This is a genomic window from Thermococcus sp. LS2 (assembly GCF_012027375.1).
GTDB lineage: Archaea > Methanobacteriota_B > Thermococci > Thermococcales > Thermococcaceae > Thermococcus_B.
Genome location: NZ_SNUI01000011.1, coordinates 1 through 55,350 on the forward strand (window position 1 = coordinate 1; position 55,350 = coordinate 55,350).

A 55,350-nucleotide genomic window follows, 5' to 3' on the forward strand; every position below is an offset into this window, starting at 1 on the left:
TCTGCTTTGCATACTTCAAGAGAATGTAAAATATCAAGTGTATCGGCTCGTTTGAGGTATACTCAACAAGAATATCCTCTCCCTTCTGTATTGCTTTGAGGTAATCAAACATACTCTGCTCAAATTTCCCGCTTATCATCACCCTCCCCCCACGAAAATCAGTCTCTCTGTGTGGTGATTAGTAACCACAAGTATAAAAAAGTATCTGTAAAAATCCCAAAAATATTTGTAAAAATCACAAGTACTTGAAATATATACAATTTTGTGCTTAGAGTTTTTACAAAAAGATAAAAAATATTCAAAGGCATTTGTAAAAATTCCAATTCTCTCGAGCGGAACGAAGGGATTGTGCTCTAGAGTGAAGTGTTTTCTTTGTACATGCTTAAGTATTCTAGCTAGAATGCCTAACATTGTTCATTATGATATTTTACAAAACAGCTCAGTTCACCGAACGAAGAATTTTCAGCACTTGCAAAAACTCCTCAACCTCCGAGCGCTTTACTACATTATTTTCAATGAGAAAGTCCAGAAAGCTTCTCAGCGCAAGATAAAATAGCTTGGGATTCGAAACCCCACCAGGCACCACAACAAACTTTTCTGTGAAAGTTTGATTAACCTCTGGACACATCACATTTTTAAACTCCCTCTCCAACCTTAACCCATGCTTCTAACGAACCACGCAAAACAGCGAATTATCAAAAGGCTGTCCAAGAGGAGAAAGCTTGAGCGAGTTTATTCTGCACTTTTAGATTTCCTCAAAAATGCAGAAAGGATTGAGATTAACGAAAAAATCATCATCTTCACCGATAAAAGGAAATCTCTTGTATGTACCAGACTCGATGCCGAGTTCTTGAGTTTTAATGAAGTTATGGAAAGAGTCAGGGATATCGATGAAACCTATGAGTGCGTTTTCTGGGGAAAAGAGAAATTTGCAAAATCCACTATCCCCCGAAAATTCTTGGAGAAAATTCCGGAAGGTAGATATTACTTCTATATCAACAAGGAAAAGAAAGCGCTCTACATTGGAAATGAACCTCCGCTGTTGGCAATAACTCTCAGACCAGCAAAGAGAAAAGAGAGAACCCCAGAAGGCGAAACCAATCATCAAGCTTCCACTGGAACGACATATATATCCCCAAATGGCTCCTCTTGAATAAGCTCAATCTTTCCCATGTTTGCTAAAAACAGCAGATAGAGGAAAGTTCTTGCAACTATCTTTGGACTTGGATCAAACACAAGCTCCCAAAAGTTTATCTTTTCCTTCGTCTCCTCATAGAGCTTCTTAACAATTGCATACAGTCTATTCACGTGCTTTTCAATGTCAACTCTGAAGTCATCAACAACAAAGATTTCTTCTTCAATCTCTACCTTCTTCTTTGCCTTCGGTTTCCTCCTCTCGACATCTTCAAGAGCATCCATGAGAGCCTCTATGAGATCATCTAAAGTATAGTAGCGCTCGACTCTTCTAAGGGGAGGAACATAGGGTTCAACCTCAACCCTTATGCGATCCTCTTCCTTTTCTTTTCCCTCTTCCTTCTCATCTGCATAAAGCAAAGCCTCAGTCTTCATTCTTAAAAGAATTGAAGCTGCTAAGATTGCTCTCGCCGAAAGCCTCAAGTCAAGCTCTTTCATTTCCCTTAAGCGCTCAATGTATTTCTCTGTTAAATCAACTATGTCAATGTTCCAAGGGTCCACTTTGCCCATTGTAACGAGCTGTAAAAGAATATCAATGGGAGTTATTTCTTCTTCATATCTGCGCTCCATTTTGGTCACCTATTAAAGTCCTAAAGCATTTTTCTGCCTCGCCTTCTCAAGGTACTCCATTGCTTTCTCCAAGCTCAAGCTGACGACCCTTGAAATTCCATCTCTCATCGAAACACCGATTATCTTTTCAGCATTTGCCATCATGACATCTCTGAGTGTTATAACTATAAACTGGCTGTGCTGAGATGCCTCTTTTATCAGGTCAGCAACTCTCTTGACGTTTGCGTCATCAAGGTGTGCATCAATCTCGTCGAAGAGGTAGAACGGAGCTGGCTTATATCTCTGGATTGCAAAGACAAATGCCAAAGCTGTCAAAGCTTTCTCTCCACCACTCATTGCTTCAATTCTCTTGACTTCCTTTCCAGCGGGCTTTGCCTCAATCTCGAGACCACCACTGAATGGGTCATCTGGATTCTCAAGGATTAAGCGAGCACTTCCTCCCGGAGAAAGCTTGGCAAACAGCTCCGAGAAGTTCTTGGCTATTGCATTAAGTGTTGTCATGAAGACATTCTTCTTTTGAGCTTCAATCTCATCTATGAACTCCAATATGCTTTCCTTCTCTGCCTCAAGTCTTTCCCTCTTTGACTTAAGCTCCATGTATCTCCTTTCGACAATCTCAAAATCTTCGATAGCTTTCATGTTAACTGGCTCAAGCTCCTTGATTTCCTCTTCCATCTGCTCAATCTCCTCCCTCAGCTTTTCAAGGTCAAGTGGGATTTCTTTCACGAGCTTTGTATCATGGTGCTTGAGCTCTCTGTTCTTCTCTTGGAGCTGGGCAGTATATTGGGCAATCTTAATCTTAAGCGTATTTGCCTCAATCCTAAGCTCCTGCAGTCTGTTATTGAGCTTGTCTTTCTCCTCTCTGAGCTGGATTATCTCTTTCTTCAGCTCCTCTCTCTTATCCCTCAAAGCTTTAAGCTCTTCTTTGACCCCACTTTCCTGCTCTTCTAACTTCCTCAGCTCCTCTTGGAGCTTTGCTATGTCTTCTTCATTCTTTGCTATGCTCTGCTTGAATGCATTAATCCTATTTACAAGACCTTCAATTTCTTCTTCAAGGTCAGCCTTTCTTGGCAGAAGCTCCTCGTTAATTCTCACATCAAGGTTCTCAAGCTTTGATTCAACTTTGCTTAGCTCTTCTCTAAGCTTGCTTATTTCATGCTCAACTTCTCTAATCTTTTGGTTGAGTTCTCTCGCCTCTGGATTATCTAAAGCCTTCTTTAACTTGTCTTTCTTCTTCTCCAAGCGCTCAATCTTTCCTTTGAGCTTTGCAAGTTCACCTTTTGTATCATAGATTTTCTTTTCAAGGGCTTTAATCAGCTCTTCACTTTCTTTAATCTCTTCACTCAGGAATTTATCTTCCTTCAACAGCCTATCTATGTCCTTTTGGAGAACATCTAAGTCCTTGCTGACATCACTCTTTTTCATCCTGAGCTCAAATAGCTCTCTCTCAAGACCTTTGTACTCAACCTTTAATGCATTAATCTCGGCTTCAAGCATTTCTTTTTCCCTTTCAAGGGCTTCCATCCTCTTTTTCAGCTCTTCAGTGTTCACAGCAAATCTTGCTCTGGGCTTGTAATAACCACCAACTATAGCACCGCTCCTCTCAAGGAGCTCTCCGCTAAGTGTTACCATTCTAACTTTTCCTATTCCTACAGCTCTTGCTTCGTCCATGTCATTAACTATCAGAGTATCACCAAGGGCAAAAGCAACTGCATTCTGGAACTTGGGATCGTAATCTACAACATCCATCGCTGGAATTCCAAGAGGAGATTCCTTAAGGGAGCGAGGCTTTATCTTGTTCAAAGGCAAGAAAGTTAATCTTCCAAGTCTATTCTCTTTTAGGAACTTGATTGCTTTCTCAGCTACTTTATCATCTTCAACGACAACATTATCTGCATGAGAGCCTAGGGCAACATCAATGGCAACAAAATAGTTATCATCTTTGATCCTGATTAATTCAGCCAAAGAGCCGTAAACTCCTGGAATATTTGCTCTCTTTAAAGCTTCAATTGCACTATTTCTGCTGACTTCCTTTTGAGCCTCTGCTTTTATCAGCTCTTGCTTAGCTTTCTCTAGCTCGGGGACAACTTTTTGAAGTTTCTGCTGTTTTTCCTCAAGTTCTTCCTCAACCTTCCTAAGCCTCGCTTCACTCTTCTGCATTTTGCTCTCTATTTCTCCAAGCTCCGCTTTTTTCTCATCAATCTTTGTCTTAAGCTCTTCTATTTTGTTCTTTAGGGTTAATCTTTTTGTGTTATTTTGAGCAATTTTGCTTTTCAGTCTGTCTATTTCCTCCTCAAACTTCTTTATGTCGCTTTCTTTCATGTAAAAGTCGCGCTTTGCATTTTCAAGCTCTTCTGTAACTTTATCGAACTCTTGTTTCGCTATGGTGAAGTTCTTGTCAATCTCACCGAGCTTTATAATCAGCTCATTTCTTTCCTTCTCTTTCTCTTCTATTTCCTTGAGCAGCTTTTCCTTCCTCTTGCTCCATCTCTGTATTGCAGATTTGCTCTTTTCAATTTCCTCCGAAATCTTCTTGAGTTCTTCTTTGCTTTTAATGAGCCTTCTCTGGCTTTCTTCAATTTCCTTCTTAGCCAACTCAATGTTCTTCTTTGCCATCTCAATCTTTGATTTTACATCGCTTATCTTCCTTGTAAGCTCTAAGATGCCATCTTCACTCTTTTCCTCCAGCTCTCTTTCTATTTTAGCCAACAAGTTCTCTTTTTCAATTATCTCCTTCACGATTTCCTTCAATCTATTCTCGACTTCTCTAGTCTCTTCTTCTATCCTCTTATCTCTTTCTTCACTTTCTTTAATGAGCTTTTCAAGTCTCTTAATCTCCCCAACAAGGAGGGTAACCTTGGCTTTTTCTAGCTTCTCCTTCAAATCTAAATAGCGTAACGCATCGTTTCTTTCTTTTTCCAGTTTGTCCAGCTGCTTTTTAACCTCGTGAATGAGTAAATCAACCCTTGCAAGATTTTCTTCTGCTTGCTTGAGCTCCTCCAGAGCCTTCTTTTTCTTTGCATCGTATTCTGCAATTCCAGATATTTCATCAATTATCATTCTCCTCTCAAGCGGAGACATCTTGATGAACTTTGTAATATCACCTTGGAGAACCAAGTTGTATCCTTCAGGAGATATCATTGCAGCGCTCAAGATATCGAGAATATCACTTCTACTTGTTCTTTTGCCATTGAGCCAGTACGTACTTCTTCCATCAGGATAAACTCTTCTCTTTATTACAACCTCATCTTCATCTATTGGGAATCCTCTATCTTCATTGTTGAAATAAATTGCGACCTCAGCGTACTTCGCTGGAGGTTCTTTTTTAGTCCCTGCGAAAATTAGGTCGCTTATCCTTGTGGCACGCATTGCTTTAGCAGAGAGCCCACCAAGAACGAAGAGGATGGCATCACCAATATTGCTTTTTCCGCTCCCATTAGCTCCAACTATTGCTGTAAATCCCTTAGAAAAAGGAACAACGACTTTTTTGTTACCATATGATTTGAATCCTTTCATCTCAAGCTTCTCAATGTATGGCATCTCATACACCTAAGGGGAAAAATTGGAATAGAGGTTATATATAGCTTACTGAAAACTGGAAAATTCAAAAGAGTAGTCCTACCCCTCAACAATTCGCTTGAGAAGGGCGACCACTCTTTCGTCAAGCCCCTCACTAACACTAACAATGAATCCAGAGTTGTTCAGAAGTGCCATATCTCTAAGCTTTCCTGTAAACTTCAGCGCTGCTTCAAGTCCCTGCTCCATCATCAGATACTCAAATGCGTCGAAGACTATTATTGGTGAATCCCTATTCAGCAGTTCCCAAACTTTCTGCTCGATTACATATAGATTTGAAGGTGAAACGGCACTAGGATGATCCACTTTGCTTATCCAGATGTGAAGAACAGAGCTGTTCTGTCCATTTGGAGGAGTTCTGGTTATAAGGATTTTCTTCCTTCTAGGAACTTTCTCAAGAATTTCTGGCACTTCGGAATAGTGAACCACACGGAAAGTGGGGTAGTTTTCCTTATGTTCCGAATCGGCAGACCGTATGCTCCTGAGTATCCTGAACATTTCCAACCCCTCTTTAGTGTTCACTCTGTGCTGATTTTATTCCGAAAATAAATCTTAATTGAAACAGTAAGTGATGGAAAATGACATATCATACCAACAATTGGTTGAAATTTAAATTTATAAAGTTTTGCCTTATTGTTTAATGAAAGCTATGGCCAAAAATATAGAAGAAGGTTAATACATTAATTTAATCATTCCTTCCTTTCACATAATTCTAGCAAAACTCCATTAACACTTTTTGGATGAACAAACGCTATCTTAGCCCCACCAGCGCCAATTCTTGGCTTCTCATCAATCAACCTAAATCCTTGCTCTTTAAGCTTCTCCAAGTGTTCTTCGATGTTTTCAACTCCAAGAGCAATGTGATGAATGCCCTCTCCTCTCTTAGCAATGAACTTCGATATTGGTGAATCCTCGCTTGTCCCTTCTAAAAGTTCAATTCTGCTTTCACCAACCTTAAACACAGCAACTCTAACCTTCTGCTCTGGAACTTCCTCAATCTCAGCAACTTTCAACCCAAGGCTTTCCCAAAGCTTGATTGCTTCATCTAAATTCTTGACGGCAATACCAACGTGGTCAATTTTCTTTATCATATCTTCACCCCCAGAGTTTCTTCCAAAACAACCTCAGCAGCAGAGTAAGGGTCAATTTCCCTTTTCACGATTTTATCAATGAGTTTTGAGAGCTCTCTATCTCTGAGCTTTTCACTAATTTTCTTTGCAACAGAATCAGAAACAATTGTCTTTATCTCTTCCTCTGCCCTAAACTTCTTTTTCTTCTCAATTTCCCCACTTTCTTCAAGGAACTTTCTGTGCTTCTTTATTGCTTCCCAGAGCTCTCTTATTCCTCTCATGGTGACAGCAACTGTCTCAACTATTGGTGGTCTCCATCCTCTTTTCTCCCACTTCTCCTTTTCAAGGTCAAGCATGAGGTTGAGCTCAAAGAAAGTTGCATCTGCCCCCTCTTTATCAGCTTTGTTTATGACGAATATGTCCGCAATTTCCATTAAACCTGCTTTGATTGCCTGAATGTCATCTCCCAATCCAGGAACAGTAACTAACACTACAGTATCGGCTGTTTTAACGATATCAACTTCAATCTGCCCAACACCAACAGTCTCGACAAAAATAACATCACATCCATAAGCATCAAGGATTTTAATAGCATCATTGGTTGCTTTAGCTAAACCCCCAAGAGAACCTCTCGTTGCCATACTTCTGATGAAAACTCCAGGATCTGTTGAATGCCTCTGCATTCTAATTCTATCACCAAGCAAAGCTCCACCAGTGAATGGTGAAGTTGGATCAACAGCTATAACACCAACTATAAGTCCTTCACTTCTTGCCTGCTTTATGAGTTTATCAAGAAGGGTTGACTTCCCAGAGCCTGGTGGGCCGGTAATACCAACGATATAGGCTTTTCCAGTATATTTGTAAATTTTTTTCACTATTTCACGGGCCTTTTCTTCATCGTTCTCAACGAGGGTTATCAACCTTGCAGTTGCCTTCTTATCTCCCTTGAGCATCCTCTCAATTAAGTCGTCGATCATTTGCATCACTTGGCTTAATTATCCAACAAAAAGATATAAAGTTTATCAAGCTCCCCTGAACTTCTTGAGTTTTTGGACATTCTCGTCAATGAATTTAATTATCTCATTAATTGGGCTTCCCGGACCGAAAACTTTTGCAACTCCCATCTTTTCGAGCTGTTCTGCATCGTCTGGTGGAATAATACCTCCAGCAATCACAAGAATGTCCTCATTTGGCTTAATACCTTTCTCCTCAAGAAGCTTAAGAATCTTTGGAATTAAGACCATGTGAGCACCAGAAAGGATGCTGATTCCCAAAACATCAACGTCTTCCTGAATGACGCTCTCAACAATCTGCTCAGGAGTTTGCCTAATCCCAGTATAAATGACTTCAAAACCTGCATCTCTCAAAGCCCTAGCAATGACTTTAGCGCCTCTATCATGACCATCCAGGCCCGGTTTAGCTATGAGAACCCTAACTTTTGAGCGCTCAACCATTTCCACCACCGAGATTTCATTTGAGTAAAATAGTATTTAAAGATTGTCAAAACTAAAGGTTCAACTTTACATTGGATATTTTGTCCAGAAGTTTGAAAAGTTCAAAATTTACAAAGCTTGCACATTTATGTTCATAATATGGCAAAGAACAAAATGTATAGATGGCATTTCTATTCATAATCTCGACAAATATTCACTATGTTTGAGTCTTAAACCAAAAAACATTTAATTGACACGGCATCTACAATATGCGGGTTTTAAGATGATGGATTTGCACACTCATACTCAGTATTCTGACGGCATTGGTATGATTGGGGATAATGTTGCTGAAGCGGAGAGGAAAGGACTTAAGCTAGTTGGTATAAGCGATCACATTCACTATTTCACTCCCAAAAGATTCAATACGTACATTTCTGAGATTGAGCAGATAAAGAAAGAGAGTGAAATTACTGTTCTAGCTGGAATTGAAGCTAACATTTTCATAACAGGCGTTGATATAACCAGCGAAATGGCAAAAAAGCTTGATTATGTTATTGCTTCCGCTCACGTATGGCTTGATCCTGAAGGAATTGATGCATATCTTGATTTAATTAAAATAGCAATTCAAGACGAAAATGTAGACATAATCGGACATTTTGGCAACGTTTTTCCCTATATCGGATACCCACGCTATGAGGATTATTTGGAAATTGTTGAGCTTGCTGAAGAGTACGGCAAAGCCTTTGAAATCAGCTCCCGCTACAGAGTTCCAGAGCTCGATTTCATCAAACTGTGCATCAAAAAGGGTATCAAGCTGACATTTGCAAGCGATGCCCATATCCCCAGTGATGTTGGGGCTATTAGATGGAGCGAAAAGGTCTTCAAAAAAGCTGGAGGAACAAAGGAAGACTTGCTATTTTCAGAACTGCTTTAATGGAAATCCCAGCTTTTTAAGCTCAAGCACAACTTTAATTGGCAAGCCGACGACGTTGTAAAAGTCTCCATGAACCCACTCTATGAAAATGGCAGCTTTTCCTTGGATTGCATAGGCTCCAGCTTTGTCTAAAGGTTCTCCTGTGCTTACATACCACTCAATTTCTTTCTCACTGAGCTCCTTAAACTTAACTTTTGTAACTTCAAAGCCTGTAATTTCTCTTCCTTCATGAATTATACAATAACCCGTAATAACTTCGTGAATCTTCCCACTTAACAGCTTAAGCATTTTCTTTGCTTCTTCTTCATTTTTAGGCTTTCCAAGAGCTTTGTTCTCAAGGACAACTATTGTATCAGCTCCAACAACAGTGCCTCCCGTTCTGTTGTACACTTCCCACGCTTTCCTTCTTGCGATTTCAATTGCCTTTTCTCGCGGGTTTTCCACAATAACGTTTTCATCAGCGTTACTTGGCACTACCTTAAAGTTCTCAAAGAATCTCTCCAAAATTTCCCTTCGTCTTGGGCTTTGAGATGCTAATATGAACATCGAAAGGGACTTAAGAACTTAGGATAAAAACCTTTCGGGCGATGATGACAATTTCGCTAGCTGAAGATGATGACTACCCTCGCAACTGAGCTTTTTCAGCTTCTTTTAATTTCTTTCAATGACTTCTTTATCTCCTCAACATCTCTTTCAATCTTGGAAATTTGACCAAAGAATTTCTCAATCGCCTTAAGGATTAAATAAATCCACGCTAACCAAAACACTATCTGTCCAACAAAGAAGTTTTCCAAAATAGAGGAAATATTAAAATTCAGAGGGAAGCCCAAATTTCAATTCCAGCATCAAGCAGGCGTTTAAGCTCCCTTCCAATTGGCGTGTTCTTGTTCACCTTAACTATGCCCTTCTTTGAGGGCGTTGCTGTGAACACATACTGCTCTCCACCGAAGAACTTCAAAGGCTTCTTTGCATAATCTGATGAAACTCTCAAGACAATCTGCTTCTTCTTTTCTTCTACCTCAACGGGTATCTTCTCTTTTGGCATCTCCTTCATCTTCTCTTCAAAGCTCCTCACGTCAATGCTTATGCCCAGTCTCTTCTCGATCTCTGTGATTCTCTTGCCTTTCTTTCCAATTATTACTGGAATGTCAAACTCATCTGCATAGATTACTGCTTTGTGTGGGCTGACAAGCTCGACCTCCGTGTAAACGTCTGGCAAGAATTTCTTGATTTCTTGCTTGAGCTTCTTCTCTGCCAATTTCATAGCTGGGGGCTTCTCTTCTTTTTTCACTGGCACAACGTTTATCTCTTCACCGTAGGTGTAGAGCTCGTATTCTAATTCACCAGTCTCAAAGTCTCTAACCTCGATTACTGGTCTCGCTAAGTCTTCCTCTGTCATTCCGCTTGGCACCTTGACTTTATACTCAAGCGTCAGAACTTTGTCAACTCTTCCGGCCTTGATGAAAATCACTGTATCAACTATCTGCGGTATCATACCCAATTCAACTCTTCCAATGAAACGCTGAATTGCATCTATGGGCTTAGTTGCATGAACCACACCGATCATTCCAACTCCAGCTAACCTTAAGTCAGCATAAATCTTGAAGTCGCTTGTCTTTCTCATCTCATCGAATATTGTGTAATCTGGTCTAACTAAAAGCAGAATATCCCCCGTCTTTTCCATTCTGCCGCCAAGAGCTGTATATTGGGTTATCTCCTCGCTAACCTGCAAGTCTCTCGGCTTTTCCATTGTCTTCACAATCTTACCCATTGAGGCATAGTACTCAGCCAAAGCCTGAGCAAAGGTTGTCTTACCCTCTCCAGGCGCACCGGCTATAAGTATTCCCTCTGCTTTATCAGTCAGCCTTTCCAAGAGCTTTTCGCTCAGCTCGTAATCTTCAATGCTGAGCTTTGTAATTGGCCTTACCGCTGTAATTTCAATTCTGTCAGCAAATGGTGGCCTTGCTATTACAATACGATAGTTTCTGAGCTGAACAACAGTTGCTCCTGGCTCATCAAGTTCAATGAAAGATTCTGGGTCTCTCTTTGCTCTCTCGACTATGTCATCGGCTATTTCCTCAAGCTCCTCGTCCGTTAGTGGTTCATCTCTGATCGGAACTAAACGCCATTCACCAGGCTTTCCTCTCTTAGCTAATGGTCTTACACCAGCCTTAAGATGGACACTCATGGTGTGTTCGTCAAAGAAGTCCTCCAAGCGATGTTTAACCTCTTTTCTGCCTGTTAGATAGACAACCTCAATTCCCTTAGCTATCGCAATATCTCTCTGGACTTGATCTCCTGTAATGAGAACTGCATTAAGCTCTCTCGCGACTTCTCTGACCATGTGGTCTATTTCTCCGGCTTTTGCTCTCTTGATCTGCCAGAGCTCTGGCCTCTCTCCATAAAATTCAAGTAAAATTTTGTTTTCATCTGCCATCTTTCTTAGCTTCTTAAGCTCTTCTAGCCCTACATGACCTATTGCTTTGCCCTCGTTAGCTTGATGCTCAATCTCAGCTATGACTGCCTCTGGGATGACTACCTTAACTTTCTCACCCAGACTCTCTAAATATTGAGTCAGCCTTCCATCTACAATCACACTTGTATCTGCAACGAATACTTTCATGATCTCACCTCGCAAGCCGTAATTATCTCGACTTATAACCTTTGTCATTCTCTATGGGCTAAAACTTCATAAAGGTTTAGGAACATAGGGGATAAAGGTGAGAGAATGGGAAGATTAGTCTCAATTGTTTCAGGTAAAGGGGGAACTGGAAAAACAACCACCACAGCTAATCTTGCGATTGCTCTTGGTAAGTATGGACAAAAAGTCTGTGCTGTTGATGCTGACTTAACTATGGCAAACTTAAGCTTGGTTATGGGTCTTGACGATGTAAACGTTACCATTCATGATGTTTTAGCTGGAGAAGCAGACATTGAAAATGCAATTTATACTACAGAATATGAAAACGTTCATGTCATTCCAGCGGCGGTTGATTGGGAACACGTTATAAAAGCAGATCCAAGAAACCTCCCAAACATCATCAAACCTCTGAAAAATAAATTTGATTTTGTTTTAATTGACTGTCCTGCGGGATTACAAATGGATGCTATGAGTGCCATGTTAAGCGGAGAAGAGGCTGTGATCGTAACAAATCCAGAAATTTCATGTATAACTGACTCAATGAAAGTTGGAATTGTTCTTAAAAAGGCGGGATTGGCGATTTTAGGCTTTGTACTGAACAGGTATGGAAGAAGTGAGAACGACATACCTCCAGATGCTGCTGAAGAGGTCATGGAAATTCCCCTCTTAGCTGTAATTCCAGAAGACCCAGCCGTTAGAGAAGCAACACTCGAAGGTGTCCCTGTCGTTGCATACAAGCCCAAATCAGAAGGAGCAAAAGCATTCATGGAGCTCGCAGAAAGGATCATGCGCATAGCTGGTTACAAAGCTAGGGTGATGTATTGATGCTCTTAGTCTTTGTAGGAACTGCAGGAAGCGGCAAAACGACAGTAACTTGGGCATTTGGAGAGTATTTGGAAGAAAAAGGCTACAATGTTGGTTATGTAAACTTGGACACTGGAGTAAGGAGATTACCCTATAAACCGGACATAGATGTGAGAAAAACTATAACTGTTGAGGAGATAATGAAAGAAGGCTATGGCCCCAATGGAGCAATTGTGGAGAGCTATGACAGATTAATGCTACATATTGATGAATACATTACTGAAATTTCAAAGCTCGAGCAGAAAAAAGATTATGTCATCATCGATACACCAGGACAAATGGAGACGTTTCTCTTCCACGAATTTGGAGTTAAGCTAATGGAAAATCTTCCAGAACCACTTGTCGTCTATTTATTCAGCCCAGAAATTCTGAGAAAGCCACATGACTACTGCTTTGTTCGCTTTTTTGCTTTAATGATTGATCTGAGGCTTGGAGCAACAACAGTTCCAGCAATGAACAAAATTGATACCATTGAAAACTTAGAGAGATATAGAAAGTACCTTGAGGATTTGGAGTATTTAACAACTAGACTAAAACTCGACCCCTCAACTCAAGGCTTGCTTGCCCATAAGCTTTGTACAATCTTACCAGAGATTGCTCCTCCGGTGAGAGTTCTCTACATTTCGGCAAAAACTCAAGAGGGCTTTGATGACTTGGAAACTGTTGCATACGAGCACTACTGTACTTGTGGAGATTTAACCTAGTTCATATTATCTCCAATTTCTCTGTTTGCCTTTTCAAAAACTTTTGAGTTTATTGAAAACGTTTGCAAAGAGAAAGGAAAAAGTCTTTTCTACTTCAACCATATATCCTACTATCCCCGGAGGTGAGAGTGTTGTGCTTAATAGCGGGAGGAATAGGGGAGGACCTCAAAGAACGGATTGTTAGGATGATCCTAGCAGGTAAACACAGAGGAGAAGACTCTTTTGGTGTGTGGACAGATGAAGGAGTTTTAAAAAGCAATGACTTTTCTAAGATTTATGAAATTCCAAATGGAAAAATAGCACTTCTCCAGTGTAGATTGGCTATGACAGGTTCAAAAGGCTTTACTCAGCCGTTTTATAACGAGTTCGTTCTTGTCCACAATGGGGAGATTTACAATCACGTCCAAATTAGGGAATATTTGGAGAGACAAGGAGTTTCATTTGAAAGTAACGTTGACAGCGAAGTTATTTTGAGACTTCTGGAGTTTTTAATTCATGGAAAAAAGATGTCTTACATTAAGGCAATACAGAAAGGCATGGAAATGCTGAACGGCGATTACGCAGTTGCTTTTTCTGATGGAAAAGAAATCTACCTTTTCAGAGACCCCATTGGAATCAGACCCCTATACTATTCACCAAACGGTTTCTTTGCCTCTGAGAAGAAGGTCTTATGGAGTATTGGTGAAGATGCAATTCCAGTAAATCCAGGCGAGGTTGTTAGGCTTTCAAAGGGAAAAGTTGAGAGGTTTAAGGTCTTTGATGTCCTTGGGCTGAGAGATAGTTCCTTCCCCTACGAGAGAGCAAAGCGAGCACTAATTAAAAGCTTGGAATATTCTGTAAAAATAAGGGCAGGAGAAAAAGTTGGGGTGTTGTTTTCTGGAGGATTGGACAGTTCACTTTTGGCTATGCTCTCCTCAAAGTATGCTGACGTGACATTATACACTGCCGGAGCAGAAGGAAGTCAGGACTTAGAGTGGGCACGCAAAGTGAGTGAAGTTTTAGGACTAAAGCTGAAAGAATACATTTTTGACATTAATGATGTTGAAGAAGTTATTCCAAAAGTAGTCTTTGCTATTGAAGAGCCAAATCCAATGAACTTAGCAATTGGAATTCCTCTTTACTTTGCAACAAAACTCGCAAGAGAGGATAACTGCAAACTCTTGCTTAGTGGACAAGGGGCTGATGAACTTTTTGGAGGCTACTTCAAATATCTTGAAAATCCAAATCTTATGGAAAAGGACCTAATTGAACTTGGAGAAAAAAATTTGGCAAGAGATGACAAGATTGCAATGATTAATGGCGTTGAAGGTAGATTTCCATTTCTAGACCTGAACGTTGTTAGAACTGCACTAAGAACACCCATTGAGTTCAAAATAAGGAACGGAATTAGAAAAGCAATTCTAAGAGAGACCGCTCTTGAGTTGGGCTTGCCCAAAGAGGTGGCATATAGGGAAAAGAAAGCCTGCCAATACGGAACAAACTCACAAAAGCTACTACAAAAAATTGCAAAAAGAAATGGGATGAAAACTAGAGAATTTGCAGAGAAAGTGTTTAGAGAGATATTTAAACGCTGATAAACGTTCTTAAACCCTCTTTAACTCTAGTGGATGCAGAAAGCACTAAGCACATGTCCTAATAAACAATTTCAGAGTTAAAGCGATGATTTCATGAAAAAAGCTTAAATATAAGGCTTTCACAGGAATTAGCGAAGGTGAGAGACGATGATGCATAAAAAAGTTTTGGTATTACCTTTCATAATCATGCTCATACTCTCTCTACTTCCAAAATCACAGGCTGCAGAAATGAGAATTGTAATTTTCGTGAGTGACAATGAAGCAGACTCAATATTAGCTGAAAGTCTCGCAAATATAATCAGAGCTGATGCGGTCATCAAAGTTCCGTGGGGCGTCTATAATCCCGAGTATTCTGCTGAAGCATTAAAGTACGCTCCTGACAAGGTTATAATTATCGGAGGACCCACAGCAGTTCCTATTGACTACGAGAAAGATTTCGAAGAGATAGAAATTCCATATGAGAGATGGTACGGAAAGAACAGATACGAGACCAACTTAGCTGTTGTCCAAAAGCTTAAAGAAGAATTTCCAGAGGAGTTCTCTCAAATAGAAGCAGTTTACATTGTACATGGCAGAGATGTCCTCAGCATGCTCACGCAGAAATGGGTTGACCAATTGTCTTATACGGCCAAGTATAGATCAATTTGGGTCTTTACAGGAGATGGGTATGAGGATTTGAGCCTTCAAGTTCTTGATGAGATACTTAAAGCATCACACGGACGTCCATGGGTGGAGATAATAGTAACCTCAAGATTTGTTCAGGTGGCTCATAAAGAAATTCCGAAACCTCTGTTTGATGTTAATACGGACGCTATAACCAGTTTTCTACGAGAAAGAGGATATAAGGTAAGCGTTGGGAACTATACACGTGGAACTAGTTTTAATGTTAAGTACACCGGTCTAGCAAAGCCGTTTGTTCTCGAAACGTTGAAATTAGCTGACAACAAAACACAAACAGCAGAAAAGTTCCTTGATGGTCTCGACATACCAAAAGCAAAGAAAAGATTGGACATGGCTAAAGAGCAGATTGCAAAAGCTTGGAAGCTCTACAGCTTGGGCAACTATCAAGAGGCTTATCTCCTTGCTGTTGCCGCAAATAGAAATGCAGACTTTGTAATAAGCATTTCAGCTAAGGAGTGGAACAATATAATACAAGGACGGCCAGAAATACGATTGAAAAAAGAATTGCTAAGACTTGAGACCAAAGTAAAAGTTTTGAAAGAACTTGGTATAGACGTATCAGATATTGAAGCAGAAATTAATGAACTCAAAACCATTCTTAATAAGCCTGTCATTTCACCGGATGAGTATAGAGATATCCTCTTCAACAAAATACCCGAAATTAAGAAAGAATTAAGAGAAGTGTTCATTGAGGAAAAAAGGAATATAAAGCATACACCAGTTGAATATGTATCGGAGAGGGAGGAAAAAGAAAAGCATCCAGGAAGGTCAAGACCATAAAGATAACTTTTTATCCCTCACTCTCCTATTTTTGCTGAGGATTGAAATATGAGAATTCTAATGGTTGGCCATTATCCCCCACATACAGGTGGAATTGCTAATCATCTCGACAATTTAGTTAGGGAACTTAGGAAAAGACATGAAGTTCATATCCTCACTTATGGACCAGTAACTCCTAGAGAGTTCGAAAAAGAGTTTGTCCACCAAGTTAAACCCCCCAACTTTTTTGGAATTAGGGGGATAAGTTTTACTCTATTAGCATCTAAGAAAATTGAGGATCTGTGCAGAGAATACAGGTTTGATTTAATTCATGCTCATTTCATTGGTACAACTAGCTATGCTGGAATATTAGCTAAGAAGAGAGTTAGGATTCCAGTGGTTGTTACAGCACACGGTAGTGACCTTGATTTCATGTCCAAGCTACCATTGGGCACATATTATGTGAAAAAAAGCCTGAGTGAGGCAGATAGAGTTATAGCTGTTAGTCATTATCTGGCAAAAAAAGCCCTTTCTCTTGGTGCACGAAGCGTGCATGTTGTTCCAAATGGGGTGAGAGAGTTCAAGCTCAGGAAGCATAAAAGGGAATTTATAACATTTATTGGAGCGTTAAGACACTACAAAAGCCCAGAAACAGTTCTTAAACTAGCTGAGGTTTTTCCAGATGAAAAGTTTCTGATTGTTGGGGATGGCCCACTTAGAAATATTTTAGAAGAAAAAGCTCCTCCCAATGTCCAATTTTTAGGCTACCGGGGTGATATAGAAAATATTCTTTCGAAAACTAAAATTCTTATCCTACCTTCAAAAAGAGAGGGATTTGGGCTTGTGATAATTGAAGCTAATGCATTAGGGGTTCCAGTGATTGGCAGAAAAGTTGGAGGAATTCCAGAGCTAATAGTGGAAGGCAAAAATGGAGTCACATTTAAAAACTTTGAAGAATTGATTGAGAAGTTTCAAGAAATGCTGAATTTGAAAAAACAACGCAAAATGGGTACCATTGGGAAAAGACTTTCCAAAAAATACACTTGGAAAGAAATAGCAAGGAAAATTGAAGAAATATACGAGGTTACACTACACTCTCTTTGACCTCTCTAATCCTGTTGATGGCTTTGTAAAGCTCATCAATACTCGTCTTGTAGACTAGTGTTCTCCCCTGATATTTTGTCAAAAATCGGACACTTCCACTTTCTTCATCAATTGAGTATTCTATTAGGAGTTTCAGCTTGTCACAGACATCAATGAATTCTTCTAGAGACTTCACTTCTACTTCATCACCTTCGAGCTCTTGCATCTTCACCTCTAGAAAAGGAGTGTTAGGGAACAATCTTTTTAGCTCTCTCATTGAATACTTAAATGCATAATCAAACCTGTTCACCATGAGAAACACCAAGAATATTTTAACTTCTTAGCTAAATAAACTTTGGGAGTGAGAACATGACAGTTGTAATAAACATGAGAGATGGATTTGATAAGAGAAAAATCAAAATCGCTGCAAAGTTCATTAGAGATGGTAAACTTGTTGCCTTCCCTACTGAAACAGTATATGGACTAGGAGCTGATGCATTAAATGAGAAAGCCGTTAGAAGAATTTTTGAGGCAAAAGGAAGACCAGCCGATAATCCTCTAATTGTCCATATAGCTGATTTTGAGCAGTTGTATGAGCTAGCGAGAGAAGTCCCCAAAGAAGCTGAAGTTTTGGCGGAACATTTTTGGCCTGGGCCTTTAACTATAGTATTGCCAAAAAAGAACAATGTTCCTAAAGTTACAACAGGTGGACTGGATACTGTAGCGATAAGAATGCCCGCTCATGAAATTGCTCTTGGCTTAATTAAAGCAAGCAGAAGACCCATAGCCGCCCCTTCAGCGAATATAAGTGGCAAGCCTAGCCCTACTTTGGCAGAACACGTAGTAGATGATTTTTATGGGAGAATAGAGTGCATAATCGACGGAGGAGAAGTGAAAATTGGAGTTGAGTCCACAGTTCTAGATTTAACGACAAAACCACCAACTCTTTTGAGGCCCGGTGGGTTACCCTTAGAAGAAATTGAGAAAGTTATTGGGAAGGTAAGGATTCATCCTGTAGTAAAAGGCAAGGCTGTAGATGTTGCAAAAGCTCCCGGGATGAAATACAAACATTATGCCCCAAATGCCCAAGTAATTGTAATTGAAGGAAGCCGAGAAAGAGTCAAAGAGAAAATTAAGGAGCTTTTAATTGAATATAAGAGAAGAGGGACGAAAGTTGGCGTTATGGCAACAGGAGATTTTTATGAGGCTGATGCATATATAAACTTAGGAAACAGCGAGGAAGAAATAGCGAGAAATCTCTTCAGAGCTTTGAGGGAACTTGACAAATCTGGAGTTGATGTGATCCTTGCAGAGGGTATAGAGGAGAGAGGCCTCGGATTAGCAGTTATGAACCGTCTTAGAAAAGCTGCGGGATATAAAATAGTTAGAGCGTAAATCTTTTATCCACCAAGAGTTAATAAGTTAATAATTTAGAGGGCATAAAATCCAAAGGTTTGGAAAGAATCTAATCACGAAGAGGTGGGAAGTTTGCCATTTGATCCACTCGCTCCCAGCCCTGAAGACTTAGAGCAGATAGGATACAAACGTATCACGGACGGAAAAATAAAAGAAGGGCTTAAATTTCTCATCAAAGCTGCAAAAGGATATGAAGAAATAGGAAAACTTACTGATGCTGCGAGAATTTATAAATACGTTGGAATTTCTCTCTTAGACAGAACTAAAGATCCCGAAAAAGCGAGGCCTTTTCTCATTAAGAGTGCTTATATATACCTTCATTTGATTGAAGAGGAAATTGAGATGCCCGAAATTAATCCTGCAAAGCTTGAAGACTTCTGTTTGAGTGTGTTGGAGATATTTACTCTCCTAAACGATAAGAGGAATCTAGAAAAATATACCAGAGAATTTGCAGTAATGTACGAAGATTTAGGTAGCGCATACCTTGATAGCGATGATATTGAATTAGCTATTGAAGCTTATGAGACTGCCTACAGATACTATAAGTTCATTGGGGATATTGATGGAGTGAAAATAACTGCAGAAAGACTTATTGACTTATATGGCAAATTAGCAGAGCAATACCTCGAAAATGAGCAGTATAAGGAAGCTGGAGACACTTTCTTTAGGCTTGGTTATTTTGTTAAAGACATATTTGATTACGATTCCCACTTTATAGAAATCCTCGATACTGCTGGAAAAAACTATGAAAGGGCCAGTAAGGAAGCTTATGCTGAGGGGGACTTAGATCAAACAACCGAAAGACTGCTCAAAGCAGAGTATGCATACCTTTTAGCTAGAAACTTCAACAGAGCAAAGCTTATAGGACTAAATGTCAGCAGAATGCTCTATCAGCTTGTAGGTAGCTACAGACGTAGCGGTAAGTTTGATAAAGTTGGTGAGAAGCTTATCCAGCTGGCTGAGGCTTTGATTGGCATTGGAAAAATCGAAGATAGTATTGAGATATACAAATCTGCCCTAGAAGAATCTGAGGGTAAAATTGACTATAAAGTTGAAATAAGGATAGCTTTGCTGAGATACTTAGCAGCTAAAAAGGAAGACACCAGCATATTAGAGAGAATAGAGCAAATAGAATTTTACTCAAAGCGTGCCGACTACTTAAAGGCCTTAGAAATCGCAGAAAAGGTAATCAACGAATATCCAGAGTTAAGAGAAATTAAAAACAAACTGTACCGTGCAGAGGGCATAGTCACTGATTAATTCCCGCCCTTCTGTATCCCCTCCTTCTTGTGTCTCCTAAAAAGAAAACCTCCTCAACAAGTCCTTTCTGCTTCAGAATTCTCAACGCATAGCGAACGGTTCTTTCCGAAAGAGACGTCAGACGGGCAATTTCCTTAGAAGAGAGCGGTCTCTCACTTAAGCTCTCAAAAACTCGTATTGCTGAGGTAGGTAAAGCAAACTACATCCCCCCTCATCGTCACCACCACTGAAAAGTAGAAAAGAGAAGTTATAAAGTTTCCGATTAAGGCAAAATTCATCATTCCCTCGGCTTAAGTGAAACTCTTGGAAGTGGAATATGGTAAGGTAGCTTCATGTCCTTGGCAGCAACCATCAAGAGCGGAGTAATTTCGTTTGTTATGAAATTAACAATCTCCGCAAACATTTCTGGCCTAACTTTCTTTTCCTTTTCCCAAAGATCGAGAACTTCATCAATCTGCTCTTTTTGAGGTGGCAGATAGAACACCATCCCCTTAACTACTGCACTTGCAATCTCGGGGCGATAGTTTATTCTATACTCAAAAAGCACTTCAATTCCATTTACTTTTCCAGTGGGCATTCGTATTTCTCCCAGCCTAACCTCTTCAATCTGTGGAGAGAGATTAACTTCAACCCTGCCAACCACTCCACCTTTCTTTTCAATTTCTATTTTTGTAATGTTTATTCCCAACACTGGCATCTTTTTCACCACTTCAACTTCAACCGATGCTTATAAAACCTTATTGGTTCCGTTAGCTAAAGGTTAAAAGTCTATGTGAGTATTCTAAATCATGCCAAGAGAAAAAGTTGTTCGTGTCTGGGATGAGCGAGAGATAGTGTATCCTCCGAAAAGATGGCGCTATTTGTGGGAAAAGCGAGAGAAAGCGTTGCAGATTATGGAACGCTTAGCTCAGTTTGACCCTCACGTTTATGGAAGCGTTGCGAGGGGAGATGTTAGGAAAGATAGCGATATCGATATTGTTATTCCTTACAAAGTGCCAAGCTATCTAATTGAGCTTGCTCTTGAAGGGATACCAATTCAAGCGAGAAGAATTGTTATGGCAACCCCTTGGCATCTTATAAAGGGCCATATTGAAATTGACGAAGAAACAACTGTAACATTCTTTTTGACAAATCCAACAGATAAAGAGTTGGAATTCTACAAATGGGGTGGAATGGTTGATATCTGGGGAGTAAAAACCAAGCAGAGGGTTCCAGGAGTTAATAAAAAGCTGATTTTGATTATTCCGACAGAAAAGGGACATATTGAGAGAGAGGTTGTTGGAAGGGAAAGCGAGGTTGCAAAGATTTTAGGAGTTAGTGTGGAGCTTGTTAAGGAGAGAGTGCACATCCTAACTAGGAGAGATGCAATTGGAAGGACAGGAATTTACCTCAACGAAGAAGTCCCAGACTGGATGAGCTTTGAGGAAGCCTTAAAGATGATAGCTGACAGAGACCCGAACATTAGGAGGAAAGTCAGGGAGAGCGGAGGAATTTAAAGTAGCGCAATAGCCCTAACTGGACTTCCGGAGCCGTTTTTAATTTTAAGCGGAAATGCAATGAAAGTAAAGTTTTTCCCAATCAGCTTTTCAAGGTTTGTCAAGTTTTCAAAAATTGGAATCTCAGCAGAGAGAAGAGTTCTATGGACTTCTTCGTTACCAATGCTCATTCCATCGGTTCCAACAGCTTTAACCCTAGCATTGACTAAAAACTCAGCAAGTTCTACACTTAGCTCTCTACCTCCAGAATAAAATAGTACAATCTTGCCTTCTAAATCTGTTTTAGGGACTTCTTCAATAGTTATCTCACCTTGACCGTCAGAAGTGTCAATAACAACAGCTTTTCCAAAGAACTTCTCCAAAGGCAGCACATCTATTGTTTTCCCACCTTTTATGAAGTGTGCTGGAGCGTCAACATGAGTTCCGCTGTGCTCTCCAAAACAGAGGAGATTCATGTAATATCCGTCCTTTTCAAGGCTTGCCCATTCTTTAATTTTAATTCCTGGGTCACCGGCATAAACCTCAAGCTCTTCGCTCAAGGTTTTTGTTAAATCTATCATCATGTCCTCCACCAATCAATTTTTAACATCTAAACCTTAAAAGTGAGCGGGTGATGTTATGGACTGCACGAAAGATTATTGTGTCAAAGACATTAACTTGGCTCCGGAAGGAGAGAAGAAAATTGACTGGGTTTCTCGCTTTATGCCCGTCCTCCAGAGTATAAGAAAGGATTTCAAGAAAGAAAAGCCGTTTAAAGGCGTTAAGATTACTGCTTGCTTGCACTTGGAAATGAAGACTGCTTTCCTTCTTCTCACGCTAAAAGCCGGAGGAGCAGAGGTTTCAGCAACTGCAAGCAATCCTCTAAGTACTCAAGATGATGTTGTCGCGGCTTTAGCTAAGGCTGGTGTTAAAGTTTATGCAATAAGAGGGGAAGATAGAGAGCAGTATTATGAATTCATGCATAAAGCCCTCGACATAAAGCCAAACATCCTCATAGATGATGGAGCAGACATGATAAGCGTTGTCCACAGAGAAAGGCAAGAACTCATTGACAATATTTGGGGAGCCAGCGAGGAAACGACAACTGGAGTTATCCGCTTAAGGGCGATGGAAAAAGATGGAGTGCTTAGATTCCCAATCATAGCTGTCAATGATTCATATACAAAGTATTTATTCGACAATCGCTATGGAACTGGTCAGTCAACATGGGACGGCATAATAAGAACTACCAACCTTCTTGTGGCTGGTAAAAACGTCGTTGTCGTCGGCTATGGCTGGTGCGGAAGAGGAATAGCAATGAGGGCAAGAGGGTTTGGAGCGACAGTTATAGTGGTTGAAGTTGATCCAATTAGGGCATTAGAAGCAAGGATGGATGGCTTTTTAGTCATGCCGATGAAGGAAGCAGCTAAGATTGGAGACATTTTCATCACTGCAACCGGTGATATAAACTGCATCCGCAAAGAGCATTTTGAAGTTATGAAGGATGGAGTGATTTTAGCTAATGCTGGGCATTTTGATGTGGAGATTTCAAAACCTGACCTGGAGTCTTTAGCTATTGAGATCAGCAATCCAAGGCCTAACATAACCGAATACAAGCTCAAAGATGGGAGAAGATTATACCTGCTTGCAGAAGGGCGTTTGGTAAACTTAGCGGCAGCAGATGGACATCCAGCTGAGATTATGGACATGAGCTTTGCTCTGCAAGCTATGGCTGCTAAATACATTAAAGATAACCACGAGAGGCTTGAGCCAAAAGTCTACGTTTTGCCGAGAGAAATTGATGAGATGGTAGCGAGGATTAAGTTAGCAGCTATGGGAATTGAGATTGAACAGCTGACAGAAGAACAAAAGAAATACTTGGAAAGCTGGGAGCACGGGACTTAACTTCGCTCCCCATCATTATTTTTAAGTAAACCATCCAGCAGTGCTTCGATATCTGAGCCGAAGAGAACTACAATTAAAGCGCTAATTCCTGCTAAACTTCCCCAAAACACTGCCATTTTTGAGTAGTATTTGCTGAGTCCTGTTAATCCATAGAACACAGCTACAATTACCACTGCCTCTAAAAGTCCCGCAGCTTTTCCTTTTAACTTAAAATATCCATAGAGAGTCATAGCTAAAACAATTGAAACGAAAGGTGCTGCTATATATCTTACATATTCTCTAAGGAGCAGAGTTCTCGAAGGCTCTTTTGCAATTAAAAAGAAAACCATAGTCCAATATACAATGCACAATATTAAAAGGAGGAAAAGGCGGTGTTTTGTAAGTGTGTCATTTTGATAGCTCTTACTCATTGCTTACTACCCCGAAAGGCGCTCTAGCATCCCTCTAATCCCAAGCCTCCGGTGAAAGCCTACGTTTGAATACATTTTTCATCCCTTAACTATTGGTTTTGGATGGCTGGTTGACGGAATATATTATTAGCGATATAGGTATCCAAAAGGCTATACCCATTGCAAAAACTAGTAAATCTCTACCGGTTAGTGTTCCCACAAAATATTTTGCTATCGCCATTAGAAGGTACCAAAGAACTATAGCAAATGGTGCTAGTGCTTTAAGCTTAATTGCAAAAGCATAGCAGACTATTCCTATCATAATTACCGCTAAAGTATCCAAAAATGGCTCATTCCTAAGTAAAGACAAGCCAAAGATAACATACAAAAAGAGCGGAATAAATACTAACCATCTCCCATCTACACCCACTTTCCTCATCTTAGACCTCCTCCGTTTCTAATTCTGATTACCTGCTTTATGGCGATAGTAATCGACGACGGTTTCATATATTGCGACGACTCCTAATAATACCACCCACAGGGCCCCCAATATGACATCTTGCAAATCAAGTCCGTACAAAAAGTCTATTGCCCCAAGAGTAGCAATGTAACTTATGATGCCCGCAATTAACGTCCTTACTAAATTATGAAGGCTTGTTTTTCTTTCCAGAATCACGTAAGTGACGATAAACATGCCCAGCAGTACTGCAGAAAGTGGTGCAAAAAATTTCATGAAGCTCACGAATTCTGCAACACTTCTTCCGTCAATCATAAACATTACGAAAAGACATGCAGTAATAAGGAAAAAGAAAAACAGCATTCTGAGAATCAAAGTCTTTGATGTTATGTTAGCAGACATTCAAATCCCTCCTTACGGGGCTATTGATTGACATCACAGTATGTCCCCTCTTCTTCACAACATCTGACCTCCCCCCGTCCTCAAGGGCGAGACTTTCGGATAGGTAGCAGCTTTGAGCCACTCCATTGAATTCAAACCTTTCTATCGTTTTTTGCATGTTCGTAATTAGCTATAATAAGCACTATGGCATAAACTAACAATATAGGCAATAATGGAAAAGCCCAAGCTTTATAGCCAAATATAAGGGCTCCAGCGCTAGAGAAAACACCTACTGCCAGGGTTACTGAAATGGCATCCTTAAGGTGCTCGGGAAGAGATGCCAGCTTACTGTACCTACTGGCAAAGAGGTAAAAGGCAATGGACGCAATAGAAGCGAGAATATAGCATGTTAGCGCGCTTACTGCATCTTTCATATCTGCTTGTCCTGTGATAAAGAGGACAAAGATAGAAATAATGACAAAAAGTGACACAATGAATCCCCTGACTAACAGGTTCTTTAACAACATAACCCCCCCAATTATGGTGCTGTATCCATACAAAATGTTCCATATTCGACACAACGATTACAGGCTTCATAGCACCAAGGACATTCACTCAGAACACATCCAAGGAAATATGCCAGGTTGCCTGTCCATACACATGCGCCACAACATGCTATAGTACAGGGTATGTTATAATCTCTACTACAGCAATAGGACATGCAAAGGAAGGCGCAGTCTGCATCACTGGAACATTCGTGTTTACAGGTGCTTAAGGGTGTTACCTCACCATTTGTAGTCACAGCTTTAGTCGTTATTCTTTTGTTATCCTCTGAAGTTGTGAATTCTAACAGGTAGCTTCTTGTCTTAACTCCTTGAACTGGTTTTGAGAATTCATAATAAGCTATCACGTGCTTGCCATCTTTTAAGGGAATCCCCATGGCAAGCATTGTTATCTTTTCGCCGCTGTAATCTACTGTGTGCTTTACTATTTTGACGTTCTTATAATCAACCTCCCAGGGCTTTGCTAATCCTCGTATATCCTTACTTAAAACTGCCTTAAAGAACACGTGAATCCTCGACCAGTTTTCTGGTGTTTTCTCTACGGGCTTAACTGCCTTAAAAGGATTTACACAACCCTTAACTTCTGGAAGCTTTGGATTGTTCAAAGCATACGCTGCATACGCTCCAACCAAAAGCAACACCACAAACATGCCCAACAATGCCCTTCTCCTCATCCGCCCCCCCCCAACGGACTATCATATAAATTTTGCAACCAAAAATTATAAAAATTTCGTGAACTAAAAGTTTAAAACCTGACAAAATTCAGATGAGGTATTAGTATTAATCCTAAAACAACTTAAAGAAGTATCCATATCACAGTGTCTTAGAGAGCACAAAGACAGTAAGAGTAATACTTAAAACTACCCTTGAAACTACTTTCGGTTATGAACTGGCAATCTGCTTTGGATAAGTTCCTCAAGGATTGGAAAGACAAAGACTTTGTCGAAGCGGCTCTGCTTACTGGGAGTTATGCTGTTGGATTACAAACCAAGCACTCTGATGTAGATGTTTACATCGTGCTTTCTGATAAAGTTGAGTGGCGTGAGAGAGGGAACGTCATTATAGATGGCGTTTTAATTGAATACTTTGCAAACCCAGTAAAACAAATTAGACAATACTTTAAGAAAGAATTCAAGCAGAATAAAAGAAGTACTGCAAGAATCATCACAATTGGCAAAGTCCTCTTTGATAAGACAGGAATAGCTGAGGAGCTCAAAAGAGAAGCGTTGGAATACATGAAAAAGCCCTTTGAGAAGCCTGATGAAATTTGGGTAGAGATTGCTAAATACTTCCTCTGGGACATGCTTGACAGCCTAAAGGATGCAGAAGAAAGAAACGACCCAAGCTTTAGCTATCTTTATCATCTAACAATTAACAAAGCCCTTGAGATTTATTCAAAGTTTTTATGTGTTGAAATTCCACCAGCAAGCAAAGTTTATCGCCTCTTTACAGATGGAAAGTTTAGAGAAGCTTACATGTTTGAAGAATTTCCAGACAAAGAATTTGTTAAACTATTCCTGAGTGCTATGAAAAGTTTGGAACTAAGAAACCTTGAATTGGTCATAGAGCATGTCTTTGACAAAATGGGTGGCTTCAATATTAATGGCTGGCAACTGAGAACAAAAATCGAAGTATAAGTCAGCTGACTTCAATTCTCTCGACGAGTTTTCTTCTAATTTTATAAATCTTGTCTTTGAGGTGCTCTGAGTAGTCCATAAGTCTAGCTATTTCAGACAGCTCGAGTCCTTCTTTGTACTCCCTTGCAGCCCTCTCCAAGTTTCCCTCTTTGATACTTTTCTCTGCATTTTGAGTCTTTCTAGTGAGGAACTCCAAGAGAGGTTCCCTAAGATTTACTGCTGTTAATCTAAGTGCAATATCCAAGAAGAGCCGAGAGCGTAGCTGTGAACTTTTAATAGTTTTTGCTTCCTCTATAGCTTTCTCGAACAGCAGTTGGTATCCATCTTCACCTTTGTTAAAGAGCTCCAAGCCGATTAAAGAAAATGCACCTCCCCTATAATAGCTGTCTTGGATGTGTCTAGCAACTTGAATCGCTTTCTTGAACTCGCCTTTCTCCGCTAACGCTACGCTCATCTCGCTCAGCGCAATGTCTTTATATGCTGAAATCCTAATGCCTTCAACAATTCTTAGAGCCTCTCCGTAATTGCCAAGCTTTATGAGTGCACCCACACTTAACATCTTAAGCCTAGCCCTTTTCTCCCTGTCCTCAATCAGCCTCATGAGCTTTGAAGCATCTGACAGTTTTCCTATCTCTATAAGCTTCAAGAAGGCAGCTTCAACAACTTGAATTCGAGCATCTTTGATTTTCAGCTTTTCTGCAAGCTTTAAACTTTCATTAACTTTTCCAGCCTCTGCAAGCTTTGAAATTATCTCCCCAAAGGTCATTTCTCTCGTAACTGGGTTCTCTATTTCAGCAGCACTTTTCAGAGCTTGAGAGAATATTGAGGAATACAATGGAATATTAGCTTCTACAAGAACTTTCCCAATTTCACTAAAAGCTATTGCTCTGTAATAGGGATCAGAAATTTTTTCTGCAACTCTAATTGCACCCTCAATATCTTCACTTCTGAGGAGAGTCTTTAAGAAGTGCATCACAGCGGCAGTTCTATCCTCCTTGAGATCTATTTTAAGTATTAAAGTCAATACTTCCTCAACAAGCTTAATGGCAAGATTCTCATCAAATGTGACTGCTTCAACTGCTATATCCGATAAAGCCATTGCCTTTTGTTTAGGATTAGCAAGTTTCTCTGCCTCATTTATAGTCATTTGAATAAGTCCTTTGTAGAGCTCAAAGTCTGCATCTTTAACTGCAATGGCTAAGCTTAGGAGAGATTGGATTCTCTCCAAATCATCATCTATTGTTTCAACAACATCAAACCCCAAAGATAACAGCTGTTGCTCACCATTAGAAATCTTTAAAAGAGTACTTATTACTCTTAGTTTCTCATTGTTGTTACTAATATAGGGAAGCAACGCTAGGATTCCATTAATTTTCTCTTCCATTCCAGCTCACAAAGTCTATTTCGACTTTAGAGTTTATAATACTCTCGGCTTGAAATGCGAGGTATCAATCAAAGCGCTAAATTATGGTCGAAATGTTTCGAACTTTGTAGAAATCTTTAATTGTTGATAAATCCACAAATATTGGGAAAAATTTATATACATCCATGTATACTTCGTGGCGGTGATATCCATGAAGAAATTTTCAGCAATTTTGTTAATAACCATAGTGTTGCTTAGCGTGCCATTGGCCTTTTCCCAACCAAGACATAAAATAGACTTCTCAAAGCCCCTTTATGCAGAGGATGTGCACATTGGTAAGAAAATAACAGTTGATTACATTCCCAGAGCCGCCGCAAGAAGAGGTGGTAAGCCAAGCTCAACTACAAGCCCAGCAGCTACTGGCATTTTAGGTGAACCTGTCGCCGGAGAAAAATACGCAATCGTAATTGGAATTGCAGATTATCCAGGCACTTCAAACGACCTGCAGTACACAGATGATGATGCGTTATTAGTCTATGACACCCTTGTCAACGTCTATGGATTCAAGCCAGAGAACATAATCCTCTTGATAAACATGAGTGCCAGCTTTGATAACATCTATAATGCGATTATGACGCTCAAATCAAAGGTAACTGCGGATGATGAAGTGGTCTTCTATTTCAGCGGTCACGGTTCAACTGGTAGAGCAGCCGATGGAGACAACGAAGTAATTGACGAAGCAATCGTAGTTCACGATGGAAATCCTGATGGGCAGATATTGCTCATCTGGGATGGACAGCTCAAGGCATGGTTTGAGGACTTCCCAACAAGCAGAGTGATTTTCATCTTTGACAGCTGCTACTCAGGCGGAATGACTGACCTAGCGGCTGATGGCAGAATAATAGCCATGGCATCTGGAGAAAGAGAGTTCTCACTCGAAAGCGCTGAGTGGGGCCACGGACAGTTCACATACTACTTCTTCCTTGAAGGCATTAACCTTGGCTATGCAGACGTTTATGACCATGACGGAGATCCAACAACTCCAGACGTTACAGTTGAAGAAGCATTTGACTATGCCTATGCAAACTGTGAACAGCAGACACCGGTTATAGCGGATTTATTCACGAATGACTTGTTACCTTGAGCAACATTTTTATCCCTCTTTTCTTAACTTTTTATTTGGTGTTCTTGATGATATACAAAGCCAAATTTGGGACTCCTGAAAGGGGATGGGTTGTTCTTGTTCATGGTCTTGGAGAGCACAGCGGCAGATATGAAAAGCTGATAACAATGCTTATGAGCGAGGGATTTGCTGCCTATACTTTTGACTGGCCTGGACACGGGAAAAGCAAAGGAAAAAGAGGACATGCAACAATTGAACAGACTATGGAAATAATTGACGAGATTATTGAGGAAATTGGCGAGAAGCCATTTCTCTTTGGACACAGCTTAGGTGGATTAACGGTCATCAGATATGCACAAACACGACCAGATAGGATTAGAGGAGTTATAGCTTCTTCACCAGCTCTAGCAAGAAGTCCAAAAACGCCTATCTTTATGGTGGCTTTAGCAAAAATTTTAGGAGCAATTGCACAAAGCTTGACTTTAAGCAATGGAATTGATCCAAATCTATTGTCACGAAACAAAGAGGCTATTAGAAAATATATTGAAGATGAACTCGTGCATGACAAAATTTCAGCAGCTTTGGGGAGGAGTCTGTTTGAAAATATGGAAAAAGCACACAAAGAGGCTGAGAAAATCAAAGTTCCCATACTAATCCTAGTAGGTACTGAAGACATCATAACACCTCCAGAAGGAGCGAGAAAGCTGTTTGAAAAGTTGACAGTTGAGGATAAAACACTCAAAGAGTTCGAAAGAGCATATCATGAGATTTTCGAAGACCCAGAGTGGGGAGATGAGTTCCACAAAGTTATAATCGAGTGGCTAAAAGAGCGTGCATAAAGATTATGCAGGGGATTCTAATGCTCATTGATACATTTCCGACTTTCCTCAAGCACTGGAATAGCACTGAAGAAAGCTGGTTGAGGTATATTCAAGAGTACCCAGAGCTCTTTGAGAAGATTAAGTGGGACTATGAGCGGTACAAAATGGACTGGAGGGAATATCTAAAGCTCCTCACCAAGAGAAATACCGACGAGCTTAAGCTTGCGTATGAGAGTCTTCTGAAAGTTCTCCCAGAGGTGGAGAGGAAAATTAAGATACTCTTTGACGTCAAAGACTACAACATTGTAATCTATGTTGGTCTTGAGAACGGAGCCGGATGGGTAACCGAATTCATGGGAAAGCCCTCAATTCTTTTCGGCCTTGAAGCTATTGCAGAGCTTAAATGGTATGACAAGCTTGAGGGACTGATTGCTCATGAGTTTGGACACTTAGTCCACTGGCTTTTACGAGGAGAAGACATAGAAAAGCTCGAAGATGAGCAAATAATATGGCTCTACACGGAAGGATTCGCCCAGCGCATTGAAGATTTAATTACTAGCAGACCTTGGCACTTTGAGGAAGAAGGATGGTTCGAGTGGTGCGAAGAACATGAGAAGCTCCTTAAAGAAGAGTTCTTGAGGAGGGTTAAAAAGGGAGAAGCTTTGAATCCATTTTTCGGATCATGGTATCAGCTCTTTGGAAAACAGTTCTTAGGTTACTATCTTGGTTATAAGTTTATCCTAAAGCTTGAAGAAAAGTTTTCCTTAGAAGAGATCGCGAAGCTAGAAAAAGAGAAAATTAAGGAGGAAATATTAAAGTTCCTGCGAGATTAGATGTTTTCTCTCAAATCAATTATATGCTCAAGCTCTGGACCTGTTTTTATCAGTGCCACAGGAACGCCGACTTTGTCTTCAATCTCCTCTATGAACTCCTTTGCCTTCTTCGGCAGTTTGTCGTAATCTGTTACGCCAAAGGCTTCTTTGTCATATTTGTCAAGCATCGTGACCGCAAGCATTGTAGCGCCGTTAATCTTTGCAGAATATCTTGCAAACTCAAAGTCAAACCAACCAACTCTCCTCCTTCTTCCGGTCACTGTGCCATATTCAACTAACCCCATTCTCTCCGCCTCTTCCATTGGTATTTCTGTTGGGAATGGCCCAGCTCCTACTCTCGTTGGAAAGCTCTTGAAGACAACTATAACATCATCAACCCTTGTCGGCCCAATTCCAACGTCGCTTGCTATTGCTGAAGCTGAAATGTCTTTTGAAGTTACATAAGGATATGTACCAAAATATAAGCTCAGTCCAAAGCCCTGGGTTCCTTCAACTAAAACAAGCTTTCCTTCATCTAAAGCGTCATTTACTTCCTGAGCAACGTCTGTCAAATAAGGCTCAAGCTCCTTAACGTCTTTAGCTTGTCTTGCCTTCCTCATTACGCGGTCAGCGTTTGCTGGACCACAACCACTTCCAGTCGTACCTATCTTTCCATGCAAATACCCGTTGGTTCTATCAAGCTCCTTGTGGTGTGGCTCAATTATTGCACACCTATAATCTATGCCAACCCTCTTGGCAACATCGAACTCTTTGAGATGCTCAAGCTCATGGAAGAAAACCTCTGGGTCAACTAAAACTCCAGCTCCGACCAAGAGCCTTGCTTCTCTGTTCATAAAACCCGTGGGCAGCTGTCTAACTGCGTATTTTTTCCCGTGTATAAAAACGCTGTGTCCTGCGTTTGTTCCTACTCCTCCGCGTGCAATGACATCTGGTTTATCATGCAGAGCAAGATAGGCAATTACAGAACCTTTTCCCTCATCTCCCCATTGTCCACCAACAACAATAACACTTGGCATGGCTCTTACCCATAGATAAGTCAATAACACCCTTAAAACAGTTTCGGAAAAATGAAAAATTAACAAGGAAATGTTGAAATTTATTCGACTTGGAAATAAAATCCCTCCTCAAAGAAGCTCCTTCCTTTAATCAGGTAGCTACTGTTGTAGTTAAAATATCGGAGCATTTTTCTTGTGCAGTACCTATCAACGCCAGCAATCACAATTATGAACTTCTCGTTGTTCCATGGATTTCTTAAGGTTTGAACAACTCCTAAAGGGTATTCTTCGGGAACTGGAGCATCTGACTTAACCACTTTAATGCTACCGTTTGAAAAGATGAACGAAATTGGATTTTCAACAGCTGTGAAGTTTCTTACAATCTCCCAGTCGCCGTTAAAAGAAAATTTTACAGCGAGCTTTTCAATTAAGCTTCTTGTTAACTCATTTGCTGCAGGCCCTCCAATTACTATTAAATTACTTCTCAAATTTTCATTTGTGAGTTCTTTATCACTCTTAACTTCAACCAATATTCCCGCACTTCTCAACTTATCAGCAAGCATAAGTGCAGTCTCTTTATCGTATTCATTTCCGCTTTTGTCTGGATTCTGCGTTCCGTAAACTATAATGACACTTTTGTCTGTGTAAATTCTATTCGCTGCCCAAAACCCATTTACAGGCATTTTTGAATTAAAGTATCTGCTTAGGTTGTTTTTCGTTACCAGCTTTCCCACAACTTCCGGTATCTGACTGAATGAAATGTTTTCTTGAAATGCTTTGGCCAAATCCCAAACAAGAACATAGCCATGAGTCGCATCTTTTAGGATAGAGTAATCTGCAATGGTAGAGTTGTAGTGTTCTGCAAGATAATAATGGGTAAAAGCTTCAACCAAGTTTTCGTTTAGATACGCCCCACTTGTGGAAAAATCCAGATTATATGCCGTAAAAGGAAGCTCTTCCAAAACTTTTTGGTAGATAAAGCGGTACTCTGATGACATGCCAAGCCTATCAGAATCCAAAAATGCATGAGCAAACTCGTGGATGAAAAAGGCCCTAAACATGTAGTCTTTGATTGCTTGAATGTTTGGCAAGCCAGTGTAACGCAGATTGTCTAAATAACTCCAAGGTACAGAACCAATCATGTATGCCTTAGTCACCGTTTGACGTGAGTGAAGGTGAATGAAGAGAGAATATGAAAGTTCAACTCGATATTCATTATATTTCTTTCCAGAGCGATTCTCAAGCTTCTCAATAAAGTCCAGCTCTTTAAAAATATCCTCAATTGGAGTAAGCGCTTTCTCATATTCCTCTCTGTGGGCATTATAGAACTCTATGAAGTTGCTTTCCTTGGCAAAGTCTGAAAGCTCAGCATAAAAATCTGATAAGTTCTCTTTATCTCCAAGATAATCCATAACAGCTAAACTGCTTGCCCAGTTCAAGATGTTTTCATCTTTGACATAGTTGGGCAAATTTTTAGGAAACATTTGCCGCATTGATTTTACTGCCATATGATCCTTGTGGGGGGCAAAGTACGTCAAAACATCATCAACATAGCTTTGGGGAGCAATTATAAACTCATCACTCCCATTAAACGCCAGAATATACACCACAGCAAACAATTCAAGGTTGGGGTTGACTTCCACCACAACTTGAGGCTGCTCTTCAGCTTTGATAAGAGGTGTTTGAGAGATAAGCAGAAGAAAGCACAAAATTAATGAAGCTTTCTTCACACTTACCACCATATTAAGTTTAGAAAGTTAAAAATAAAAGTTTTATTGCAAAGGGTAAAGGATAAAACTTGAAAATACAAATGCTCTTAGGTGTTTAAAATGATAAAAAACAAGCTCATTGTGGTTACTGGTGGGGCTGGTTTCATAGGCTCACATATTGCTGAAGAGCTCAGCAAAGACAACGAAGTTGTTGTTATTGACAACCTCTATTCGGGAAAAGTTGAGAATGTGCCAGAAAATGTAAAATTCATCCAAGCTGATATTCGAGATTATGAAAGCATAGCCGACGTGATAAGCCAAGCGGATTACGTCTTTCATGAGGCAGCACTTGTAAGTGTTGTCGAAAGCGTGGAGAAGCCAATTTTAACCGAAGAGATTAATGTTTTGGGAACGCTGAATATCCTAAGAGCTTTAAGCGAAGGACATGGCAAACTTATCTTTGCATCCTCTGCCGCTGTATATGGCGACAATCAAAATCTGCCTCTGAAAGAGGAAGAAGAGCCTAGGCCTTTGTCACCTTATGGAGTTACAAAAGTATCTGGAGAGTATTATTGTAAGATATTTTACGAGATCTATGGAGTCCCAACAGTGGCTTTGAGGTATTTCAACGTCTTTGGTGAAAGACAAGGATACAACCAGTATGCTGGAGTTATAAGCATCTTCATCAATCGTGCTTTAAAAAATGAGCCGCTGATAATTTTTGGAGATGGAAAACAGACGAGAGACTTCATTTATGTTAAAGATGTCGTTAAAGCAAACGTCTTAGTTGCGGAGAAGGAGAGAGCAAACGGAGAAGTATTTAATGTTGCTCGTGGTGAGAGAACGACAATCCTTGAGCTGGCTATGAAGATCATTGATGCAACAAATTCCTTAAGCTCAATAATCTTTGATAAACCAAGACCCGGCGATATAAAACACAGCCAAGCTGATATAAGTAAAATCAAGAAGCTCGGCTTTAAACCAGAGTACTCTCTTGAGGAAGGGCTTTTGAGAACAATTGAATGGTATAGGGGGCAAAAAGCATGAAAGTCTTGAGCATAACCCCAAGCTCCAAATTCTCCTCATTTCTAAGGAGGAAGCTTGTTAAAGCCGTTGAAGAGTTTTCAAGCAAAATTGAGACTAAAGAAAATCTGATTATCCTGCCAAAGGAAGAAAAAGCCGAATTTGGAACATTCCTATGCTCAAGCAGCATAATAACGGGCAAGCATATAGGGAGAACGTACTATGAAGGACTCATGTTCTCCACATCACGGAGATTTGAAAAGGAAGCAGAGATTACAGCAAAGGAACTGCTCCTCGAACCAAACGAATACAGGGTGGAGGTTGACGTAAGCGGAGCTGGAACCTTAGAATTGCCTGGCTTCAGATTGAGGAGCGGCATTCTAATCCTCTACATACTGCCCAAATACATTTTTGAATTCTCACAAGAGAATCTAACACTGGCAACTCAAGAAGATTATGCCCAGATAACATTTTCTCCGCTAGAATATGGATTTAGAGGGGAAGTTTCTCTGAGTCTGAATAAGGCGAAAGAGGTTAGAGTTCTTCTCAAGGGAAATAAAGCCGAGGAATTTCTGTTCTGGGACCATGAAAGCGGCTCATTCACCTACAACTTTATAGATGAACCTTTGGTGATTATCTCACATGAGAAGCTCATAACACCAAAAGAATTTGCCAGAAGTCTTGGAAAAATCTCAATAATCAGCGGGCACGGAGAATTTGAGATTGTAGGAGAAATGGTGCTGTCTCTAAAGAAAGAGGTAAGGGAAAGCATAAAGCTAGCGGTTACTTTTTAGGAACCTTAAACCCCATTGCTTGTTCTTGCTGTATCTTTTGAGCTTTTTGTGCTAAATCTTGGAGTTTTTGCTCAATCTGCTGTAATGCCTCTTGAGTCCTCTTTATCGCGTCTTCGTATTCCTTAATTCTCGCATCTAAGTAGGCAATTGCATCGTCTAAGCTCTTTTCAATTGCATATCCAGCTCCAATGCTGACAATTGCGTGCTCTTTGTCAACTATCATGCTCTTGAGAAATGAGCCCGCTCCAACTGGAACCAATATCTCGGGCTTCTCGTCCTCAACCTTTTTAAGCTCTTCAAGGGTTTCTTTTACTGCTCTAAACTCATTCATTCCAAGAGTTAAGAGCTCTAAATTTTGAGCTAAAAGCTGAGCTTGAGCTTGTAAGAGCTGATATTCATAAGCTAATCTTTCAAGTTGCTCCTGATTCTGCGCCATTTTTTACCACCAAAGAAAAATTGGAGAGTTGCCTTTTAAGGGTTTGCATGATAGAGCCAGCTTTAGAAAACTTTTAAATTTCGCATGGAATGTTGCATTGATCAGGTTTGAGGCGGGAAGTTGAAATTGAATACCTAAATATTAGTAACTCTTTGATTCCAGCTTATGCTTTTCATTCAGCGGCTAATTTGGTTGGAATGATTGGCTGGCTGTGGCTGGAAAGGAGTGAGCAAAATGAAGCTTATAGTCAAAACTCCATGGGTTGAAGTGGAACTACCACAGCTCTCTGGTAGGATTCTCGATATAGGTGGCGGAGGGGAAGGTGTTATTGGAAGGACTGCAAGCGGTGAGATTTACATCCTTGACATTTCGGAGAAAGAGCTCGAGGAAGCAAAGAGCAGAGGAGCCAAGGGGAAGTTCATTAAAGGTGACGCGAAGAAAATGGGATTCCCAGACGAATACTTTGACACAGTGCCCTCTTTCTTCTCGCTTATGCACATGAGGGATTTGCGGGAAGCCTTTAGGGAGTGCTATCGTGTCCTTCGCAAAGGCGGAAAGATGCACATTTGGGATGCAGTAATTCCGAGATGTCTCCTTTACAATATCAATGTGATTGCCCGCTCAGAAAAAGAGGTTATAAATGCAAGGTATGCCGTTGTTTTCCCAGCTCCGCAAACATGTGAGCAGGTCGAGAGCTTAGCAAAGAGTATTGGTTCAACGTTGTTAGAAAAGAAAAGCATGAGCACTTGTTTTACCTTGAGCTTATCAAACCCTCAACCATAACAAAAAAGAGGAACAGAAGTTAAGCAAGCTCTAGGCTAAGTCTCCTAACTACGGGATCTTCGGCTTCCTCGGGGTTAATTTCCTCAATGCTCTCAATCAATATCTTTGTCCTCTTTACCCTGTGCTTGCTTCCAATTTCGGAATAGACGAGCTCAACAACGTCCTCTGGCTTTACAGCTCTGTATTCCTTTGTGAATTTTTGCTTTTTCCCTTCTCTTTCGAAAATGCCCTTAACGCGATAAACTTTAACCTCCATCCTGCCTCACCCCAAAAAGCCCAGTGCTTCTTCAATCTTAACAATTTCAGGACCGGTTGTGAGATGCCCGACGACAACTCCGAAGGAATTAGCCAACAGACAGGAACCAACGAATGGAACACCTTGATTTGCAGTGCCAAGATAAATGTCAACTTTGAACAAATCTCTCAGCCATTCGAGTTCTTCTTCAGTCGTCTCAGGGTGAACTAAGCCACCTTTGTTTGTAACGACGCCGACGCTTCCAACGGCGTGGAAATCAGCTATAACACCGCGCTCTACTTCTACTCCCAGGATGTCTTCAAGCTGCTTTGCTTCTTCTCTTGTGAACTTTGCGCTCACAAGAGCTGCTTTGTCATTAGCTAAAATCAAGTTGCCTAAAGCCGTCAGCTTGCTCAAAAAGGGCTCAACCCTAATATCAAGGCCATATTCCCTCAAAGCAGCATTGATTCTCTCAAGTTCAGTATCCCAAATGTAATAGGGGACAACAATGGCGTTTGAGTTTCCAGCAACAAATACACCAACGATTCTGGATTTCATAATGCTCGTTTCAATAATTGGGACTTTTAGAACTTCTCTCAAAACATTGAGCTTCTTTTCTTGAAGGCCCTCTCTAACCAAGAGCACTTTATCTGTAGCGACACCAAACACACCCAGATAGGGGGAATTTTCAAAGTCAAGTCTTTCTATGTGCATTTTTCACCACTCACGAGATAATAAAAATTGAGAAATCAGCTCTCAGCCTCTTCTTTTGGCTGCGCTTCGGGTTTCTTTTCTTCTTCTTTCTTTTCCTCAGTCTTCTTTTCTTCCTTTACTGTCTTCTTTGCCTCTGGTGGAAGCTCAACATAGGCAACTCTGACCTTGCCTTTTCCTTCAACCTCTTCCTCGACTACCTTAACTTTAACCCTGAGCTTGCTTGGCGGCTTCTCAATTCCTCTTTCCCAAATCTTTTCGTTGACTTCTGGGGCTATGATAACCTCTTCGGCTTTTGCATGTCTTGCAACAAACTCCCTAACGAACTTGACTGCTCTTGGCGCTCTCTTCCATCTTGGGGCAATCTTCTTGATTTTCTTTATTGGAACTGTGAAAATAACCTCATCCCCGATCTTAATCGCCATTTTTCATCACTCCTTAAGCTTTGTTCTTCTCCAGTATCTCCTCTTCGGGTGAGTTATAACTCTTCTGTTTGTCTTCACGATAACCCACACAGGAACTCTCCTATTCTGCTTAGCAGCCTTCGCCAAGCGAAGCTTCTTTGCAAGAGGCTTGTTCCTTGCCATCTCTATCCCTCCCAAAGTTATCGTAATAAGTCCTAACTAAGCTTGAAGCTTAAGCTTATTTAAATCTTCCCATTAATTCAGAGCTAACATTTCAGTTTCCTTTTATAAATCTTGCTTCTTCCATCCCAGAACTCTCGACTGATAGTGCCTCTTCGGGAATATTGTCAACGGGTCTATTCCCTTAAGCCTCAGGAGGTGTCTCAGTTCAACTTCATAGTCGCTCTTTTCCAGCTTTTCACTTTCTCTAATTTCAACAATGAAGAGTTTTTCTGTAAGCTCTCTTATTGTTTTGTAGCCTAACCCAAGTAGGGGTCTTATATACTGAACGTTAAACCTATCTTCAAGGCTCCTTGTCTTCCTCAAATCCAAAAAAGGAACCCTATCATCTCTTCTCGTGCCGTCGCTTATTCTCTCAACCTCCTCACGGCTTGCGATCTCTTCGAGGGCTGTTTCATGGATAAACTGAATTGCGTTGCTTGGATGTCCATCCCTAATGCACATCCCGGCAGCTTTTTCTAAAATTTTCCTATCTAAAAACACAACCTCATGGTTAAAACCCAACCTATCGGCAGTTTCCTTTGCATATTTCCAATTATCAAGAAGACCAAAGCTTATCGTGATTAACTTTACTTCATACCCCAATTTTTGTAGAATCCAGGCAGCTAATGAGGAATCTTTGCCCCCGCTGTAGAGGTGATAAACTTTCATTTTTATCAAAGGAAAGCAAGCAGATAGAAGTTATTAACTTTTTCTATGGGGCAATTATTTTGTATGCCTTAATAGTTCCATCTCTGAATTTTATGTAGACCATTCTACCTTCAATTTTCACGTTTTTGGGAGCTTTATCAAGCTTTTTGCATGCTATCTTAATCAGACGTCCGCTCGTAAAAACACACAGCCCATTCTTCCAATCTCCTTCCTCATTCGCAAGGAAGTAAGCGACGGCGACATATTTATCGTTGGCATCAACCCAGAAGCCTGCACCAATGGCACTGCCACTAATGCTTGCGACATGGGCTTTTCTAACCTTGCCTTCTTCGATAAGATACAATTCCCCATTAGTTTTAACCCATAAAAATTTAGTTTCGACATATGTTGCTACAAAATAAAACCTGTCGTCAATAATTTTGACGTTAGATATTCTGAACCCTCTTGGAATGTTAGGACAGAATTTAGTGGTAAAATTCCCAGCAGTTAAGTTCATTATGTAGATGCAGGACTTAATGTCTTGCTTAAAACTTCCATGCTTGATGAAGAAAAGAGTACCGTTTTTGTAGTAGCTGGGCAAAATCACGCCCACAAACTTTCTCTCCCACACTTTGGTAAGATTGTAGCTCAAAAGCACCATTGAGGTGTCTCCAGCAGCATCGCTCGGGTAGTATGCATACAGCAAAATTCCATCCGGAAGACAAACATAAGATCCTTTGATGCCTTTAAGCGTGTAATTGGCCAATACAGTGTTGTTTTTAAGAATGTAGAACGTAACATTATCCTCTCCAGACTTTGACTCAAAAAACCAAGATTTAATCTTAATTGTGAAAAGACAGTGGTTTGAAAGAGATGCACTTTCAGTGAAGCTAACGCTGGTAGGCTTATTTATCTCAATAATTATACCCTTGGGAAAGAAGTAAAAAGCCAAAAGTAAAAGACCAACGATAAAAATGGCTCTTCGCCTGTTCATTCGCTATCCCTCATCCGAATTTTATTATCCAATCCCACCCATCTCTGACAACTACTGCAAAGTTCTGTGATTTTGACTCATCTGGAGCAAAACATCCATCACAATGCCGATTAGCCCATTTACAAGTAAGACTACTGACATCACCACCACTACAGCATTCTAATACTCTTGCATAGATATAAAGCATGTACTCCTGATTTCTGTATGTTACATCCGGAGGTGAAAGAAGTTTTGGATGGTAGCTTGTGACCCAGCATCCATTCTTGTTGCATTCAAACTGCCAAATTATGTTGCTTCCTTGATATGATCCTTCTTTTGGATTATATGCCATTCCATCATAAAATAGTTTAACTTGGATAGAGCCAAAGTCTTCAAACTGCGAACCTGGATGCAACTCAACAGCTTTATCCCAATATTTTTTCACATCTGTACTTGTTGATGGGAACTCATAAGTGCAGTACTCTCTCCAGTAATAGTCCATGTTTGGAGTTGGGCTTTCATAAATACCCACCCAAACTGCAACTGGAGAAAAAACCTGGTAATATACCTCTTCTGGTGGATTTGTTCCTGTTTCGTTTATATCATAAACTCCTGGCAGTGTGTCCTTATATCCATAGCTTAAGTAGCATGTTATGCTTAAACATGAACTTCCTTCGTTTATTCCTCCGAAGTTGTATGCAAGCGGCTCTATTCCTATTGTTTTCATGATTGTTTGTTGTCTTCCAAGTTCTTTAAGTCTTTTGAGTGTTTGCAGTTTGTTTCTCTCCTCTAAGTAAGCATAAATTCTGTCCCAGATTTCCGCCCTCTGCTGAATAAGCTTTAAAGCATCCTCAATTGTAGCATTACCAGCTTTCACTGTCTTAAGAGTCTCCCTAAGCTTCATGTCTGAACACCTTATCTGACCTCATATATAATAACCTGAGTTGTTCCCCTTGGTACAATTGCAAAATATTTACTCCATGCTTTTATCTCATCAATTGGATTTACCCTTTTAGTTTCTGAGTAATAGGGGGTGCATTTTATAGTTTTTTCATAAGGATAAACACAAATTCCACTGAATGGTGTTCCCGCTTCTCCAGAGAAACCCCAATAAACAAAAGACATAAAGTCCTTAGTAAAGTCCCCATAAACTCCCTGAACAACCGCCCATCCGGGATACAACACATAATCAACTACTTTTTTCTCCAGAGATTTATTAGACAAATAAAATTTCCCAATTCCATGAGGATAAATAGTGTAAATTGTATTGTTGTGGAAACCTATGGCACTACTGAGAGTTAGATTAACAATTAAAGTACCATTATCGGCAAACAAATAAACTTCAGCTTCCTTAAGATATTCATGCATGATCATTTCTCCTTCAAGTTCCGGAAATTTGGGTAAAGTTTTAGAGTACAGTTTTCGATCAATAAAGAAAATTTTATCATCTAAAACTTTAAAATCTGACATGTAGGGGATTACGTGCTCTTTAAGGAGGTTACATCTCTTGTCAAAGAAGATAATCTTCTCATCAACTGAACTTACAAGACCAAATATCACAAAACTATTATTAAAAAAGGCAATTTTTGGAGTGGAACTGAATTTGAACTCTTTTCCATTTATCAAAGAGCTCTTCTCCCTGATTCTAATTACACACTTGTTAAACCTGAATACATACTTATCCCCATTCATAAGATTTACTTCTTCAAGCCTCAGCGTCTTATAGTCCAAAACAAAACTTCCATTGTCGGTTTTTATATAAGCATAACCGTTTGAAAAGTAATAATCATAAACAGGAGTAATGCTTACCACTATTTTTCCAGTTTCCAAATCATAAACTGACAAACCAGAGTTGGTATAAGCAAAAAACTTATTTCCAAAACCCTGAAAATCCCACGCAGAAAGAGTTAGAATTGGTGTAAATTCTCCTTTAAGAGGCGTTTTGTTTCCTAAAGACTTAAAAGACTTAGCGGAAATATTATCAAGCGTAACATTAGAAAAACCCTCCTTATTTTCTTGCTCTTGAAACTTCTGACTAACTATAACTAAAGAAACCAAAAGAAGTAAGATAAAAAGCAAAAATAAAGAAAGCTTAGAGATTTTCACTTTTCCATACCTCCTTACCCCTCATACGGGAAGTTCTGTGATTTGGACTCATCTGGAGCAAAACAGCTCGAACAATGCCTATTAGCCCACTTACACGAACTTCCAACAAGTCCTCCGTTACAGCATGCTAGTACCTTAACATATATGTACAGCGTGTCTGTATACGGACTTGGATGATATCTTGGATTAGAGGGCAAGGGATCTAAAATTGGTGATTTATAACATCCGTTCTTGTTGCAGTTATACTGATATATCAAATTAGCTGTTTGATAATGTCCCGTAAAGTAATTGTATGCTGTCCCATCATAGAAGAATTTGATTTGAATGGAACCATGATCTTCAAATGAAGGACTGTTCGCTAGCTCTGTCGCGTATAACCAGTAAATATTCCAGATTTCATTAGGATTATTTGTTGATGGGAATTCTTCCGTACAATACATTCCCCAATAGTAATCTTCGTCAGGTGTTGGGGATTGATACATTCCAACCCAGACACCAACGGGTTGTAGATTATAGAATGTTGCAAATCCATCTGTATGAGTCCAAGGGGATGCATAAAGTTATCAGAGAGTATTTGTTTTGGATATTCACAGAGTGAACAGTAATATGGATCGTCTGGACAACAAAGATAACCCTTTGGTAACCCCCCATAATTTATTACTAGCGGTGTTACTGTTGCACTTTGGAGTAGGGTCTGTTGTTTTCCTGTTTCTCTTAATCTTAAATATTCTTCTAGGAGTGCAGAGTCTACAATGCGAGTGTTTAGTTTTTCTTGAAGTGCTTTTATTTTATCAAGCCTCTTTAAGATGTACTGAATATCCTCATCATTAAGGTTTGATTGGTTGTTCTTCTTAAGTTCTTCCAACTTTCTCTTAATCTCAACATCAGCCAATAAGCGCTTGTACATTATCAACTCCTTAGCCTGAAGATAATACCCTTGGAACCACTCTAAATCAACATCTTTCCTAACAGGATGAACTTTCTTGATGTATTCTTTGAGAACCTCACTTTCTTTAGGAAGCTGATAATAAAGAATCTGTAACCCATAGGGTGTTTTTCTCGTATACTTCTTAAAGAATATTAGTTTTTCCTTGTCTGCCTGATATGTAGCAAGAAAAATCTTCAAACCTTGAACTTCTCTTTCAAGCTTAACAATTTTCTCAAGGGTTTCAATGCTTTTGGTTTTGTTGAGTTCAGCATAAAGCTTTTGCAACTCTGCCTCCTTCTGATTAATCACTTTAGTCAAGTTCTCAATCCTTGCATTCACATCACCCAAAGCTTTATCCACATCGAAATCCTGACAAAAGCAACTTTCACACTTCTCAGTCCTAACTTGCAAACTCTTGACTTCCTGGAAGCTTTCTTGAGCAAAAACAAAACCAAAACTGCTAAAGACCAACAACCCAATAATGCCCAAAACTACCCATCTTTGCATTTCGCCCCCCCCAAACAAGGGTACTCAATAATACTATAAATAAAAGTACTATAAATACTTTTCCAATTACGAACAACCAAAAGTGCAAAAATTACAACCACCAACACCCAAATATAAACTTTCTCAAAACAACAAAGTAAAAGTAACTTACTCAAACTCTAATAAACACTCAAAAAACTGAGAATTCACGGCAACCTTTAAAAGCCAAACCCTTATAAACTCTTTTGCCTCTTTGCGAGAGGTCGGGATTTGAGGTGAGAGAGATGGAGAAACGCCTACCTGGAAAGGTGAGAAGAGCTATAAGAGCCAAATATTACGATATTCAGCCTAAAGCGTGGATTGGAAAGAGAGGGTTAGAGGACAGTGTAATTAACGAAATCAACACCCAGCTTAAGAAAGATGGTATTCTCAAAGTGGAAATAAGGAAAGGAGCGCTTATTGCAACGGGAATGGACAGAAAGCAGATAGCTGAGAAGGTTGCTGAGCTGACTGACAGCGAGCTGATTGAAGTGAGAGGCAAAAGATTTATATTATTCCGTCCGAGAGAGGGATGGGAAAAGTATTTAAGGAAGCTTAAGCTTAAGGAACTCTCAAAGGAGAAGCGGGAAGAGAAGCCCGTTAAAAAGGTCAAGCTCGATATTGCTCAATTTAGGAAGAAGTTCAAGAAAGGGAGGGAGTAAAAGATGGCGACAGTTTATGATGTTCCCGGTGATTTGCTCGTTGAGAGGGTTGCTCAAAAGTTGAAGGAGATACCTGAGATCAAGCCACCAGAGTGGGCTCCATTTGTCAAAACAGGAAGACACAAGGAGAGGCTTCCAGAGCAGGAAGACTGGTGGTACTACAGAGTCGCTTCAGTTCTCAGAAAGGTTTACATTGATGGACCTGTTGGAATCGAAAGACTTAGGACTTGGTATGGAGGAAGAAAGAACAGAGGTCACGCTCCAGAAAAATTCTATAAGGGAAGCGGAAGCATAATCAGAAAGGCTCTTCAGCAGTTAGAAGCAGCCGGGTTCGTTGAGAAGGTTCCAGGTAAGGGAAGGATCGTCACACCTAAGGGAAGAAGCTTCCTTGACAAAGCAGCAACAGAGCTTAAGAAAGAGCTTGAGAAAATTATTCCAGAGCTTAAGAAGTATTGATTCGCTTTTCTCCTTTTCTTCACAGCTTCAGAATTACCCCTATAAGCAAAAGGCTGACAATTAACAGTACTATTTTTGGTGAATTGTTCAGCATCTGAGACTGGGTTACCCCAACATAATCAACGATTTTTCCTTCATCATTTAAGATTACAATTCCTAGAGATCCCCGCCACTTGCGGGCATAATTCTCGTCAAGTTTCTGAGGACCCCACCAATCGAGAACATAGTACTGACCTTTGTATTTAAAAACAAGAACGGTATGACCAAAGATGGTGCTGGAAAGTGAGACATGCCCCAAGTATATGTCCCTATAGCCAAGAGCCTTCATTATCGCATAGTTAAAAACTGCGTAATCTCTACATACACCTGTTCTCTTCTCAAGGAATTCGTGAGGAAGAAGCGTACCTTCCTCCAGGCTCATGTACTTGTCATAGTCGTATTCGGTGTTATTCATAAGCCAGTAGTGAAGGTTCCAGGCTGTTTCCATTATGTCCTTACCTTTAACCCTCTCTGCGACGGGCATTATTCTCTGAATTTCATCTGGACCGATGTCGCATTTTATTATTCCCGGACCCCACTGCTTCCAGTAAGGGGGGGAGCAATCAAAGTATTTGCCATAAGTTTTGAGGTAGTAATCTTTGTCAATGGTCGTTATACCAGTAATTTCGAGGTATTCTCCAATTCTCTGAGAAAGGGCACTAGTTTTGTAATCATAAACGAGTCCGAAGATTATTAGCATTATCAAGAATAGCTTAACTATCACCTTAGCGATTCCCATGATTCCCCCATTTTAGTTTTGTGCTGCCGAATGGATTAAAATCTTTCTCTGTTCTATGTTGTTCAATGCGAACTCTACGTTGATTGTCAACCTTTCCGTCTGAGCATCCAGATTGCACTAACAACGGTAACTATAGCGGCGCCAATTAACAGTACAGTGCCGTTTTTGTTGGAAGCTCCAGTCTCACGGCCGATTTCTGGTGAAGAGCCATTCCAGTTCATATTTTTAGTCTTAGGGATAGTGCATTTCATGATGTCCATTTTGATTTTAAACGGAACCTTAGGCGCTTCGTATGGATGGAGCTTGGGTGTCTCGTTTGTGATCGTGAAGGTTGCTCCATTGTAAAGGTAGTAAATCGTGGTGTTGGGCAGTATCAAGGTAACCTTAGCCCAGAGCCTTCCCTCTTCATCCAGTCCAAGGTTTACCCAAGCATAGGGTATGTTTCCGGCGTTTTCCGGTGCTATTCTGTTCCGTGCATCCCAGGCAAGGCCCCATTTATTTTTAATTTTGAGTGTTTTAACATCAAGCTGAAAAACTGAATCACTTGCATAATGGGGCCCTACTCCAGTTGAAGCAACAAAGAAAATACTACCGTTGTATGGAATGAAATCTCTAGGGACTTCAGCATTACCAACTGAGGACAGGTTTCAGCTTGATGGGAAGGCTACCGTTGTAGATTCCCATATGCAAACTGTCATGGAAGTTGGAATATACAATAACCACATTTCCAACAGATACAACACCGAGACTACCCATGAACTCCGTGAAGTCCTCGGGCCCTATTAGGGAATCCGTTATGTTTCGGGTCAGATCTATACAGGCACTTTCGTTGTATGCAAAAAGCCCGCCTCTCTTGACTATAAGCTGATGACAGCTTTCACACCATGCCGCTGAGTATGCACTCGCTGATGGCAACGAAAGTATGGAGAGCAGAAATACTATGATAAATCCTTCTAATACGTTCATCTTTTTTTGCAGAATTACCATCTCAAACTTCTCCATTCTTACCCCCATATGTAGTGTGTCCTCAAGTGTTTAAATCTTTCTGCAATAACTTTTTAACTATCTCACCATAAACCCTCTTGGCGAGGTGATAAAATGGCTGAGGACATTGAAGAGATTAGAAAAAGAAAGCTCATGGAATTACAAAGAAGGCTTGCTGAGCAGCAAAAAGCCCAAGAGGAAGCTGCTAGACAGCAAGCAGAAGTTGAAGCACAGATACAGGCAATTCTTAGGAGGATACTAACTCCAGAGGCTAGAGAGAGGCTTGCTAGAGTTAAGCTTGTTAGACCAGAACTTGCTCAACAAGTTGAGCTTATATTAGTCCAGCTTTACCAAGCAGGACAAATTAGAGAAAAAATTGACGATGCAAAGCTCAAAAAGATTTTAGCTCAGATTGATGCGAGGACGAGGAGAGAATTTAGGATTAAGTGGTAGCGAGAGCTACATTGATCTACTCTGACATCCTTAAAATTTATATACCTTTTGTGTGTAAACAGATAAGGCGAGTGAGAGGAGTATGGAAATCAAGAGAGTCATAAAAGAGCTGGACTTGAAAGGTGAGGTCAGTTTAGAGACTTGGAAGCCCATCTCTGCCAAGAAAAATGGCGATGGGACAATTGATATCCTTTACCGCAACTTGCTACTGGGGGATAAACGAGATCCCGTGTTCCTCTGGGTTTATGTTAACGTAGTCGAAGATGAAGAAATTGATGTTAGGATTTTGGAAAGGATGACATTCAAAAAAGAAGACTTGATCTGGATAATGAAGTTCGTCTCAAAGTTTGGTTAATTTTATATAGTATGAGTTTATTAACCGTAACCCGCAGATGGGGGTGTCAAAGTGGAAAAGCGTAAAGTCTGCCCAGTTTGTGGCTCAACCGAATTCATTTATGATCCCGAGCACGGAGAAATTGTCTGCGCAAAATGTGGATTCGTCATAGAGGAGAATATAGTTGATATGGGGCCGGAATGGAGAGCGTTCGACGCTTCTCAGAGAGAGAAACGTTCTAGAACTGGTGCACCTGAGAGCATTCTTCTTCATGACAAGGGTCTTTCAACTGACATTGGAAGCGACAGGAACGTTACTGGTTTGATGAGAGAGAAGATGTATCGTCTGAGAAAGTGGCAGAGCAGATTAAGAGTTAGCGATGCAGCCGAGCGTAACTTGGCTTTCGCCCTTAGCGAGCTTGATAGAATTGCTTCCCAGCTTAAGCTTCCAAAGCACGTTGAGGAAGAGGCTGCGAGGCTTTACAGAGAGGCCGTGAGAAGAGGGCTTATTAGAGGAAGATCAATTGAGAGCGTTATTGCTGCATGTGTTTACGCTGCTTGTAGGCTCTTAAAAATACCGAGAACCCTCGATGAAATCGCTGATATTGCGAGAGTTGACAAGAAAGAAATCGGTAGGAGCTTTAGATTCATCGCAAGAAATCTTAACTTAACTCCAAAGAAGCTCTTTGTCAAGCCAACTGATTATGTCAACAAGTTCGCTGACGAGCTCGGCTTGAGCGAAAAAGTCAGAAGGAGGGCAATTGAGCTCCTAGAAGAAGCTTACAACAGAGGACTGACAAGCGGTAAGAGTCCTGCTGGACTTGTTGCAGCTGCCCTTTACATCGCCTCACTGCTTGAGGGCGAAAAGAGAACTCAAAGAGAGGTAGCTGAGGTTGCGAGGGTTACTGAAGTGACTGTCAGAAACAGATACAAGGAATTAGTGGAGAAGCTTGGGCTGAAGATAACAATTTGACTTTCCTTTACATTTATCAAGCAAATTGGATGCTCAATACTAGTGCTGATAATGATATCAGAAAATCAAAACAAAAAGAAGAAAATCACTTCTTCCTCATGAACCAGCTCTCCAAAGTTGACTGCTTTCCAGCCTTCATTGCTTTCTTCAGCCTTTCTAGGCCATTCTTTACCCTCTCTTCACTGAAGTCGTGCTCATCACAGAGGAACTTTAAAATGCCTTCCTCATCTGGCATCTTCCAGACAAGCTTGTAATCATCCGTGACAGGTGGATTTAGGAAGAACTCCTTGATTGCATATAAATCAACGTCGCTCATCTTCTGATACTTTTTCAGCGGATCTTTTGAGTATCTGACTATCTCCAAAGCTTTCTTTGGACCAATTCCTTTGATCCCTCCCGGATTATAATCGGTTCCAACCAGAATAGCCAGTTCTATGAGCTTTTCCCTGTCAATCTTCAGTTCTTTTAAAACTTCCTCCAAAACAATTAGCTCTGGCTTCACTTCAACATAAACGTCTTTCCCAGGAAGCTTTCTTCTGCCTGTTATCGTCAAATTCCTAACAAGCCTTGGTGCTCCAAACAAAAGTGAGTCGTAATCCTGAGAAGCTGAAGCCCAGACTTTACCCTTTGACGCCATATAAGCCGCTTGAGCTTCACCTTCACTTGGAGCCTGCACCCATGGAATGCCCATAAGGTCTAACAGCTTTTTGGCATCTTCAATCAGCTGCTCATTCACCCTTGAAGCTCTCTGAGCGTATTTCTTTGCCTCCTCCAAATCACCTCTTGCCAAAGCCTCTTGCCACTTTTCCTCAGCTTCTTCCCTCGCTTCTGCTCTTTTTTCAAGCTCCTTCTTCTTGAATTCTGGTGGCTTTCCATCAAACACATAAGCTGGTTTTATTCCCACTTCCATGAGATTTATCGTTCTGTAGAACAGCCCAGAGAGGTGTGAAGTTATTCTTCCCTTAGAGTCCATGAGGGGTGTTCCATCTCTTTGTCTGATGATAGAGAGGAACTGGTAAATTGCATTCAGAGCATCAATAGCTATTTTCCTTCCGTTTAGGTTTTCAATCTCAATTTCCCTCCTTGGAATGAGCTCGCCTATCTGAACTCCCATCACTCCTCACCTATCTTAATGTATAAGTAGCCCAACACGAATATAAGACCTGCGATTGCAAAGAGCTTTAGGGCATCCAATTCTTTGAAATCAGAAGCAACAACAAGCTTTTGAATGAGAGCTACTATTCCAACTTCTAATATGTGGGTCAGGCTAACACGGTGCTGCCTTAAGTAGATTATCAGAATTCTATAAGTCTCTATGAGAATTATCGTAACAAGGACATTTGCAATCAATAGTTTAGGCTCAGCAACTTTGTATGTGAGCTTGAAGTTCAAATAAATGGAGTACATTGTGAGATAGAGTATAAAGAACAAGGATACCATAACTACCATATCAAAGCATATCTCAAGGGTCTTTCTGAAGGCTTTATGAACCTGCGTATATTGGGCGACTTTCTCTTCTTCCATCTTTGCCATTTTCATCAGCCTACCGGTGTGCTCATCACCCCTCAGATGAGGGGAAGGGTCATCATCACTTTTATTTTTCTGTCTTTGACTTTAAAATATTGTTCCCTTAAGTGAATATGTGACTTTAAAGCGATTTTGGAAAACTACTGATGGCCTGTAAATGTACATAAATTTTTGATTACTCTTCAAAGTTTTTGATTTTTAATTTTTGTGTATTTTGAAATTGGAGCCTTTTTAGTGCTTACTTTTTTTTCAAAACTAATTTTACTATTGCAAATCAAAAAATTTAAATAATCTAATGGGCATAATAGTTATGAAAACTTTCTGTGGTGATGTCAATGAGGTGGAAGTTGCTTGGTGTTTTGTTACTAAGCTTGCTGGTTTTGAGTTCTTTTGGAAGCGCCACAGTGCCAAGTAATGAAGTATCTCCAGCACTTGCTGAAAAAGCTGCCAAAACCTACGTGAATTGGATTGCTACTAACATCCCTGACTTTGAAGAGTGGAAGGGTGCAACTCTTGGAAAACCCATCACTTACTACTTCCCCAATGGTGAGAAAAGTGCTTATGAATTTGCAGTTTTCAAGAACGGTAAAAATGTTGGATTTATCCTCATCTCGGCAAGAAGAGACATGCCCCCAGTTTTGGAGTTCAGCAAGGCAAAACCACCAAGCTGGAATTTAGGAAAAGTTAAAGAACTCGCAGAAAAGAAAGGCTACACGACAGGAAAACTACTCTATTACGGAGCACTAACCTACAGCGTTGATATTGGAAACGGAAAAGCAATAGGCTTAAAAGACCTCAAAGTTAGGAAATACCCAATGAACGTGAAGCTGAAATTCAACAAAGAAAAAGCAAAAAGAGAATGGGAAGAAATTGCAAATACCATGAGTACCACAGATACAAAGGAAGTAGTGCTTCTGGCTACGTGGGTGTCGAATGAGATTGAAGGAGTGCCCTTATGGACATCTACTGATGATGGAAATACTAACGTCCAATATCCAAATAATGTAGGTCCGGACCCTGATCCATGGGATGAATGGGATGGTTGCTCACCAATATCTGCTTCAATGGTCATTGCGTATTATGAACCACAACTACAGGATGATAGGGAGGCAATAATTGATATTCTACACCATACAATGAGAACGAGTGATAGTGGTGGTACTGTGCCCGACAATATCGTTTCGGGAATAAATGACTTTTTTGTCGAATATTACAATTTATACGGTGACCTAATAGTTGATGATCCTTTAGACCATTACTTTAGAGCTGAGATATATTGGCAATTTCCAAACTTCGGCGACTATGAGTTTACAATGTACGATATAATTGAAGAGGTTGACAGTAATCATCCATTCTTGTTAGGCATACACACCTCAAGCTCAGAACCGGGACATACTGTAACGGGAGTAGGATATGCAGGAGGAGCAGGTTATTTTTACATAAAAGTTCATGATCCGAATGGTTTTGTCGACTACATCTTGTATGGCAATTGGGAATACGCTGATTTAGTTAAGATTAGGGCATATGAGGTGTAAATATGAGTACATCAAAATTTCTAAAAGTGCTCTTCCTGTTTTTACTTTTTCTTGGATTCTTAATGCTCAATTATTCACACAAATATAGAAGTAGGATAACTGAAACTGAGACGATGGAAAATATCGAAAAACTAAAACAAGTTCCTGAGGGTCCTTCTCCAGTTAAGGTTTTATACTATTCCCTTTGTGATAGCAGTCTTTCACAGCCATTACCGTTTAAAGAATCTAACTGGACTTCTGGATATCAATTTGACCTTAAGAATTATCTGTTAAAAACCGAAGGCATCGTTGACTCAAAAATTTCGCTTTATAGCAGTGATGCATGCAAGTACATGCCTTTCATTCGAGTGAACATATCAGAATACTTTCCCATTAACATAACCCAAGTATATTTAGCAATTTTTGTCTATCCTTCAAACACAACACTCTGCATAAGGGAATTTGAAAACTTAAAGGCAAAAATAACACAATTAGGTTTCAAAGAATTTCAAGTTCCAAAAGAAATATCATCCAAGGAAACGCCTCATGAACGTATAATAAAGCAGGCATTGTTTACGTGGGGCAATGATACAGTATACGTTGAATGTTCTCACTTCCTAAGCTATAACAGAATTATAATCCTCAAAGGAAAAGAAGAGGATGTCGTAAGATTGGCCTCTGTAATGAAATAGATAGAAATTTCAGCGACAAAGCTTATAGATTGCGATTATAAAATTTGGAGATGATAAAAACGGATAATAAAGACGCTTTTGTCCTTGTGATTCTAGTATGTGGCATTGTGCTGTCTCCCATCTTTCAGTATGCATTAATCTCCATCGCAGAGCTTTTTGGCTTAAAATTGTCTTTCTTCACAGCTTTTGTCATCCCCGCATTAGTCGTCTCATTGCTCCCAGCATTCTACGCAGAAATTTACATCAAAGAGCCTGACACTGCAATAAAAGCATTCATAGCAACATTAATCCTCGCTTTCTTCATACCCTTCATACTATCACTCAGAACAGGTCCAAGCCCTCAAGCGGCAGCTTACCTTACAATACCTCCAAGAGACAGATCCGGCTTTAATTCGCAAAATCATGAATGGCTTGAAGAATATTCATTCCTCCCAAGGAACTACAACGGTATATGGGCTGGACAAGTTTCAGATTATTACATAGCAATCTACACTTGGCGTAAGAACCTTTTCTTGGGTGAATACTTATGTAGGAGAGCCTTCAACTCTGCAGAAAAAGAATTAAAACCCAAAGGATTCGAAGAATTAAACCTAACAATTCAAAGGAAAGCCTACAAGAAAGCTATTTTATCAAACAAGACCACATTAATTTACATCGAATGCTATGAAAAACTCGGATATCCAAGATTAATCTTCCTTGTTGGGAACACCAACAAAACTGAAAAATTCCTCCGATTTATTGAAGACCTTAGATGATGGGATTTTAGAGTCAGATAGCGGTGCCCCTGTTTATTACAGAATATATCCAACGTATAATGTTGTAATTTATGGAACAATTGTAGGTGAAGGAGAAGGAGGAGAGGTTATATACAGTCCAATTGACGGAATAGAGCAAGATTTTGGGATCACTCTTCAGGTGACGTGGTCATGAATAGAAACTACAGAATTGTCATTATAGCTTTAATATTTATTTTCATTTTTTACCCTTATATCTCTCATATCTTCATTGATTATCCTCAAACGACAATCCGTGACCAGTGTGCAGCAATAAAGGGTTTTTCTATCGGTTACATGCCAACATCTAATCTTAATACGTCGTTTGTCATTGGAAACTATATTGTAGTATCAATCCCAAACCAGGGTCCTCTTTCATACCCTTATGTGAAAGAGTGCGTATTCCAAGGAGATAGGATAATAATTGAGGTATACATTGATAATTGCTTTGTTCCATCTTCAGAAAAAAGTGAAAGTGTTTGTCCTCTTTATGGGCATGAAGGAAGTTCCTCCGTTCTTATTGTGGGAGCTAGAAACTTTAATAAGTTCAATAAGATTCGTGTAAATATCTATACAGGATACGAGCTTGAAACAGCAAAAGTAAACAATTTAAAGCTTGAAAAGACCGTTGAATTTGATATAAGATTTTATAGCACAATGTTTAGAAGCCTAATTGTAGTGATTGCGTTTATTTTTGTCAGAATAATGAAATTGCTGTTTCAGAGATTACCATGAGATAATGGTGGAAATCCTCTCACCCAACAATTGTTCAAAACCATTGTTTATTTTAACAAGTGCCGATAGGACAATCGGCAAATTGATAAGAGAAAAGTTATAACTGATTTTTCAGATTAACCTTTGTAAAGTTTATCGAGGTGAAGGAAATGAGTATTGAGGCACTATTCAAGCCAAAGAGCGTTGCCGTCATTGGAGCTTCTGGAAAGCCAGGAAAGATAGGCTATGCCATCATGAAGAACCTCATTGAGTACGGCTATGAAGGAAAAATATATGCAGTCAATGTCAAAGGCGGAGAAATTGAGATAGACGGGAGAAAATTCAAGGTTTACAAGAGTATTCTTGATGTTCCTGATGAAGTTGATATGGCTGTTGTTGTTGTCCCAGCCAAGTTTGTTCCTCAGGTTGTTGAGGAATGTGGAAAGAAAGGAGTTAAAGTATTACCTATCATAAGCTCAGGATTTGGTGAGCTTGGACCAGAAGGCAAAAAGATCGAAGAGCAGCTGGTAGAGACAGCCCACAAGTATGGAATGAGAATTCTCGGTCCAAACATCTTTGGTGTCGTTTACACCCCAGCAAAGCTCAACGCAACCTTTGGTCCAACAGATGTTATGCCAGGCAATTTAGCCTTGATCAGCCAGAGCGGTGCTCTCGGTATAGCTCTTATGGGATGGACAATTCTCGAGAAAGTTGGTCTCTCAGCAGTTGTCAGCGTTGGAAACAAGAGCGACATTGATGATGCCGACCTTTTGGAGTACTTCAAAGACGACGAGAACACAAAGGCAATCCTCATCTACATGGAAGGTGTCAAAGACGGTAGGAAGTTCATGGAAGTTGCAAAAGAGGTTAGCATGAAGAAGCCAATCATAGTCATTAAGGCCGGAAGAAGTGAGAGGGGTGCAAAGGCAGCGGCATCACACACAGGTAGCTTAGCAGGTGCTGATAGCATTTACACCGCAGCATTCAAGCAGAGCGGTGTTTTGAGAGCATTAACAATTGGCGAAGCCTTCGACTGGGCAAGAACACTCAGCAACTTACCAGAACCACCAGGAGAGAACGTTGTAATTATCACAAACGGCGGTGGAATTGGAGTTATGGCTACTGATGCAGCTGAAGAGGAAGGATTAAAGCTCTATGACAACCTTGAGGAGCTTAAGATCTTTGCAAACCACATGCCACCATTCGGAAGCTACAAGAACCCGGTTGACTTGACTGGTATGGCAGATGCAAAGGCTTATGAGGGTGCTATTAGAGATGCTTTAGCCCATCCAGAGATGCATGCAGTAGCTGTTCTCTACTGTCAGACCGCTGTTTTAGACCCAAGAGACCTTGCAAGGATAGTCATTGATGCGTACGAGGAGAGCGGAAAGAAGAAGCCAATAGTCGTTGCAATCGTTGGTGGAATTGAGGCAAAGGAGGCAATTGATATCCTTAACGAGAACGGAATTCCAGCATACCCAGAGCCAGAGAGGGCTATCAAGTCACTGGCCGCTCTGTACAGATGGAGCAAGTGGAAGGCTAGCAAGAGAAAAGAGTGATTACCTTTTTCTCACTCTCTTACTTCTTGTGAAAACACTTAATAACTTCCTATGTCAAATTATTCTATAGGGAGAAGTATGTTAATCGGCTTAATCTCCGATATCCACTCTAACTGGGAAGCGCTTCAAGCTGTATGGAGAGAAGTGAAGAAAGCAGATGTAATCTTCTGCATGGGTGATTTAGTTGGCTATGGCGCAAATCCCAATGAAGTTGTTGAATTCTTCAAGGAGCAGATGAAAAAGAGAGAAATTCTATGTGTAAGAGGGAATCACGACAACGCTGTTGCTTTTGGCATAGATTGGGGATTTAATCCCTATGCCAGAGCGGCTGTGAGATTGCATCAGCAAGTTATGAGCACTGAGAACCTCGAATTTTTAAGGAGATTGCCGATAAGACAGCTCTTTACTGATGATACTGGTAGGAGCTATCTCATAATCCATGGCTCTCCAAGAGCACCTTTGGATGAGTATTTATTTCCTTGGTTCCCAGACAGCGAGCTTAGAGACATTTTGAGCTATGTAAAGCAAGATGATTTGGTTGTTGGTCATACTCACATGCCGATGCTTGGGGAAATTGAAGGGAGGAGAATAATAAATCCCGGCGGAGTTGGGCAGCCGAGAGACGGAGATTGGAGGGCTGCTTATGCCTTCATTGATACAGAGACTCAAGAAGTCATTTTTGAGAGGGTTGAGTATGACATTGATAAAGCCGTGAGAAAAATAATTGACGCTGG

Annotated in this window: 64 protein-coding genes and 1 pseudogene (1 of these 65 only partly in view); 31 read left to right on the forward strand and 34 right to left on the reverse strand. The window is 40.2% G+C overall.

Annotated features, from left to right (window positions below):
- Window positions 1-661: 661 nt before the first annotated feature.
- Window positions 662-1,153 (forward strand): hypothetical protein, encoded by a 492-nt coding sequence (locus E3E24_RS11245; protein WP_167885934.1) that lies wholly within the window; start codon window positions 662-664, stop codon window positions 1,151-1,153.
- Here E3E24_RS11245 and E3E24_RS11250 read toward each other — a convergent pair.
- The 6 genes from E3E24_RS11250 to E3E24_RS11275 form a co-directional block, all read right to left on the reverse strand.
- Window positions 1,105-1,764: a ScpA family protein gene (locus tag E3E24_RS11250; protein ID WP_167885935.1), complete on the reverse strand. Its 660-nt coding sequence runs from the start codon at window positions 1,762-1,764 to the stop codon at window positions 1,105-1,107. The two genes, E3E24_RS11245 and E3E24_RS11250, sit on opposite strands and share 49 nt — an antisense overlap.
- Before the next feature lie 12 nt (window positions 1,765-1,776).
- Window positions 1,777-5,304 (reverse strand): chromosome segregation protein SMC, encoded by a 3,528-nt coding sequence (smc, locus tag E3E24_RS11255; RefSeq protein WP_167885936.1) that lies wholly within the window; start codon window positions 5,302-5,304, stop codon window positions 1,777-1,779.
- Window positions 5,305-5,382: 78 nt separating this feature from the next.
- Window positions 5,383-5,838: a DUF835 domain-containing protein gene (locus tag E3E24_RS11260; RefSeq protein WP_167885937.1), complete on the reverse strand. Its 456-nt coding sequence runs from the start codon at window positions 5,836-5,838 to the stop codon at window positions 5,383-5,385.
- Window positions 5,839-6,029: 191 nt separating this feature from the next.
- Entirely contained in the window at window positions 6,030-6,431 is a 402-nt protein-coding gene (mce, locus tag E3E24_RS11265) for a methylmalonyl-CoA epimerase (protein WP_167885938.1), read from the reverse strand.
- Window positions 6,428-7,387, reverse strand: a complete 960-nt coding sequence (meaB, locus tag E3E24_RS11270) for a methylmalonyl Co-A mutase-associated GTPase MeaB (RefSeq protein ID WP_167886070.1) — start codon at window positions 7,385-7,387, stop codon at window positions 6,428-6,430. Before meaB ends, mce begins: the two co-directional genes overlap by 4 nt.
- Before the next feature lie 45 nt (window positions 7,388-7,432).
- Complete coding sequence (locus tag E3E24_RS11275) at window positions 7,433-7,864, reverse strand: cobalamin B12-binding domain-containing protein (protein WP_167885939.1); 432 nt, start codon at window positions 7,862-7,864, stop codon at window positions 7,433-7,435.
- 265 nt (window positions 7,865-8,129) lie between these two features.
- Between E3E24_RS11275 and E3E24_RS11280 the strand changes: the two genes are divergently transcribed.
- Window positions 8,130-8,777, forward strand: a complete 648-nt coding sequence (locus E3E24_RS11280; RefSeq protein ID WP_370520496.1) for a PHP domain-containing protein — start codon at window positions 8,130-8,132, stop codon at window positions 8,775-8,777.
- Here E3E24_RS11280 and E3E24_RS11285 read toward each other — a convergent pair.
- Window positions 8,763-9,323, reverse strand: coding sequence for a Maf-like protein (locus tag E3E24_RS11285; protein ID WP_167885941.1), 561 nt, complete (start codon window positions 9,321-9,323; stop codon window positions 8,763-8,765). The genes E3E24_RS11280 and E3E24_RS11285 overlap by 15 nt on opposite strands.
- Before the next feature lie 268 nt (window positions 9,324-9,591).
- Complete coding sequence (locus tag E3E24_RS11290; RefSeq protein ID WP_167885942.1) at window positions 9,592-11,400, reverse strand: PINc/VapC family ATPase; 1,809 nt, start codon at window positions 11,398-11,400, stop codon at window positions 9,592-9,594.
- Between the two features lie 105 nt (window positions 11,401-11,505).
- Here E3E24_RS11290 and minD point away from each other — a divergent pair, with 105 nt between their 5' ends.
- The 5 genes from minD to E3E24_RS11315 all read left to right on the forward strand — a co-directional run bounded on the left by minD (window position 11,506) and on the right by E3E24_RS11315 (window position 17,104).
- Entirely contained in the window at window positions 11,506-12,243 is a 738-nt protein-coding gene (gene minD, locus E3E24_RS11295; RefSeq protein ID WP_167885943.1) for a cell division ATPase MinD, read from the forward strand.
- Window positions 12,243-12,986 (forward strand): ATP/GTP-binding protein, encoded by a 744-nt coding sequence (locus tag E3E24_RS11300; protein WP_167885944.1) that lies wholly within the window; start codon window positions 12,243-12,245, stop codon window positions 12,984-12,986. Before minD ends, E3E24_RS11300 begins: the two co-directional genes overlap by 1 nt.
- A gap of 131 nt (window positions 12,987-13,117) precedes the next feature.
- Window positions 13,118-14,560 (forward strand): asparagine synthase (glutamine-hydrolyzing), encoded by a 1,443-nt coding sequence (gene asnB, locus E3E24_RS11305; protein WP_167885945.1) that lies wholly within the window; start codon window positions 13,118-13,120, stop codon window positions 14,558-14,560.
- A 147-nt stretch (window positions 14,561-14,707) separates the two neighbouring features.
- A complete protein-coding gene (locus tag E3E24_RS11310) occupies window positions 14,708-16,021 on the forward strand; it encodes a hypothetical protein (RefSeq protein WP_167885946.1) in 1,314 nt (437 codons plus the stop codon).
- Between the two features lie 48 nt (window positions 16,022-16,069).
- Entirely contained in the window at window positions 16,070-17,104 is a 1,035-nt protein-coding gene (locus tag E3E24_RS11315) for a glycosyltransferase family 4 protein (RefSeq protein ID WP_167885947.1), read from the forward strand.
- Here E3E24_RS11315 and E3E24_RS11320 read toward each other — a convergent pair.
- Window positions 17,085-17,396 carry a hypothetical protein gene (locus E3E24_RS11320; protein ID WP_167885948.1) on the reverse strand — a complete coding sequence of 104 codons (312 nt, stop codon included), beginning with the start codon at window positions 17,394-17,396 and terminating at the stop codon, window positions 17,085-17,087. The genes E3E24_RS11315 and E3E24_RS11320 overlap by 20 nt on opposite strands.
- A 56-nt stretch (window positions 17,397-17,452) precedes the next feature.
- Here E3E24_RS11320 and E3E24_RS11325 point away from each other — a divergent pair, with 56 nt between their 5' ends.
- Entirely contained in the window at window positions 17,453-18,478 is a 1,026-nt protein-coding gene (locus E3E24_RS11325; RefSeq protein WP_167885949.1) for an L-threonylcarbamoyladenylate synthase, read from the forward strand.
- A gap of 84 nt (window positions 18,479-18,562) precedes the next feature.
- The gene (locus E3E24_RS11330) at window positions 18,563-19,759 is read left to right on the forward strand and encodes a tetratricopeptide repeat protein (RefSeq protein ID WP_370520494.1); all 1,197 of its coding nucleotides are present in this window, start codon (window positions 18,563-18,565) and stop codon (window positions 19,757-19,759) included.
- Here the strand turns inward: E3E24_RS11330 and E3E24_RS11335 are convergent.
- Both E3E24_RS11335 and E3E24_RS11340 read right to left on the reverse strand, forming a co-directional pair.
- The gene (locus tag E3E24_RS11335; RefSeq protein ID WP_167886071.1) at window positions 19,749-19,937 is read right to left on the reverse strand and encodes a helix-turn-helix domain-containing protein; all 189 of its coding nucleotides are present in this window, start codon (window positions 19,935-19,937) and stop codon (window positions 19,749-19,751) included. The genes E3E24_RS11330 and E3E24_RS11335 overlap by 11 nt on opposite strands.
- A 99-nt stretch (window positions 19,938-20,036) precedes the next feature.
- Window positions 20,037-20,456, reverse strand: a complete 420-nt coding sequence (locus tag E3E24_RS11340; protein WP_167886072.1) for a hypothetical protein — start codon at window positions 20,454-20,456, stop codon at window positions 20,037-20,039.
- A gap of 91 nt (window positions 20,457-20,547) precedes the next feature.
- Here E3E24_RS11340 and E3E24_RS11345 point away from each other — a divergent pair, with 91 nt between their 5' ends.
- The gene (locus tag E3E24_RS11345; RefSeq protein WP_042681077.1) at window positions 20,548-21,255 is read left to right on the forward strand and encodes a nucleotidyltransferase domain-containing protein; all 708 of its coding nucleotides are present in this window, start codon (window positions 20,548-20,550) and stop codon (window positions 21,253-21,255) included.
- Here E3E24_RS11345 and E3E24_RS11350 read toward each other — a convergent pair.
- Window positions 21,252-21,818 (reverse strand): cyclase family protein, encoded by a 567-nt coding sequence (locus E3E24_RS11350; protein ID WP_167886073.1) that lies wholly within the window; start codon window positions 21,816-21,818, stop codon window positions 21,252-21,254. The genes E3E24_RS11345 and E3E24_RS11350 overlap by 4 nt on opposite strands.
- A 55-nt stretch (window positions 21,819-21,873) precedes the next feature.
- On the opposite strand from E3E24_RS11350, the gene E3E24_RS11355 reads away from it, so the two are divergent.
- Complete coding sequence (locus tag E3E24_RS11355) at window positions 21,874-23,139, forward strand: adenosylhomocysteinase (protein WP_167885951.1); 1,266 nt, start codon at window positions 21,874-21,876, stop codon at window positions 23,137-23,139.
- Here E3E24_RS11355 and E3E24_RS11360 read toward each other — a convergent pair.
- Entirely contained in the window at window positions 23,136-23,549 is a 414-nt protein-coding gene (locus E3E24_RS11360; RefSeq protein WP_167885952.1) for a hypothetical protein, read from the reverse strand. The two genes, E3E24_RS11355 and E3E24_RS11360, sit on opposite strands and share 4 nt — an antisense overlap.
- An 85-nt stretch (window positions 23,550-23,634) precedes the next feature.
- A complete protein-coding gene (locus E3E24_RS11365; RefSeq protein WP_167885953.1) occupies window positions 23,635-23,967 on the reverse strand; it encodes a hypothetical protein in 333 nt (110 codons plus the stop codon).
- Window positions 23,968-24,259: 292 nt separating this feature from the next.
- Between E3E24_RS11365 and E3E24_RS11370 the strand changes: the two genes are divergently transcribed.
- A complete protein-coding gene (locus tag E3E24_RS11370) occupies window positions 24,260-24,418 on the forward strand; it encodes a hypothetical protein (RefSeq protein WP_167885954.1) in 159 nt (52 codons plus the stop codon).
- A 100-nt stretch (window positions 24,419-24,518) separates the two neighbouring features.
- On the opposite strand, the gene E3E24_RS11375 is transcribed toward E3E24_RS11370, so the two are convergent.
- Together E3E24_RS11375 and E3E24_RS11380 are read right to left on the reverse strand one after the other, a co-directional pair.
- Window positions 24,519-24,890 carry a hypothetical protein gene (locus E3E24_RS11375; protein WP_167885955.1) on the reverse strand — a complete coding sequence of 124 codons (372 nt, stop codon included), beginning with the start codon at window positions 24,888-24,890 and terminating at the stop codon, window positions 24,519-24,521.
- 14 nt (window positions 24,891-24,904) lie between these two features.
- Entirely contained in the window at window positions 24,905-25,603 is a 699-nt protein-coding gene (locus E3E24_RS11380) for a hypothetical protein (protein ID WP_167885956.1), read from the reverse strand.
- Between the two features lie 210 nt (window positions 25,604-25,813).
- Here E3E24_RS11380 and E3E24_RS11385 point away from each other — a divergent pair, with 210 nt between their 5' ends.
- The gene (locus E3E24_RS11385) at window positions 25,814-26,566 is read left to right on the forward strand and encodes a nucleotidyltransferase domain-containing protein (RefSeq protein WP_167885957.1); all 753 of its coding nucleotides are present in this window, start codon (window positions 25,814-25,816) and stop codon (window positions 26,564-26,566) included.
- Between the two features lies 1 nt (window position 26,567).
- On the opposite strand, the gene E3E24_RS11390 is transcribed toward E3E24_RS11385, so the two are convergent.
- Window positions 26,568-27,950, reverse strand: coding sequence for a hypothetical protein (locus E3E24_RS11390; RefSeq protein WP_167916031.1), 1,383 nt, complete (start codon window positions 27,948-27,950; stop codon window positions 26,568-26,570).
- A gap of 190 nt (window positions 27,951-28,140) precedes the next feature.
- Between E3E24_RS11390 and E3E24_RS11395 the strand changes: the two genes are divergently transcribed.
- Genes E3E24_RS11395 through E3E24_RS11405 form a run of 3 tightly spaced genes read left to right on the forward strand, consistent with a single transcriptional unit; the run spans window position 28,141 to window position 30,706 of the window.
- Window positions 28,141-29,073: a caspase family protein gene (locus tag E3E24_RS11395; protein WP_167916032.1), complete on the forward strand. Its 933-nt coding sequence runs from the start codon at window positions 28,141-28,143 to the stop codon at window positions 29,071-29,073.
- Window positions 29,074-29,120: 47 nt separating this feature from the next.
- Complete coding sequence (locus E3E24_RS11400; protein WP_167916033.1) at window positions 29,121-29,891, forward strand: alpha/beta hydrolase; 771 nt, start codon at window positions 29,121-29,123, stop codon at window positions 29,889-29,891.
- Window positions 29,892-29,911: 20 nt separating this feature from the next.
- Window positions 29,912-30,706: a DUF5700 domain-containing putative Zn-dependent protease gene (locus E3E24_RS11405; RefSeq protein ID WP_167885960.1), complete on the forward strand. Its 795-nt coding sequence runs from the start codon at window positions 29,912-29,914 to the stop codon at window positions 30,704-30,706.
- Here the strand turns inward: E3E24_RS11405 and E3E24_RS11410 are convergent.
- On the reverse strand, window positions 30,703-31,722 hold the full coding sequence (locus tag E3E24_RS11410) for an adenylosuccinate synthetase (protein WP_167885961.1): 1,020 nt from the start codon (window positions 31,720-31,722) through the stop codon (window positions 30,703-30,705). The genes E3E24_RS11405 and E3E24_RS11410 overlap by 4 nt on opposite strands.
- 80 nt (window positions 31,723-31,802) lie before the next feature.
- Window positions 31,803-33,443 carry a DUF4932 domain-containing protein gene (locus tag E3E24_RS11415; RefSeq protein WP_167885962.1) on the reverse strand — a complete coding sequence of 547 codons (1,641 nt, stop codon included), beginning with the start codon at window positions 33,441-33,443 and terminating at the stop codon, window positions 31,803-31,805.
- 87 nt (window positions 33,444-33,530) lie between these two features.
- Between E3E24_RS11415 and E3E24_RS11420 the strand changes: the two genes are divergently transcribed.
- Both E3E24_RS11420 and E3E24_RS11425 read left to right on the forward strand, forming a co-directional pair.
- Complete coding sequence (locus E3E24_RS11420) at window positions 33,531-34,457, forward strand: SDR family oxidoreductase (RefSeq protein ID WP_167916034.1); 927 nt, start codon at window positions 33,531-33,533, stop codon at window positions 34,455-34,457.
- Window positions 34,454-35,227 (forward strand): hypothetical protein, encoded by a 774-nt coding sequence (locus E3E24_RS11425; protein WP_167916035.1) that lies wholly within the window; start codon window positions 34,454-34,456, stop codon window positions 35,225-35,227. Before E3E24_RS11420 ends, E3E24_RS11425 begins: the two co-directional genes overlap by 4 nt.
- Here the strand turns inward: E3E24_RS11425 and pfdA are convergent.
- Window positions 35,217-35,663, reverse strand: a complete 447-nt coding sequence (gene pfdA, locus E3E24_RS11430; RefSeq protein ID WP_167916036.1) for a prefoldin subunit alpha — start codon at window positions 35,661-35,663, stop codon at window positions 35,217-35,219. The genes E3E24_RS11425 and pfdA overlap by 11 nt on opposite strands.
- Window positions 35,664-35,897: 234 nt before the next feature.
- Here pfdA and E3E24_RS11435 point away from each other — a divergent pair, with 234 nt between their 5' ends.
- A complete protein-coding gene (locus E3E24_RS11435) occupies window positions 35,898-36,446 on the forward strand; it encodes a class I SAM-dependent methyltransferase (RefSeq protein ID WP_167916037.1) in 549 nt (182 codons plus the stop codon).
- Between the two features lie 19 nt (window positions 36,447-36,465).
- Here E3E24_RS11435 and rpl18a read toward each other — a convergent pair whose 3' ends face one another.
- From rpl18a to E3E24_RS11480, 9 genes and pseudogenes are all read right to left on the reverse strand, one after another.
- Window positions 36,466-36,702, reverse strand: a complete 237-nt coding sequence (gene rpl18a / locus E3E24_RS11440; protein ID WP_167885967.1) for a 50S ribosomal protein L18Ae — start codon at window positions 36,700-36,702, stop codon at window positions 36,466-36,468.
- A gap of 6 nt (window positions 36,703-36,708) precedes the next feature.
- On the reverse strand, window positions 36,709-37,395 hold the full coding sequence (locus E3E24_RS11445; RefSeq protein ID WP_167916038.1) for a translation initiation factor IF-6: 687 nt from the start codon (window positions 37,393-37,395) through the stop codon (window positions 36,709-36,711).
- Between the two features lie 152 nt (window positions 37,396-37,547).
- A pseudogene (locus E3E24_RS11450) lies at window positions 37,548-37,817 on the reverse strand (50S ribosomal protein L31e); the annotation flags it as partial.
- Window positions 37,818-37,823: 6 nt separating this feature from the next.
- The gene (locus E3E24_RS11455; protein ID WP_042681108.1) at window positions 37,824-37,979 is read right to left on the reverse strand and encodes a 50S ribosomal protein L39e; all 156 of its coding nucleotides are present in this window, start codon (window positions 37,977-37,979) and stop codon (window positions 37,824-37,826) included.
- A 102-nt stretch (window positions 37,980-38,081) separates the two neighbouring features.
- On the reverse strand, window positions 38,082-38,687 hold the full coding sequence (locus E3E24_RS11460) for an asparagine synthase-related protein (protein ID WP_167916054.1): 606 nt from the start codon (window positions 38,685-38,687) through the stop codon (window positions 38,082-38,084).
- Window positions 38,688-38,730: 43 nt separating this feature from the next.
- Window positions 38,731-39,660 carry a hypothetical protein gene (locus E3E24_RS11465; RefSeq protein WP_167916040.1) on the reverse strand — a complete coding sequence of 310 codons (930 nt, stop codon included), beginning with the start codon at window positions 39,658-39,660 and terminating at the stop codon, window positions 38,731-38,733.
- A 10-nt stretch (window positions 39,661-39,670) separates the two neighbouring features.
- On the reverse strand, window positions 39,671-40,543 hold the full coding sequence (locus tag E3E24_RS11470) for a hypothetical protein (protein WP_167916041.1): 873 nt from the start codon (window positions 40,541-40,543) through the stop codon (window positions 39,671-39,673).
- Window positions 40,544-40,554: 11 nt separating this feature from the next.
- On the reverse strand, window positions 40,555-41,745 hold the full coding sequence (locus E3E24_RS11475) for a hypothetical protein (RefSeq protein ID WP_167916042.1): 1,191 nt from the start codon (window positions 41,743-41,745) through the stop codon (window positions 40,555-40,557).
- 358 nt (window positions 41,746-42,103) lie between these two features.
- Entirely contained in the window at window positions 42,104-43,180 is a 1,077-nt protein-coding gene (locus tag E3E24_RS11480; RefSeq protein WP_167916043.1) for a hypothetical protein, read from the reverse strand.
- 263 nt (window positions 43,181-43,443) lie between these two features.
- Between E3E24_RS11480 and E3E24_RS11485 the strand changes: the two genes are divergently transcribed.
- Together E3E24_RS11485 and E3E24_RS11490 are read left to right on the forward strand one after the other, a co-directional pair.
- Complete coding sequence (locus E3E24_RS11485; RefSeq protein ID WP_167916044.1) at window positions 43,444-43,860, forward strand: YhbY family RNA-binding protein; 417 nt, start codon at window positions 43,444-43,446, stop codon at window positions 43,858-43,860.
- Window positions 43,861-43,863: 3 nt separating this feature from the next.
- A complete protein-coding gene (locus E3E24_RS11490) occupies window positions 43,864-44,316 on the forward strand; it encodes a 30S ribosomal protein S19e (RefSeq protein ID WP_167916045.1) in 453 nt (150 codons plus the stop codon).
- 19 nt (window positions 44,317-44,335) lie between these two features.
- Here the strand turns inward: E3E24_RS11490 and E3E24_RS11495 are convergent, their stop codons facing one another.
- The 3 genes from E3E24_RS11495 to E3E24_RS11505 form a co-directional block, all read right to left on the reverse strand.
- On the reverse strand, window positions 44,336-45,094 hold the full coding sequence (locus tag E3E24_RS11495) for a transglutaminase-like domain-containing protein (RefSeq protein WP_167916046.1): 759 nt from the start codon (window positions 45,092-45,094) through the stop codon (window positions 44,336-44,338).
- A gap of 86 nt (window positions 45,095-45,180) precedes the next feature.
- The gene (locus E3E24_RS11500) at window positions 45,181-45,345 is read right to left on the reverse strand and encodes an LPXTG cell wall anchor domain-containing protein (RefSeq protein WP_167916047.1); all 165 of its coding nucleotides are present in this window, start codon (window positions 45,343-45,345) and stop codon (window positions 45,181-45,183) included.
- 376 nt (window positions 45,346-45,721) lie between these two features.
- A complete protein-coding gene (locus tag E3E24_RS11505) occupies window positions 45,722-46,096 on the reverse strand; it encodes a hypothetical protein (RefSeq protein ID WP_167916048.1) in 375 nt (124 codons plus the stop codon).
- A 96-nt stretch (window positions 46,097-46,192) separates the two neighbouring features.
- On the opposite strand from E3E24_RS11505, the gene E3E24_RS11510 reads away from it, so the two are divergent.
- From E3E24_RS11510 to E3E24_RS11520, 3 genes are all read left to right on the forward strand, one after another.
- Window positions 46,193-46,531 (forward strand): DNA-binding protein, encoded by a 339-nt coding sequence (locus E3E24_RS11510; protein ID WP_167916049.1) that lies wholly within the window; start codon window positions 46,193-46,195, stop codon window positions 46,529-46,531.
- An 82-nt stretch (window positions 46,532-46,613) separates the two neighbouring features.
- The gene (locus E3E24_RS11515; protein WP_167885977.1) at window positions 46,614-46,886 is read left to right on the forward strand and encodes a hypothetical protein; all 273 of its coding nucleotides are present in this window, start codon (window positions 46,614-46,616) and stop codon (window positions 46,884-46,886) included.
- 51 nt (window positions 46,887-46,937) lie between these two features.
- Window positions 46,938-47,837: a transcription initiation factor IIB gene (locus tag E3E24_RS11520; protein ID WP_167885978.1), complete on the forward strand. Its 900-nt coding sequence runs from the start codon at window positions 46,938-46,940 to the stop codon at window positions 47,835-47,837.
- Between the two features lie 85 nt (window positions 47,838-47,922).
- Here the strand turns inward: E3E24_RS11520 and fen are convergent, their stop codons facing one another.
- Both fen and E3E24_RS11530 read right to left on the reverse strand, forming a co-directional pair.
- Window positions 47,923-48,951 carry a flap endonuclease-1 gene (fen, locus tag E3E24_RS11525; protein WP_167885979.1) on the reverse strand — a complete coding sequence of 343 codons (1,029 nt, stop codon included), beginning with the start codon at window positions 48,949-48,951 and terminating at the stop codon, window positions 47,923-47,925.
- Window positions 48,951-49,370 carry a phosphate-starvation-inducible PsiE family protein gene (locus E3E24_RS11530; protein ID WP_167885980.1) on the reverse strand — a complete coding sequence of 140 codons (420 nt, stop codon included), beginning with the start codon at window positions 49,368-49,370 and terminating at the stop codon, window positions 48,951-48,953. The genes fen and E3E24_RS11530 overlap by 1 nt, the downstream gene beginning before the upstream one ends.
- A gap of 329 nt (window positions 49,371-49,699) precedes the next feature.
- On the opposite strand from E3E24_RS11530, the gene E3E24_RS11535 reads away from it, so the two are divergent.
- The 7 genes from E3E24_RS11535 to E3E24_RS11565 form a co-directional block, all read left to right on the forward strand.
- The gene (locus E3E24_RS11535) at window positions 49,700-50,899 is read left to right on the forward strand and encodes a C39 family peptidase (protein ID WP_167885981.1); all 1,200 of its coding nucleotides are present in this window, start codon (window positions 49,700-49,702) and stop codon (window positions 50,897-50,899) included.
- A 2-nt stretch (window positions 50,900-50,901) separates the two neighbouring features.
- Window positions 50,902-51,570, forward strand: coding sequence for a hypothetical protein (locus E3E24_RS11540; protein WP_167885982.1), 669 nt, complete (start codon window positions 50,902-50,904; stop codon window positions 51,568-51,570).
- Between the two features lie 50 nt (window positions 51,571-51,620).
- Entirely contained in the window at window positions 51,621-52,325 is a 705-nt protein-coding gene (locus tag E3E24_RS11545; RefSeq protein WP_167916050.1) for a hypothetical protein, read from the forward strand.
- Entirely contained in the window at window positions 52,309-52,500 is a 192-nt protein-coding gene (locus E3E24_RS11550; protein WP_167916051.1) for a hypothetical protein, read from the forward strand. Before E3E24_RS11545 ends, E3E24_RS11550 begins: the two co-directional genes overlap by 17 nt.
- Window positions 52,497-53,078: a hypothetical protein gene (locus E3E24_RS11555; protein ID WP_167916052.1), complete on the forward strand. Its 582-nt coding sequence runs from the start codon at window positions 52,497-52,499 to the stop codon at window positions 53,076-53,078. The genes E3E24_RS11550 and E3E24_RS11555 overlap by 4 nt, the downstream gene beginning before the upstream one ends.
- A gap of 149 nt (window positions 53,079-53,227) precedes the next feature.
- Window positions 53,228-54,616: an acetate--CoA ligase alpha subunit gene (gene acs, locus E3E24_RS11560; RefSeq protein WP_167885985.1), complete on the forward strand. Its 1,389-nt coding sequence runs from the start codon at window positions 53,228-53,230 to the stop codon at window positions 54,614-54,616.
- 78 nt (window positions 54,617-54,694) lie between these two features.
- Window positions 54,695-55,350: the 5' portion of a metallophosphoesterase gene (locus tag E3E24_RS11565; protein ID WP_167916053.1), read on the forward strand. Its footprint extends 43 nt past the window's final position; only the first 656 of its 699 coding nucleotides appear in the window; its start codon is at window positions 54,695-54,697; the stop codon falls past the right edge of the window.

Bases quoted from the DNA above. Each gene is read 5' to 3' on its own strand.
- E3E24_RS11340 (WP_167886072.1), bottom strand. From the start codon at position 20,456: ATGCCAGTGTTGGGAATAAACATTACAAAAATAGAAATTGAAAAGAAA.
- E3E24_RS11435 (WP_167916037.1), top strand. From the start codon at position 35,898: ATGAAGCTTATAGTCAAAACTCCATGGGTTGAAGTGGAACTACCACAG.
- E3E24_RS11320 (WP_167885948.1), bottom strand. From the start codon at position 17,396: ATGGTGAACAGGTTTGATTATGCATTTAAGTATTCAATGAGAGAGCTA.
- E3E24_RS11510 (WP_167916049.1), top strand. From the start codon at position 46,193: ATGGCTGAGGACATTGAAGAGATTAGAAAAAGAAAGCTCATGGAATTA.
- E3E24_RS11350 (WP_167886073.1), bottom strand. From the start codon at position 21,818: ATGATGATAGATTTAACAAAAACCTTGAGCGAAGAGCTTGAGGTTTAT.
- E3E24_RS11415 (WP_167885962.1), bottom strand. From the start codon at position 33,443: ATGGTGGTAAGTGTGAAGAAAGCTTCATTAATTTTGTGCTTTCTTCTG.
- E3E24_RS11535 (WP_167885981.1), top strand. From the start codon at position 49,700: ATGAGGTGGAAGTTGCTTGGTGTTTTGTTACTAAGCTTGCTGGTTTTG.
- E3E24_RS11290 (WP_167885942.1), bottom strand. From the start codon at position 11,400: ATGAAAGTATTCGTTGCAGATACAAGTGTGATTGTAGATGGAAGGCTG.
- E3E24_RS11405 (WP_167885960.1), top strand. From the start codon at position 29,912: ATGCTCATTGATACATTTCCGACTTTCCTCAAGCACTGGAATAGCACT.
- E3E24_RS11455 (WP_042681108.1), bottom strand. From the start codon at position 37,979: ATGGCAAGGAACAAGCCTCTTGCAAAGAAGCTTCGCTTGGCGAAGGCT.
- E3E24_RS11495 (WP_167916046.1), bottom strand. From the start codon at position 45,094: ATGGGAATCGCTAAGGTGATAGTTAAGCTATTCTTGATAATGCTAATA.
- E3E24_RS11245 (WP_167885934.1), top strand. From the start codon at position 662: ATGCTTCTAACGAACCACGCAAAACAGCGAATTATCAAAAGGCTGTCC.
- E3E24_RS11300 (WP_167885944.1), top strand. From the start codon at position 12,243: ATGCTCTTAGTCTTTGTAGGAACTGCAGGAAGCGGCAAAACGACAGTA.
- mce (WP_167885938.1), bottom strand. From the start codon at position 6,431: ATGATAAAGAAAATTGACCACGTTGGTATTGCCGTCAAGAATTTAGAT.
- E3E24_RS11400 (WP_167916033.1), top strand. From the start codon at position 29,121: ATGATATACAAAGCCAAATTTGGGACTCCTGAAAGGGGATGGGTTGTT.
- E3E24_RS11515 (WP_167885977.1), top strand. From the start codon at position 46,614: ATGGAAATCAAGAGAGTCATAAAAGAGCTGGACTTGAAAGGTGAGGTC.
- E3E24_RS11505 (WP_167916048.1), bottom strand. From the start codon at position 46,096: ATGGAGAAGTTTGAGATGGTAATTCTGCAAAAAAAGATGAACGTATTA.
- E3E24_RS11345 (WP_042681077.1), top strand. From the start codon at position 20,548: ATGCCAAGAGAAAAAGTTGTTCGTGTCTGGGATGAGCGAGAGATAGTG.
- E3E24_RS11390 (WP_167916031.1), bottom strand. From the start codon at position 27,950: ATGGAAGAGAAAATTAATGGAATCCTAGCGTTGCTTCCCTATATTAGT.
- E3E24_RS11280 (WP_370520496.1), top strand. From the start codon at position 8,130: ATGGATTTGCACACTCATACTCAGTATTCTGACGGCATTGGTATGATT.
- E3E24_RS11385 (WP_167885957.1), top strand. From the start codon at position 25,814: ATGAACTGGCAATCTGCTTTGGATAAGTTCCTCAAGGATTGGAAAGAC.
- E3E24_RS11480 (WP_167916043.1), bottom strand. From the start codon at position 43,180: ATGCAAAGATGGGTAGTTTTGGGCATTATTGGGTTGTTGGTCTTTAGC.
- E3E24_RS11445 (WP_167916038.1), bottom strand. From the start codon at position 37,395: ATGCACATAGAAAGACTTGACTTTGAAAATTCCCCCTATCTGGGTGTG.
- minD (WP_167885943.1), top strand. From the start codon at position 11,506: ATGGGAAGATTAGTCTCAATTGTTTCAGGTAAAGGGGGAACTGGAAAA.
- E3E24_RS11275 (WP_167885939.1), bottom strand. From the start codon at position 7,864: ATGGTTGAGCGCTCAAAAGTTAGGGTTCTCATAGCTAAACCGGGCCTG.
- E3E24_RS11250 (WP_167885935.1), bottom strand. From the start codon at position 1,764: ATGGAGCGCAGATATGAAGAAGAAATAACTCCCATTGATATTCTTTTA.
- E3E24_RS11420 (WP_167916034.1), top strand. From the start codon at position 33,531: ATGATAAAAAACAAGCTCATTGTGGTTACTGGTGGGGCTGGTTTCATA.
- E3E24_RS11465 (WP_167916040.1), bottom strand. From the start codon at position 39,660: ATGAACAGGCGAAGAGCCATTTTTATCGTTGGTCTTTTACTTTTGGCT.
- E3E24_RS11410 (WP_167885961.1), bottom strand. From the start codon at position 31,722: ATGCCAAGTGTTATTGTTGTTGGTGGACAATGGGGAGATGAGGGAAAA.
- E3E24_RS11365 (WP_167885953.1), bottom strand. From the start codon at position 23,967: ATGAGGAAAGTGGGTGTAGATGGGAGATGGTTAGTATTTATTCCGCTC.
- E3E24_RS11315 (WP_167885947.1), top strand. From the start codon at position 16,070: ATGAGAATTCTAATGGTTGGCCATTATCCCCCACATACAGGTGGAATT.
- E3E24_RS11310 (WP_167885946.1), top strand. From the start codon at position 14,708: ATGATGCATAAAAAAGTTTTGGTATTACCTTTCATAATCATGCTCATA.
- E3E24_RS11360 (WP_167885952.1), bottom strand. From the start codon at position 23,549: ATGAGTAAGAGCTATCAAAATGACACACTTACAAAACACCGCCTTTTC.
- E3E24_RS11370 (WP_167885954.1), top strand. From the start codon at position 24,260: ATGAAGCTCACGAATTCTGCAACACTTCTTCCGTCAATCATAAACATT.
- meaB (WP_167886070.1), bottom strand. From the start codon at position 7,387: ATGATCGACGACTTAATTGAGAGGATGCTCAAGGGAGATAAGAAGGCA.
- E3E24_RS11490 (WP_167916045.1), top strand. From the start codon at position 43,864: ATGGCGACAGTTTATGATGTTCCCGGTGATTTGCTCGTTGAGAGGGTT.
- E3E24_RS11460 (WP_167916054.1), bottom strand. From the start codon at position 38,687: ATGAAAGTTTATCACCTCTACAGCGGGGGCAAAGATTCCTCATTAGCT.
- E3E24_RS11530 (WP_167885980.1), bottom strand. From the start codon at position 49,370: ATGGCAAAGATGGAAGAAGAGAAAGTCGCCCAATATACGCAGGTTCAT.
- E3E24_RS11260 (WP_167885937.1), bottom strand. From the start codon at position 5,838: ATGTTCAGGATACTCAGGAGCATACGGTCTGCCGATTCGGAACATAAG.
- E3E24_RS11555 (WP_167916052.1), top strand. From the start codon at position 52,497: ATGAATAGAAACTACAGAATTGTCATTATAGCTTTAATATTTATTTTC.
- acs (WP_167885985.1), top strand. From the start codon at position 53,228: ATGAGTATTGAGGCACTATTCAAGCCAAAGAGCGTTGCCGTCATTGGA.
- E3E24_RS11425 (WP_167916035.1), top strand. From the start codon at position 34,454: ATGAAAGTCTTGAGCATAACCCCAAGCTCCAAATTCTCCTCATTTCTA.
- rpl18a (WP_167885967.1), bottom strand. From the start codon at position 36,702: ATGGAGGTTAAAGTTTATCGCGTTAAGGGCATTTTCGAAAGAGAAGGG.
- smc (WP_167885936.1), bottom strand. From the start codon at position 5,304: ATGCCATACATTGAGAAGCTTGAGATGAAAGGATTCAAATCATATGGT.
- E3E24_RS11355 (WP_167885951.1), top strand. From the start codon at position 21,874: ATGGACTGCACGAAAGATTATTGTGTCAAAGACATTAACTTGGCTCCG.
- E3E24_RS11325 (WP_167885949.1), top strand. From the start codon at position 17,453: ATGACAGTTGTAATAAACATGAGAGATGGATTTGATAAGAGAAAAATC.
- E3E24_RS11395 (WP_167916032.1), top strand. From the start codon at position 28,141: ATGAAGAAATTTTCAGCAATTTTGTTAATAACCATAGTGTTGCTTAGC.
- E3E24_RS11485 (WP_167916044.1), top strand. From the start codon at position 43,444: ATGGAGAAACGCCTACCTGGAAAGGTGAGAAGAGCTATAAGAGCCAAA.
- pfdA (WP_167916036.1), bottom strand. From the start codon at position 35,663: ATGGCGCAGAATCAGGAGCAACTTGAAAGATTAGCTTATGAATATCAG.
- fen (WP_167885979.1), bottom strand. From the start codon at position 48,951: ATGGGAGTTCAGATAGGCGAGCTCATTCCAAGGAGGGAAATTGAGATT.
- E3E24_RS11500 (WP_167916047.1), bottom strand. From the start codon at position 45,345: ATGAAATGCACTATCCCTAAGACTAAAAATATGAACTGGAATGGCTCT.
- E3E24_RS11380 (WP_167885956.1), bottom strand. From the start codon at position 25,603: ATGAGGAGAAGGGCATTGTTGGGCATGTTTGTGGTGTTGCTTTTGGTT.
- E3E24_RS11540 (WP_167885982.1), top strand. From the start codon at position 50,902: ATGAGTACATCAAAATTTCTAAAAGTGCTCTTCCTGTTTTTACTTTTT.
- E3E24_RS11285 (WP_167885941.1), bottom strand. From the start codon at position 9,323: ATGTTCATATTAGCATCTCAAAGCCCAAGACGAAGGGAAATTTTGGAG.
- E3E24_RS11545 (WP_167916050.1), top strand. From the start codon at position 51,621: ATGATAAAAACGGATAATAAAGACGCTTTTGTCCTTGTGATTCTAGTA.
- E3E24_RS11470 (WP_167916041.1), bottom strand. From the start codon at position 40,543: ATGAAGCTTAGGGAGACTCTTAAGACAGTGAAAGCTGGTAATGCTACA.